54 protein-coding genes and 2 pseudogenes (2 of these 56 running past the window's edge) are annotated in these 55,527 nt (G+C 70.1%); 22 read left to right on the top strand and 34 right to left on the bottom strand.

All coding sequences use genetic code 11. The annotated features are described in order from the left end of the window. Positions 1–61 (top strand): annotated as a pseudogene (gene thrS, locus AB0M70_RS32545) (threonine--tRNA ligase) (its annotated part extends 1,172 nt beyond the left edge of the window); the annotation flags it as partial. A 12-nt stretch (positions 62–73) separates the two neighbouring features. Here thrS and AB0M70_RS32550 read toward each other — a convergent pair. Beyond that, the gene (locus tag AB0M70_RS32550) at positions 74–802 is read right to left on the bottom strand and encodes a hypothetical protein (RefSeq protein WP_365825674.1); all 729 of its coding nucleotides are present in this window, start codon (positions 800–802) and stop codon (positions 74–76) included. Positions 803–895: 93 nt separating this feature from the next. After that, on the bottom strand, positions 896–1,375 hold the full coding sequence (locus AB0M70_RS32555; RefSeq protein ID WP_365825676.1) for an ATP-binding protein: 480 nt from the start codon (positions 1,373–1,375) through the stop codon (positions 896–898). Between the two features lie 150 nt (positions 1,376–1,525). Here AB0M70_RS32555 and AB0M70_RS32560 point away from each other — a divergent pair, with 150 nt between their 5' ends. The 4 genes from AB0M70_RS32560 (at position 1,526) to AB0M70_RS32575 (ending at position 5,480) form a co-directional block, all read left to right on the top strand. Further along, on the top strand, positions 1,526–1,900 hold the full coding sequence (locus AB0M70_RS32560) for an STAS domain-containing protein (RefSeq protein ID WP_365825678.1): 375 nt from the start codon (positions 1,526–1,528) through the stop codon (positions 1,898–1,900). Positions 1,901–2,204: 304 nt separating this feature from the next. Then, positions 2,205–2,942, top strand: coding sequence for an FHA domain-containing protein (locus tag AB0M70_RS32565; RefSeq protein ID WP_365825680.1), 738 nt, complete (start codon positions 2,205–2,207; stop codon positions 2,940–2,942). Further along, entirely contained in the window at positions 2,939–4,384 is a 1,446-nt protein-coding gene (locus AB0M70_RS32570) for a protein kinase (RefSeq protein WP_365825682.1), read from the top strand. The genes AB0M70_RS32565 and AB0M70_RS32570 overlap by 4 nt, the downstream gene beginning before the upstream one ends. 130 nt (positions 4,385–4,514) lie before the next feature. Next, the gene (locus tag AB0M70_RS32575; RefSeq protein ID WP_365825684.1) at positions 4,515–5,480 is read left to right on the top strand and encodes a peptidoglycan DD-metalloendopeptidase family protein; all 966 of its coding nucleotides are present in this window, start codon (positions 4,515–4,517) and stop codon (positions 5,478–5,480) included. Between the two features lie 39 nt (positions 5,481–5,519). Here the strand turns inward: AB0M70_RS32575 and AB0M70_RS32580 are convergent, their stop codons facing one another. Then, positions 5,520–6,365: an NAD(P)H-binding protein gene (locus AB0M70_RS32580; protein WP_365825686.1), complete on the bottom strand. Its 846-nt coding sequence runs from the start codon at positions 6,363–6,365 to the stop codon at positions 5,520–5,522. Positions 6,366–6,449: 84 nt separating this feature from the next. On the opposite strand from AB0M70_RS32580, the gene AB0M70_RS32585 reads away from it, so the two are divergent. Further along, complete coding sequence (locus tag AB0M70_RS32585) at positions 6,450–7,052, top strand: TetR/AcrR family transcriptional regulator (protein ID WP_365825688.1); 603 nt, start codon at positions 6,450–6,452, stop codon at positions 7,050–7,052. 278 nt (positions 7,053–7,330) lie between these two features. Here the strand turns inward: AB0M70_RS32585 and AB0M70_RS32590 are convergent, their stop codons facing one another. Continuing rightward, positions 7,331–7,783 (bottom strand): helix-turn-helix domain-containing protein, encoded by a 453-nt coding sequence (locus tag AB0M70_RS32590; protein ID WP_365825690.1) that lies wholly within the window; start codon positions 7,781–7,783, stop codon positions 7,331–7,333. 118 nt (positions 7,784–7,901) lie between these two features. On the opposite strand from AB0M70_RS32590, the gene AB0M70_RS32595 reads away from it, so the two are divergent. Together AB0M70_RS32595 and AB0M70_RS32600 are read left to right on the top strand one after the other, a co-directional pair. After that, a complete protein-coding gene (locus AB0M70_RS32595) occupies positions 7,902–8,819 on the top strand; it encodes an NADP-dependent oxidoreductase (protein ID WP_365825692.1) in 918 nt (305 codons plus the stop codon). A gap of 263 nt (positions 8,820–9,082) precedes the next feature. Further along, complete coding sequence (locus AB0M70_RS32600) at positions 9,083–9,466, top strand: SH3 domain-containing protein (protein ID WP_365825694.1); 384 nt, start codon at positions 9,083–9,085, stop codon at positions 9,464–9,466. A 128-nt stretch (positions 9,467–9,594) separates the two neighbouring features. Here the strand turns inward: AB0M70_RS32600 and AB0M70_RS32605 are convergent. The 10 genes and pseudogenes from AB0M70_RS32605 to AB0M70_RS32650 form a co-directional block, all read right to left on the bottom strand. Continuing rightward, positions 9,595–10,033 (bottom strand): annotated as a pseudogene (locus AB0M70_RS32605) (transposase family protein); the annotation flags it as partial. Positions 10,034–10,319: 286 nt separating this feature from the next. Then, positions 10,320–11,309, bottom strand: coding sequence for a CehA/McbA family metallohydrolase (locus AB0M70_RS32610; RefSeq protein WP_365825696.1), 990 nt, complete (start codon positions 11,307–11,309; stop codon positions 10,320–10,322). 424 nt (positions 11,310–11,733) lie between these two features. Next, complete coding sequence (locus AB0M70_RS32615; RefSeq protein ID WP_365825698.1) at positions 11,734–12,195, bottom strand: GNAT family N-acetyltransferase; 462 nt, start codon at positions 12,193–12,195, stop codon at positions 11,734–11,736. A gap of 177 nt (positions 12,196–12,372) precedes the next feature. Then, a complete protein-coding gene (locus tag AB0M70_RS32620) occupies positions 12,373–12,681 on the bottom strand; it encodes a hypothetical protein (protein ID WP_365825700.1) in 309 nt (102 codons plus the stop codon). Positions 12,682–12,892: 211 nt separating this feature from the next. Further along, the gene (locus tag AB0M70_RS32625) at positions 12,893–13,663 is read right to left on the bottom strand and encodes a hypothetical protein (RefSeq protein ID WP_365825702.1); all 771 of its coding nucleotides are present in this window, start codon (positions 13,661–13,663) and stop codon (positions 12,893–12,895) included. 123 nt (positions 13,664–13,786) lie between these two features. Beyond that, positions 13,787–14,854, bottom strand: coding sequence for a class I SAM-dependent methyltransferase (locus tag AB0M70_RS32630; RefSeq protein ID WP_365825704.1), 1,068 nt, complete (start codon positions 14,852–14,854; stop codon positions 13,787–13,789). A gap of 169 nt (positions 14,855–15,023) precedes the next feature. Further along, positions 15,024–15,500 (bottom strand): (2Fe-2S)-binding protein, encoded by a 477-nt coding sequence (locus tag AB0M70_RS32635; protein ID WP_365825706.1) that lies wholly within the window; start codon positions 15,498–15,500, stop codon positions 15,024–15,026. A gap of 49 nt (positions 15,501–15,549) precedes the next feature. Further along, positions 15,550–17,874, bottom strand: a complete 2,325-nt coding sequence (locus AB0M70_RS32640) for a molybdopterin cofactor-binding domain-containing protein (RefSeq protein ID WP_365825708.1) — start codon at positions 17,872–17,874, stop codon at positions 15,550–15,552. 226 nt (positions 17,875–18,100) lie between these two features. Beyond that, entirely contained in the window at positions 18,101–19,327 is a 1,227-nt protein-coding gene (locus AB0M70_RS32645; RefSeq protein WP_365825710.1) for an oxygenase MpaB family protein, read from the bottom strand. A gap of 17 nt (positions 19,328–19,344) precedes the next feature. Next, the gene (locus tag AB0M70_RS32650; protein WP_365825712.1) at positions 19,345–20,421 is read right to left on the bottom strand and encodes an oxygenase MpaB family protein; all 1,077 of its coding nucleotides are present in this window, start codon (positions 20,419–20,421) and stop codon (positions 19,345–19,347) included. Positions 20,422–20,725: 304 nt separating this feature from the next. Here AB0M70_RS32650 and AB0M70_RS32655 point away from each other — a divergent pair, with 304 nt between their 5' ends. Further along, positions 20,726–21,421 carry a TetR/AcrR family transcriptional regulator gene (locus AB0M70_RS32655; RefSeq protein WP_365825714.1) on the top strand — a complete coding sequence of 232 codons (696 nt, stop codon included), beginning with the start codon at positions 20,726–20,728 and terminating at the stop codon, positions 21,419–21,421. 17 nt (positions 21,422–21,438) lie between these two features. Here the strand turns inward: AB0M70_RS32655 and AB0M70_RS32660 are convergent, their stop codons facing one another. Next, on the bottom strand, positions 21,439–21,609 hold the full coding sequence (locus AB0M70_RS32660; protein WP_365825716.1) for a hypothetical protein: 171 nt from the start codon (positions 21,607–21,609) through the stop codon (positions 21,439–21,441). Positions 21,610–21,832: 223 nt separating this feature from the next. Here AB0M70_RS32660 and AB0M70_RS32665 point away from each other — a divergent pair, with 223 nt between their 5' ends. The 3 genes from AB0M70_RS32665 (at position 21,833) to AB0M70_RS32675 (ending at position 23,902) form a co-directional block, all read left to right on the top strand. Beyond that, entirely contained in the window at positions 21,833–22,303 is a 471-nt protein-coding gene (locus AB0M70_RS32665; RefSeq protein ID WP_365825718.1) for an NUDIX domain-containing protein, read from the top strand. A gap of 167 nt (positions 22,304–22,470) precedes the next feature. Continuing rightward, on the top strand, positions 22,471–23,190 hold the full coding sequence (locus AB0M70_RS32670; RefSeq protein WP_365825720.1) for an alpha/beta hydrolase: 720 nt from the start codon (positions 22,471–22,473) through the stop codon (positions 23,188–23,190). A gap of 169 nt (positions 23,191–23,359) precedes the next feature. After that, positions 23,360–23,902, top strand: coding sequence for a hypothetical protein (locus AB0M70_RS32675; RefSeq protein ID WP_365825722.1), 543 nt, complete (start codon positions 23,360–23,362; stop codon positions 23,900–23,902). A gap of 27 nt (positions 23,903–23,929) precedes the next feature. Here AB0M70_RS32675 and AB0M70_RS32680 read toward each other — a convergent pair whose 3' ends face one another. Beyond that, positions 23,930–24,709: an inositol monophosphatase gene (locus AB0M70_RS32680; protein ID WP_365825724.1), complete on the bottom strand. Its 780-nt coding sequence runs from the start codon at positions 24,707–24,709 to the stop codon at positions 23,930–23,932. A gap of 53 nt (positions 24,710–24,762) precedes the next feature. On the opposite strand from AB0M70_RS32680, the gene AB0M70_RS32685 reads away from it, so the two are divergent. Next, positions 24,763–25,662 carry a LysR substrate-binding domain-containing protein gene (locus tag AB0M70_RS32685; protein WP_365825726.1) on the top strand — a complete coding sequence of 300 codons (900 nt, stop codon included), beginning with the start codon at positions 24,763–24,765 and terminating at the stop codon, positions 25,660–25,662. 22 nt (positions 25,663–25,684) lie between these two features. Here AB0M70_RS32685 and AB0M70_RS32690 read toward each other — a convergent pair whose 3' ends face one another. From AB0M70_RS32690 to AB0M70_RS32750, 13 genes are all read right to left on the bottom strand, one after another. After that, positions 25,685–26,293 (bottom strand): NAD(P)-binding oxidoreductase, encoded by a 609-nt coding sequence (locus AB0M70_RS32690; protein WP_365825728.1) that lies wholly within the window; start codon positions 26,291–26,293, stop codon positions 25,685–25,687. Between the two features lie 145 nt (positions 26,294–26,438). Next, positions 26,439–27,743, bottom strand: coding sequence for a zinc ribbon domain-containing protein (locus tag AB0M70_RS32695; protein WP_365825730.1), 1,305 nt, complete (start codon positions 27,741–27,743; stop codon positions 26,439–26,441). Further along, positions 27,740–28,321 carry a phage tail protein gene (locus tag AB0M70_RS32700; RefSeq protein WP_365825732.1) on the bottom strand — a complete coding sequence of 194 codons (582 nt, stop codon included), beginning with the start codon at positions 28,319–28,321 and terminating at the stop codon, positions 27,740–27,742. Before AB0M70_RS32700 ends, AB0M70_RS32695 begins: the two co-directional genes overlap by 4 nt. Positions 28,322–28,364: 43 nt before the next feature. Further along, positions 28,365–30,323, bottom strand: coding sequence for a putative baseplate assembly protein (locus tag AB0M70_RS32705; RefSeq protein WP_365825734.1), 1,959 nt, complete (start codon positions 30,321–30,323; stop codon positions 28,365–28,367). After that, a complete protein-coding gene (locus tag AB0M70_RS32710; protein WP_365825736.1) occupies positions 30,323–30,775 on the bottom strand; it encodes a GPW/gp25 family protein in 453 nt (150 codons plus the stop codon). Before AB0M70_RS32710 ends, AB0M70_RS32705 begins: the two co-directional genes overlap by 1 nt. Before the next feature lie 74 nt (positions 30,776–30,849). Continuing rightward, positions 30,850–32,766, bottom strand: a complete 1,917-nt coding sequence (locus tag AB0M70_RS32715; RefSeq protein ID WP_365825738.1) for a VgrG-related protein — start codon at positions 32,764–32,766, stop codon at positions 30,850–30,852. Continuing rightward, positions 32,766–33,485: a LysM peptidoglycan-binding domain-containing protein gene (locus tag AB0M70_RS32720; protein WP_365825740.1), complete on the bottom strand. Its 720-nt coding sequence runs from the start codon at positions 33,483–33,485 to the stop codon at positions 32,766–32,768. Before AB0M70_RS32720 ends, AB0M70_RS32715 begins: the two co-directional genes overlap by 1 nt. 73 nt (positions 33,486–33,558) lie before the next feature. After that, the gene (locus AB0M70_RS32725) at positions 33,559–33,981 is read right to left on the bottom strand and encodes a phage tail protein (RefSeq protein ID WP_365825742.1); all 423 of its coding nucleotides are present in this window, start codon (positions 33,979–33,981) and stop codon (positions 33,559–33,561) included. A 69-nt stretch (positions 33,982–34,050) separates the two neighbouring features. After that, positions 34,051–34,566 (bottom strand): extensin, encoded by a 516-nt coding sequence (locus AB0M70_RS32730; protein WP_365825744.1) that lies wholly within the window; start codon positions 34,564–34,566, stop codon positions 34,051–34,053. A 3,351-nt stretch (positions 34,567–37,917) separates the two neighbouring features. Next, positions 37,918–38,076, bottom strand: coding sequence for a DUF6760 family protein (locus AB0M70_RS32735; protein WP_361195977.1), 159 nt, complete (start codon positions 38,074–38,076; stop codon positions 37,918–37,920). Then, positions 38,073–38,579 carry a hypothetical protein gene (locus AB0M70_RS32740; protein WP_365825747.1) on the bottom strand — a complete coding sequence of 169 codons (507 nt, stop codon included), beginning with the start codon at positions 38,577–38,579 and terminating at the stop codon, positions 38,073–38,075. The genes AB0M70_RS32735 and AB0M70_RS32740 overlap by 4 nt, the downstream gene beginning before the upstream one ends. Beyond that, positions 38,579–39,022, bottom strand: a complete 444-nt coding sequence (locus tag AB0M70_RS32745) for a phage tail protein (protein ID WP_361195981.1) — start codon at positions 39,020–39,022, stop codon at positions 38,579–38,581. The genes AB0M70_RS32740 and AB0M70_RS32745 overlap by 1 nt, the downstream gene beginning before the upstream one ends. A gap of 92 nt (positions 39,023–39,114) precedes the next feature. After that, on the bottom strand, positions 39,115–40,704 hold the full coding sequence (locus tag AB0M70_RS32750) for a phage tail sheath subtilisin-like domain-containing protein (RefSeq protein ID WP_365825749.1): 1,590 nt from the start codon (positions 40,702–40,704) through the stop codon (positions 39,115–39,117). Between the two features lie 217 nt (positions 40,705–40,921). On the opposite strand from AB0M70_RS32750, the gene AB0M70_RS32755 reads away from it, so the two are divergent. Then, positions 40,922–41,551, top strand: coding sequence for a DUF4157 domain-containing protein (locus tag AB0M70_RS32755; protein ID WP_365825751.1), 630 nt, complete (start codon positions 40,922–40,924; stop codon positions 41,549–41,551). Between the two features lie 23 nt (positions 41,552–41,574). On the opposite strand, the gene AB0M70_RS32760 is transcribed toward AB0M70_RS32755, so the two are convergent. Next, on the bottom strand, positions 41,575–43,938 hold the full coding sequence (locus AB0M70_RS32760) for a hypothetical protein (protein ID WP_365825753.1): 2,364 nt from the start codon (positions 43,936–43,938) through the stop codon (positions 41,575–41,577). 395 nt (positions 43,939–44,333) lie between these two features. Between AB0M70_RS32760 and AB0M70_RS32765 the strand changes: the two genes are divergently transcribed. Then, a complete protein-coding gene (locus tag AB0M70_RS32765) occupies positions 44,334–45,731 on the top strand; it encodes a hydrolase (RefSeq protein WP_365825755.1) in 1,398 nt (465 codons plus the stop codon). Between the two features lie 3 nt (positions 45,732–45,734). On the opposite strand, the gene AB0M70_RS32770 is transcribed toward AB0M70_RS32765, so the two are convergent. From AB0M70_RS32770 to AB0M70_RS32785, 4 genes are all read right to left on the bottom strand, one after another. Beyond that, entirely contained in the window at positions 45,735–47,816 is a 2,082-nt protein-coding gene (locus AB0M70_RS32770; protein WP_365825757.1) for an AAA family ATPase, read from the bottom strand. After that, positions 47,813–48,490: a DUF4255 domain-containing protein gene (locus AB0M70_RS32775; RefSeq protein ID WP_365825759.1), complete on the bottom strand. Its 678-nt coding sequence runs from the start codon at positions 48,488–48,490 to the stop codon at positions 47,813–47,815. The genes AB0M70_RS32770 and AB0M70_RS32775 overlap by 4 nt, the downstream gene beginning before the upstream one ends. Positions 48,491–48,735: 245 nt before the next feature. After that, positions 48,736–49,341, bottom strand: coding sequence for a response regulator transcription factor (locus tag AB0M70_RS32780; RefSeq protein WP_365825810.1), 606 nt, complete (start codon positions 49,339–49,341; stop codon positions 48,736–48,738). Positions 49,342–49,553: 212 nt separating this feature from the next. After that, positions 49,554–50,297, bottom strand: coding sequence for a VCBS repeat-containing protein (locus AB0M70_RS32785; protein ID WP_365825761.1), 744 nt, complete (start codon positions 50,295–50,297; stop codon positions 49,554–49,556). Positions 50,298–50,808: 511 nt separating this feature from the next. On the opposite strand from AB0M70_RS32785, the gene AB0M70_RS32790 reads away from it, so the two are divergent. The 7 genes from AB0M70_RS32790 to AB0M70_RS32820 all read left to right on the top strand — a co-directional run. Further along, a complete protein-coding gene (locus AB0M70_RS32790) occupies positions 50,809–52,008 on the top strand; it encodes a hypothetical protein (protein ID WP_365825763.1) in 1,200 nt (399 codons plus the stop codon). Positions 52,009–52,016: 8 nt separating this feature from the next. Beyond that, a complete protein-coding gene (locus tag AB0M70_RS32795; RefSeq protein WP_365825765.1) occupies positions 52,017–52,640 on the top strand; it encodes a hemerythrin domain-containing protein in 624 nt (207 codons plus the stop codon). 265 nt (positions 52,641–52,905) lie between these two features. Next, positions 52,906–53,418 carry a DUF1360 domain-containing protein gene (locus AB0M70_RS32800; RefSeq protein ID WP_365825767.1) on the top strand — a complete coding sequence of 171 codons (513 nt, stop codon included), beginning with the start codon at positions 52,906–52,908 and terminating at the stop codon, positions 53,416–53,418. A gap of 83 nt (positions 53,419–53,501) precedes the next feature. After that, entirely contained in the window at positions 53,502–53,657 is a 156-nt protein-coding gene (locus AB0M70_RS32805; protein ID WP_365825769.1) for a hypothetical protein, read from the top strand. A 31-nt stretch (positions 53,658–53,688) separates the two neighbouring features. Continuing rightward, positions 53,689–54,513 (top strand): alpha/beta hydrolase, encoded by an 825-nt coding sequence (locus AB0M70_RS32810; protein WP_365825771.1) that lies wholly within the window; start codon positions 53,689–53,691, stop codon positions 54,511–54,513. Between the two features lie 23 nt (positions 54,514–54,536). Further along, positions 54,537–55,040 carry a metallophosphoesterase gene (locus AB0M70_RS32815; RefSeq protein ID WP_365825812.1) on the top strand — a complete coding sequence of 168 codons (504 nt, stop codon included), beginning with the start codon at positions 54,537–54,539 and terminating at the stop codon, positions 55,038–55,040. Positions 55,041–55,303: 263 nt separating this feature from the next. Beyond that, positions 55,304–55,527: the beginning of a DNA-directed RNA polymerase subunit alpha gene (locus AB0M70_RS32820; protein WP_365825773.1), read on the top strand. 799 nt of this gene lie beyond the right edge of the window; only the first 224 of its 1,023 coding nucleotides appear in the window; the start codon lies at positions 55,304–55,306; the stop codon falls past the right edge of the window.

Raw genomic sequence — 55,527 nt, forward strand, 5'->3', positions numbered from 1 at the left:
CCGCATCAGCGCTCTCGTCGCGGCCCACAGCACCGACCTGTGGGCCGACGCCACCTCATAGCGGGCGTCACCATCACGCCCGTATCTCCGGCGTACGCCCCGCGAGCACCGCCTCCAGCGCCATCCGCTGCACCGCGGGCAGATGTTCCCCGAGCGGCGTCCGACGCGGGCTGTGTTCGCCGTCGCAGAGCCAGCTTCGCTCATCGACGTCGTACGTCCATGTCGTGGCGCCCCACATGGGATGCCCCTCCAGCAGGCGCCGGGCCAGCGGCTCGCAGTCGGGCGGTGCGCCGTGTGCGACGAGCGCTTCGGTGACCAGGGCCAGGGCTTCGGGAGGGGCGTCCGCGTCGCCCAGCACGGGGAGAAGGAGGAGCAGCCGGGCGTGCGGGTCGTTGACCCCGTCGGCTTCGGCGGGCGGGGTGAGGAGGGCCGCCAACTCCGGCCAGCACAGACCGGGCCCGATGCGGTCCTGGTCGTCGCTGGTGAGGACGAGGGCGGCGCGGGAGGCCGGCCAGTGCGGGTGGGTGAGGAAGTAGTCCGTACACGTGTGCTCCTCACCGCTGTTGTAGTGCACGAGCATCGTGAAGCCGCCGGCCAACGGCACGGTGAACAGCGGCCAGGCCTCCCGGTCGTGCAACTGCTCCAGGGCCTCACCGGCATCCGCCGCGTCGACACCGAACGCCTCCGCCGGGATGCCCTCACTGAGGTCGGCGAGGTGGGCCGCCCAGAAGCCGGGGGCATCCAAGAGGGGCAGCCCGTCCACGACGGGGGCGGACGCGTAGCAGTGCTGTGCCATCACCATGGTGGGATTCTCCCCTGCGCTCGCTCAAGCACCCAGCCCGGCGATTTCAGGGGACCGGCCGCGGCTGGAGACCGGCGCGGCCGTCCAGCGCCCTCACGTGCCGGCACTGACGGCAGCACCGATCGGCTCGTCGGTCAGAGCGATTCGCGCGGTGATGCGTTTGCCGACCGTCTCACTGCGCACCGTGAGGTCGTGGGCAACGGCCTGCACGATCTCCAGGCCGTGTTGACCGATACGTCCGGCGTCGACGCCGCGGACCACGGGCAGGACCGGTTCGGAGTCCCACACCGTCACCGACACCGATCCTCCGGTGATGCGCAGACGCACCAGCACCGGCCCCGGGGCGTACTTGAGCGCGTTGGTGACCAGCTCGCTGACCACCAGCCGCGCGATGTCCATGCCACGCTCCGCCACCGGCACCCCGTGCTCGCGGCGCGCCGCGGTCAAGAAGTCGGCGGCGAGGTCACGGGCCTGGGCGATGCACGAGCCGTCCCCCTCCAGAGCCACCATGGTCTCCAGTGCCTGCCCGGTCGAGCGCGAACCGTCGTCATCATCTTCGGGACCTGATCCCATTACGCCGCTTCACTCCCCCATGCATAGACCTGCACCGCGCCTACCCTGCGCCATGCATCTGACACCTCGGTTCAGGAGTGGGTTTTGCCCCAGGCCAGACCTGATCGACCAGTGCTCCAGGGGCGGCGATCATGTGCCAGTATCGCCAGCATGACTGAGATCGAGACGACCGGCACGGAAGACCCCCGACCACCGGGCGGGCTGTCGGTCGTGGCGACCGCCACCGACGGCGTCCGCGTGCTGTCCCTGTCCGGGGAGATCGACCACCACAGCGGCGTCATACTGCAGCAAGCCCTCAACGAGGTCGACGCGCCCCTCCCCCGTGTCGTCCTGGACCTGCGCCGGGTCACCTTCATGGACTCCAGTGGCATCAACATTCTCCTCGGCGCGCACCACACCCTCACCGAAGCCGGGGGATGGCTGCGCCTGGCCGCACCGGGCAGCGCCGTGAAGCGCACGCTCGGCATCGTCGGCGTCGAGACCGTCATCGACTGCCACGACACCCTGCGCCAGGCGCTCGCGTAGCTTCGCCGTCGCGGCGAAGAGGATCGGCACACCGGTACGGACCGTGGCCACGGCCACGGCCTTCCGTCGGCTGGTGTAGCCGACGGCATCCGCCCCGAGATGAGCGAACGCGGCCCACCGCACGCTCCGGCCCGGCGTCCTCTGCCGGATGATCGAGAGGACAATCGCCTGGCCACCGGGCATGTGTCGACCACCGTCCCGGGCGGTGGCCGACACACCGCGCCTGCCGCGCGCAACGTCTAGGTGGGTCTCTCAACTCCCGTTATGTTGACCTGAGTTCACATTCGGGGGAGGGGACGCAGGCATGCACAGCATCATCGTCGTACCGATGAACACGACCCGCGCCGACCAGCAGATCCGTCTCGCGGGCGGCGAGTCGCTGCCGTTCGGCCGCACGCCCGTCCGCCCCGGCCCGCACCTCACCATCGCGCACGAGGGCATGTCCCGGACCGCCGGGGAGATCACGGCCGTGGACGCCCACTGGACCCTCACCAACCTGAGCCGCCGCCAGACCTACGTGGTGGAGAACCCGGAGGGTGCGGGCGAACACGTCAAGGTCGCGCCCGGGCGGCTGGGCGCCCCCATCCCCTTCGAGTTCTCCCGCGTGGTCCTGCCCTGCGGCAGCGACCTGCTCAGCTTCGACGTCTGGGCTCCGCGCCATGACTACCTCGAGAGAACAGGGGTCCAGGACGGCGCCCCCACCGCGTCCGCGTTTCCCCTCGACCGGGACAAGCGGTACTTCCAGGTCCTGGTCGCCTTGTGCGCCCCGCGGCTGCGGGGCGGTCCGCACGCACCGCTGCCCACCGCCGACGAGACGGTCGAACTGCTGCGGCCTGTCTGGCCGTCGGTCTCGCGCACCACGGTGCTGTGGAACGTCGACTACCTGTCCATCAAGCTGCGCCTGAAGCCCGGCCCGGACGCGCCGGCGGGCAGTGGTCCGCGCCTCAACGGGCGAAAGGAGCGCCTCATCTCGCTGGCCCTGCGCTTCGACCTCGTACGCGAGGACGACCTGCCGCTGCTGAAGCAAGGGGCCGCCCGATGAGCACACAGACACCGTCTCACCCCGTGCCGGTGCCCAAGGGGTACCGCGTCGGGTGCTGGGAGGTCGGAGAGCTCATCGCCTCCGGTTCCTTCGCCAGCGTGTACACCGCCCGGCGCGCCGCCTCAGCACGGCCGGCGTCAACGACACGGCAGGCCTCCTCGGCCGAAGGCGGCACACACGGTGCTCCCGCCGAAGAGTGGCCGGAGGAAGTGGCCCTGAAGTTCCTGCCCACCGGCACCAACACCCCGCGCCAGCTGCGCCATCTGCAGGAACTCGCAGAGCGCGAGACCGACTTGCTGCGCAGGCTGCGCCGCCCCCGGCTCATCCGGATGTACGAGGCCCTGACCGTGAACGATCCCTCTCAGCCTCAACTCGACGGCGCCACCGCCCTGGTGCTGGAGCGCGCCGAGGGCTCCCTGGACCAGCTCCTGAAGCGCTCACGCAGCCGGCGTCCGGGCGTCAAGGACGGGCGCGCCATCGCCGTCCCGGGCGGCCCCGCCTTGCTCTCCCAGATCAGCGAAGGGATCGCTCACCTCCATCACGCGGGCTTCGTGCACGGCGACCTCAAACCGGCCAACGTGTTGCTGATGGCCGACGGTTCGATCCGCCTTGCCGACTTCAGCCTGGCCGCAGAGCTGGAGGGCACCCACGCCTACTCCCCCGCGTTCGCCACCCTTGACTGCATGCCGCCCGAGCTCCTGTGGGCCGAGGTCGACGAGCGCGGCCACCGCACACGCCTGACCGCCGACATCTGGGCCTTCGGTGTCCTCGCCCACCTCGTCCTGACCGGCAGTCCGCCCTTCCCCGGCGCGACCGCGGCCGCGCGCCGCAACGCGATGCTGCACTACGCACGCGGGCAGGAAGAACTACGCCTCTCCCCTCAACTCCCGGACGCCTGGCGTCCGATCGTCACCGACTGCCTGGCACCAAATCACGCCGCGCGCGCCCCGCACACCGCGCAAGCCCTGCTGCGCCGCGTGGAGACCGCAGCCGGCGCCGCCCGCTCCCCGCGCCTGCCGAGGCTGAAGCCGAGGCGCGGCCCCCGTCGCGCCCTGGTCGGCGCCCTGACGCTGGCCGCCGCAGCGGGGCTTGTCACATCCGTGGCGCTGGCCCTGCGCGAGTCCGCTCCCCAGGGGTACGCGCGCTGCGACGTCGGCGACGTCTGCTTCTTCTCCCAGGCCGACGGCGAAGGCGACATGTGCGCCTACTACGACTACGACGACGACTGGTTCGGCGGGATCGTCACCTGCGACTGGGCCAAGGACACCTCTCCCCAGTCCTACTTCAACAACGGTTACGCCGGTGACCCGCTCGACGACGTCCAGCTCTACCACCAGATCGGCCGCAAGGACCGGGCCGCCTGCCTCCACGCCGGCGAGAAGGGCAGCTTCCCCCGCGACAGCCTTCCCGTCAGCTCCCACGAGTGGGTGCCCGCCTGCTGATCCGCCGTCGCCTGCCGTCATCTGCGGTCATCTGCGGCGACCCTGTCTTCCTCCAGGTACCGCCCCCGCCGCCCGGTGCGCAGACTCGATGCGGCCGTCACACCCACACAGGGCGACAGGAGCAGGACCGATGACACCGCACACGCAGCACGGTTTGCCACCCCGGGCCCGGCGCAGCAGTCGGCTCCGCCCGCACCACCTTTTACGACTGCTGGTCGGCGCCGCAGGCGCACTGACGCTGGTGCTGAGCACCGGGGCGAGCGCGCCCGCCGTCTCGCCCGCCGTCTTGCCCGGCGCGAGCGGCACGCCGGCGGCGAGCCCCTCGGATCGCGCCGCGAGACCCGACTTCCAGATGCCGCTGTCGTGCGGCACCGCCTGGCAGCTCAACACCTACGACTCGGGCCACAACCCGGCTCTGGACATCGTGGTCAAGGGCAACACCGGGTCGGACGCCAAGCCGGTGCTGGCCGGGGCAGCAGGCACCGTGGCATACACGGGCAGGGACACCGGGGCCGGCAACCTCATCCAAGTCGACCACGGCGGCGGCTGGTTCTCCGCGTACTACCACCTCAAAGACGCCGCCACCGCCTACGTACGGGTCGGCGACCGGGTCGAAGCAACCACCCAGATCGGCCGCATCGGCGCCACCGGCTCCCACAGCAACGACTGGTCCCACCTCCACTACGAACAGCGCTACCGCCCCTCGGGCGACGGCCCGACCGACGAAGGCGACCGCGTGCCGGTGGTCCTGAACGGAACCCAGTACACCGGCGTCGGCCGCACGTGGACCAGCGTGACCAGCCAGAACTGCTCCGCATGGGCCAACTGCCCCGAAACGTACGTGTGCTTCTACTCGGGCCCGAACGGCACCGGCACCGTGTGCCGGTCGACCGGGAACTCCGGCGCGACCGGATGCGGCCTGCGCAGGTCGTACTTCAACAACGGCTCCGAGGAACCCGGTTACGACCACGTGCAGGTCTCGTTCGGAGAGGGCGGTGGCATGTGTCTGCACCGCGGCCGGGAGGAGGGGCGCGGCAACTTCCCGGGCGACGGAAAGACGATCACGAAATGGCGCTGGCGCGGAGAGTGCAGCTGATGCCCCCAAGGGGCGCCCCCGTACCGGAACCGGTGGATTCTATTGAAAGGCCGCCACGTTGGCCGCGGCCCATTCCCCGAAAGGCCGCGCCGGGCGGTGCAGTACGTTCGCCACGTCGGGGCTGATCACCTGCTCGGCCGGCAGGGGAAAGCCCAGGACATCCAGGGTGCCGTCGATGACCTCCGCGGGCATGAACTGCGCCATCTGCGCGTGGGCCTGCTCGCGGGACAGCTCCACGAGGGTGATGGCCTCGCCCAGGGCCCGGGAGAGGGCCGTGGCCTGTGCGCGCGGGCTGATGACCTCAGGCCCGGTCAGTTCGTACGTGCGACCCTCGTGCCCGTCTTCGTGCAGGGCGGCTGCGGCGACCGCGGCGATGTCGGCCGGGTCGACGACGGGCAGGGCGACATCGGCGAACGGGGCGTAAACCGTGCGTTTGGTGCGGATTGATTCGGCCCAGGCGTAGGCGTTGGAGGCGAAACCGCTTGGGCGCAGGATCGTGAAGTCCGCTCCGGATGCGCGGACGGCGGCCTCGAAAGCACGTAGGCGGGCGTGCGACGGGGCCGTGGGGCGGGTGGAGTTCAGCTGGGAGGAGAGCAGGACGATGCGCTTGACGCCTGCCTCCAGGGCCACCTCGAGCAGAGCGTCCGGGTTTTCGCCGTGAGCGTTGAGCTCGCCGCCCAGCAGGATGAAGAAGGCGTCGGCGCCCTCCAGGACCGGGCGCATGCTCGCGCTGTCCCCGATGTCGGCGCTGGCGTGCCCGATCCCGGCCGGAATCGCATCGGGTCGAGGGCGTCGCGAGACGGCCACGACGTCCTTGTCCGCATCGGCCAGCAGGAGCACCAGGGTCCGTCCGATGTTGCCCGTCGCACCGGTCACCACGATCATGTCGTTCCCCCAAGAAGTTAGTTAGCCGACTTACTTAGATGGAAGCTAGCACGGCGCCACCAGGGGTTGTCTATAGTCAGTTGGGTGACCAACTCAGCGAAGCCCAGGGCGCGCGCAGCCGACAAGCGCCGACGGCTGGCCACCGAGGCGGCCCGCGTCCTACACGAGCAGGGTGTCGAGCGCACCACTCTCGCCGACATCGCGCGAGCCGCGGACGTACCCGTGGGCAACGTCTACTACTACTTCAAGACCAAGGACGAACTGGTCCTGGCCGCACTCTCCGAGCACAGCGCCCACCTGGACGAACTCACCGGCCGCCTGGACCAGTTGCCCGACCCGCACGACCGCCTCAAGGCTTTGATCGAAGCCTGGATCTCCCAGCGCGAAACGGCCGCCCGCTACGGCTGCCCCACCGGCACCCTGGCCGTCGAACTCGACAAACGCGCCGACGGAATCCTCGACACAGAGGCCGGCACGGCGATCCGGCGCCTCCTGCAGTGGGCCGAAGAGCAGTTCCGCGCCCTGGGCCTGCCCGACCCCGACGACCTCGCCCTCACTCTCGTCTCCGGCTACCAGGGCATGTCGCTGCTGACCAACGCCCTGCGCGACCCGGACATCATGACCCGCCAGGGAGCGCACCTCCTGCGCTGGCTCGACTCCCTCAAGGACACAGACCCGGCCGCCTAGAGGGCGATCGGCGGGCCACCGCCCGGCTCCCACCGCTTCGTGTCACGCGCCGAGCGACCCCCGTGCGGGGTCTTGGCACAGGGTCCGCCCGCCCGCACGGACATCGGTGCGGGGTGTCCTTGTAACCGCTGATCCCCAGGGGTAACAGCAAGATTCAGCCGCTGAGGCGCCCGGCGAGGGCCAAAACCCCCATGGGGTGCCGGAAAGACCAGTTCTCGCCGGAGCAGGCGGACGTTTGTCTGGTCGTGACACCCGCAACGCCCCGTGCTCCGCCGAGCTCAGGCTTGTTCGCCGGCAGCTCGCCGGTGTTCCTCGCGGTGGGCGAGCACCTCAGTCATGTTGGCTTCGGCCCACTCCTTGAGGCCGATCATGACGCGGTTCAGGGACAAGCCCAGGTCGGTGATCTCGTAAGTGACGGTGACGGGCACGGTCGGCGTGACGGTCCGGGTAACCATGCCGTCCACTTCCAGGGAGCGCAGGGTCTGGGTGAGCATCTTCTGGCTGGCGCCCGCGAGCCGCCGGGACAGTTCGGAATAGCGCATCGGCCGGGGTCCGTCCTCGTGCTCGACCCCGGGACGGTGCGGGCCATCGCTGCCGAGCGCAGCGAGGATCAACGCGACCCACTTGTCGGAGATCCGTTCGAGCAGCTGGCGGCTGGGACAGCCCTCCAGGAATGCGTTGTAGCTCGTCTTCTCCTCGGCCCGCCGCTGGGCCGCCGTCCGCGTCGACATCGATCGCTCCGTCCTCACCCGGGGGGTTACGCACTTTCAAGTGCCTGCTTCCGCAGTGAGGTTAACGAAACCAGCATGGAGCCCGGAAGCAATCACCCCACCGCAAAGGAACAAGGCCATGAGTGCTGCAACTTTCCGCACCGCCGTCGTCCGCGTGCCGAGCGGCCCCGACTCGATCGAAATCATCGACGTACCCGTCGTCGAGCCCGGCCCCGGCCAGATACGGGTGGCCATCGCCGCGGCAACGGTCAACCCCACCGACCTCGGCGTCGCAGCGGGCTTCTTCCACACGATCGGGCTGGTGCACCAGCCCGAACACACCGGTCTGGGCTGGGAGTTCGCCGGCGTCGTGGACGCCGCCGGGCCGGGCGTCGACCTGGTCCCCGGCACGCGGGTGGCCGGCCTGGTGGCCGGCTTCGACCGCGACTACGGCACCTATGCCGAGCAGATCGTGGTCGCGGCGGCCGACATCGCCCCGGTCCCCGACGGTCTTGACCTGCTGGCCGCGACCACGGTTCCCCTCAACGGGCTGGCCGCCGCGCAGATCGTCGACTTGCTCGGCGACGCACCCGCCGGGGCCGCGCGACTGCTGGTGACCGGCGCCGCGGGGGCGGTCGGAGCGAACGTCACCGTCCTCGCCCGGGACCGTGGCTGGCAGGTCACCGGGCTCGCACGCCCCGGCGACGAGGCGTTCGTGCGTGGCCTCGGCGCCGACTTCACCAAGAACGCCGAGCCGGAATGGGACGCGGTCGTCGACGCCGCGGAACTCAATGACCAGGCCCTCAGGTTGGTCCGTGACGGCGGCGCCTATGTCGGTCTGCGGCCCGGCCTCGGACCCGACGCCGAGCGCGGCATTTCGGTCAGCTCCCTGCTCACGACCTCCGACCACGGCCGCATCGCCGGCCTCCTCACCCGTGCCGCCGCGGGCGAACTACCAACCCGCGTGCACGCCGTCGTCCCCCTGGACCAGACCGCCGACGCCCACCGGGCAACCGCCGAGGGCGGCCTCCGCGGCCGCTACGTCATCTGCCCTTGACCAGCCCGGCCCATCGAGCGATCGAGATGCCTGACGTCGCAATTGCGTTGATTCAGCGCCTTACAAACTCCCCAACCGGAACGGGCCACGTCCCCGTTCCGGTTGGGGAGTTCTCGTGTGCCAAGCGGCTGTTCGCCCCGATGGCGCTAACGTCGTGCGCGGCTCCGGTGTCTTTGAGCGGTGACACCGCTCGGCCAGACCCGGGCCTGCTCCTACGTACGTGTTCCGCACCCAGAACCGACGACACAAGGGGAATCGATTCCATGACCGTCACAGCAGCACGCCGCACCATGTCACCGCGTCGCTCCGCCGTCCGCACGGCGGCCGTGGCAGCCCTGTCCGCCGCCGCGCTCCTCGGCGGCGGTCTCACGGCTCAGGCCGCCGCACCCGCCCGCACGACGGGCGCGGCTGTGGAGATCGCGCCGGCCGGTGTGCTCGCGACCCAGTGCTACTACAGGGTCAACGCCAGCGGCGGTCTGCTGATCCGCAGCGGTCCCGGCACCAGCTACTCGGTCGTCGGGTCCTACGCCAACGGCGCCACGATCCTCGCGTCGGCGTCCACCACCAACGGTTTCCGCAAGGTGGGCACCAACCGCTGGGTCTCCTCGGCGCACACCGTCCGCATCACCAGCTACCCCTGCGAGTAACAGGGACCCGCGCCGAGGAAACCGTTCCCCTGCCCTTCAACGGTCCCCCAGCCGCCGGAAATCCCCCTTGGCGGCCAGCGGACTGTCCGCTGCCGCCGACCGGCCTGCGAATTCATCACTGGGCTTCTTCAGCGTTGCAACTCCAGTGTGAGGACGGCCTTGGTAATTGCCGTCATGCAGTTGGGACTGCATCGGGACCTGCGGAAGATCCGCCAGGACTCCAGGCGGGCGACGCCGCGTTCGACGGGTGCCCGTGTGGCGGCCAGGGCACGGCTGCGGGTCTTCTCAGTGGGGGTCAGTTCCTGCAGGGGCCTGCGTTTGATGCCGAGGTAGCCACGGACCGGCGCCCTGGTAGGCGAGATCGGTCACGATGGGAACGCCTTGGCGCTCGCAGATGCGGAGGATCCGGTGGGTGCGGCCAGCGGTCAGGTCGTGAGTGCGGCCCGGCAGGGCGGGCGAGAGCCACAGAAGCCGGCCGCCGGGATCGGTGACGACCTGGACGTTCAGGCCATGGCGCCGGTGCTTGTGGGAGTAGTGGGCCCGGCCGTCACCGACCCGGTCGCACTCCGTCAGGCATCTCGATCAACGGCCCGGGGCCTCGCTCGTTTCGCTTCACGGACCGTCACCCGATCGGTGGCCACATCGAAGAAGCTCACTGCATCAATCGCTTGAAACAGTGGCGCGGCATCGCCACCCGCTACGAGAAGACAGCAGCCATCTACCGGGCCGGACGCAACGTTGCGAGCATCTTCCTTTGGTCAGCCAGGTGATTCCAACGAAACCTCCTAGCTGCCGCGGCCTGCGCAGGAGGGCGGGACAGGGCTGTTCCGCTCCTCACACACTGCGCGCAGGGTCAGAGGAGGACGATCGGATTGGTGAGTGCAGCGACGCTCCCGTTGGGATGGCGGACTTCGATGCGGACGAACATTGACTCCTCCGCCGTTGTGTCCCACCGCACCACGCCTCCCTCGTCGCCGGGGAGGGCCGCGCGGTGAACCTTTCCTCCATCGGTGTGGAAGCTGACGGTCCCCACCGGAACACCTCGAACCGTTGCCCGCACTTCGACCTGCCCACCGTGAGTGGTGAGCTGCTCCCCTACCCCGGCAACGTGACCACCGGCATGGGCGGTGAAACTCACGCCCACGTCCGCCGACTCGGCGATCCAACTGCGGCCGGCACGGATTCCGGCCAGGATCGCCTCGGTGTTCAGCTCCTCGGCATAGACCACTGTGTGAGGGGTACCGATCTGCCCTTCCAGATGCGTGTCGCTGTTGCCCATCGCCGGCCGCCACGATCCCATGTGCATGTCCACTGCGAGGCTCCGCCCCCATTCCGCCAAGGCGGCCTCGTTGTCGGCGTTCCATGGTCGGTCCGAAGTCCACAGTCCGTTCCAGACCTCCACCACGTCGAAGCCCCTGTAGGGGAACATGAAGTCGCCCGACGGATAAGGCGCATGCGGGTGTGCGGCGACGCACAGCCCTCCGCTTTGATGGACCTGGTCCAGGCACTGATCGATCGCCCCGTCCCGGACCTGGTGGTTCCAGTCGATGACCTCGCCGGATTTGATGCCGAGCGCGAGCCAGTGCCCGGTCTTCGTGGTCACTTCCTCACCGAGAACGATCAAGAAGTCATCGGCGGCCAAAAGCCCCCACACACCGGCTTGCGCAGCTGAGTTGTGCTCCGTCGTCGCCATGAAGTCGAGCCCGGCAGCGCGCCCTCGAACGGCCAACTCTTCAGGAGTGAGTTCCCCGTCCGAGTGCACCGAGTGGACGTGGCAGTCCCCTCGATACCAGGCCGCTCCGCGTCCGACCGCCCTCGTCGGCGGGAAGCTCAAGTTCGACAAGGTTCTCCCTCAAAAGAGTCCTGCCGAGCCAACGCGTAACCAGAGCTGCCAGTTCCGTGGCACCACCGAACGCAAGCCGTCCAGGCAAGTGCATGACGCACCACGCGGCCACGATCGATACGCTCACCGGCGTGACGATCAGCGAGGACCTCAGTGGGCTGCCGCTCTCTCCCTGCCCGATCCCGGCATCCACACCGGCTTCGCCTGGCTCCCCCTGGACGAGGTGATGATGCAGCATCCGGTGCATCAGGGCATTGAAGAGGAGTACAACCGGCCCTCCCCTTCGCCACCGACACCCCCGATTCCTCCATGTCCGGCTTCTTCGTCGATCCCCGAGACGGACAGGTAGGAGCGTGGGCCGACGAGGGTCAGGTGGCGTTCGGGTTCGGCGCCTTCCGTCGACAAGTGGCTGTGCCCCTCTGCATCACAATGATGCCGCGTAACAGTGCACCGTCACCGTCTGGTGCGGGCTCCACCGTTGTTCCATCGTGGCCAGGCGTTGCCAGCCCAGCCGCTCGTAGAGGGCTGCCGCGGCGATGTCGGAAGCCACGACGTCGAGCACCGGATGGAGTCCGCGCTCTCGCGCCTCCTCCACAGCCCGGCCGAGCAGGAGTGCGCCGATCCCGTGCCCCCGCGCCTGCGGGGCGACGAACAGTCGGCTGACCACCGCGGTCGCATCCGTCCGCGCCCCCTTTCGCTCGTTCCACAGTCCGGGGGCCAGGTCGTCTTCGCCGCTGCGGGACAAGCTGACATGGCCGACGAGACGGCCGTCGAGGTCGGCGACCCAGGCTCCCAGCAGGGATGCGCTCGACAGCCAATCGCCGGGCCGCTCGGGCCAGTTCACCGGATAGCCGTCAGCACGATGGACTTCCTTGAGGACCTCCACGCACGACTCGATGTCCGCGTCCGTCCTCCGCCGGACCCTGCGGCCTGGCCTTCCCTCAGCGCTTCCGAAGCTCTCCTTGTTCACTTCGGTAGGGAAGCACAGGCCACAGGCTCACCACCAGCAAATTCAGTACGCCTGTGTGTCGGCCGCCCAAGCGCCGCCACGGTGAAGGCCGAGTCAGAGATCGCTGTCGATGCCGGTGACGGCCGGCGGGCCGAGTGGAGCGTCCGCCGCGTTGATGCCTGCTTCCTCCAAGGCCGTCGTGACAAGCCTTGAAGCCTCAAGTTCCGCCTCGTAGCGGTCCGTGGCCTTCACTTCGAGACGGATCGAGAACCGGCCGCCGTCGTCCAACGTGAGCAGATCCAGGCCCTCCCCTTCACTGACCTCCGTGTGCCGGGAAGCCAGGCCTCGCTCCAGCGCGGAACGCGCCGCCTCATCGATGTCGGTGAGGAAGGTGCCGGGGACAGTGATCACGAAGGTGGACATGAGGGCTCCGTAAGTTGTCGGGCGGCCCGCGAGGGCCGGTTGTGGCCGATGTCCGGCCACCTGGTCCCGCGGCCCGGCTGGTTACCGTGCCACGCGACTCCAGGCGCCGCACCGGCTGCCCGCACCGGCCCCAGCACTTCAGCCGCTGCCTGCGCGGGGGTGGTGCTCGCGTGCCCCACCTTTTTCCCTTGCACTCGGGTGACTAACCCACCTAGTAGCGGTGGCCGGGCCAGTGCGGATCCGTCCAGCGGGCCTCGTCCGCGAGACCGAGCAGCCGTATTCGGTGCTGCAGTTCCTCCGATGCGCCCGACTCCCGGAGCCGCGTCGCAGCGTGGCCGAGCAGCCAGGCCACCAGGTCGGCGCGGATCGTCTCCTCGTCGTGCTCGTACCAACCGACGTACCACGGCAGGCTCTCCCCCAGGAGCTCGTACTCCCACTCCGCGGCCGCCTCGGCGAGCCGTCGGTCGCTGAGGTCTCCGGTCTGCTCTTCCCAGTCGGCAAGCCACGGTGCAACTGTTCCGGACGCCTCGACACACATCGCGAAGACCTGGTGCGCGGGGACGGCCGCGTCCGGATCGGTAAGACTGGCGACCCACCAGGCGTGCAGGAACTCGCGTACCGGACCGGCGTGATCGTCGGGCCACTGCTGCCACCGTCCGCGGGCGAAGGAGGATCCCGCTTCCTCCAAGCCGAACAGGCCTTCCACCCGACCGGCCACCAGGGCGGTGGCGAACTGCGGCAGGATGCGGCGCAGCACAGCCGCGTGATCGCTCCAGTCGGTGGCCTGCCAGGCCCGACGCAGAAGGTCCGGATCCAGTTCCACATCCGGCGTCTTCAGAAGAGCGAGTTCTTCCGGACTGCCCCAGTGGCATTCGCAGTTGTGCTCGTCCGGACGCGCGGTCATGCCGCGGAAGGAGACCGACAGGTTCTCCAGGGCTGCGTGCAGGCGGCGGGGAGCGGGGCGGTCGTCGAGATGCACCATGGACTCGGCCTTCGAGGACTCCGTACGGCTTCAGCCGACCGAAGATCGCTACGTTACCCGGTGGGGCGGGACCGTGCACCGGCGTTTTCTGATGGCCGTGCGGATCATCGCGACTGCCCCGCCTCACGAGGACGACCCCTTCGTCGCCACGTAGTAGAGGTTGACCGGGTCCCCTTCCACCGACCGCGTCTGTACGTCGGTGAAGCCGGCCTCGGCGAGCATGCGGCGGGCGGTCTGCTCGCCCCACATCGTGCCCAGGCCCGCTCCCCCGGCGCCCAGCGATGTCGTCATGCAGTAGAAGACCGAGAAGCCGAAGAGGGCAGGTGCGAAGGGGTGGTCGAGGTTCTCCTCCAGCTTGCTGGACGCGGCGATGTCGCCCATCAGGAAGGTGCCGCCCTCGCGCAGGGAAGCGGCGACGGCGTTCAGGGTCTCCTGCGGCCGGGCCAGGTCGTGGATGACGTCGAAGGCGGTCACCAGGTCGTAGCGTCCCGTGATCTGCGTCGAGTCGCCGACCGTGAAGTGGACGTTGTCCAGGGAGCGGCGCGCGCTCTCCTCGCGGGCCGCCTCGATGCCTTCCTCGGACTGGTCGAGGCCGTGCAGGAGGCTGCGCGGGAACGCCTCGGCCAGGACCAGCGGCGCGTGCCCCTGCCCGGTGCCCACATCAAGGGCGTCGATGCCGTCGCGCAGCCGCTCGGTGAGGCCGGGGACCAGCGGGATGATGCGCTCGACGAGGGCCGCGTCGTACACCCGGCCCGTCTCCAGGGCCTGCAGCGCCTGGAAGCGCGGGTATGCCGAGTACGGGACTCCGCCGCCGTGCCGGAAGGCCTCGATGACCTGCTGTTCCACCTCGCCCATGAGCGCGATGTAGGGCGTCATGCCGGCCAGGTTGTCGGGGCCCGCGGCGTCGGTAAGGGACGCGGCGTGTTCTGGCGGCAGCAGGTACAGGGCCCCCTCGGGGTCGTACTCGACGAACCCGCCGACGACCATGCCGCCCAGCCATTCGCGGACGTACCGCTCGTCCAGGTGCGCCGCCTTGGCGATGTCCTCGCTCGTTGACGGCGGCAGCGTGCTCATCGTGTCGAACAGGCCGGTCTGGTGGCCGGCGCTGACGAGGAGGGCCAGCACGCCCTTGTTGAGTACGTCGACCACGAGGCCGGCGAATTCCTCCTGCCGCGCGGGATCCAGTGTCATGGTCCCTCCTCAGAGCAACATCACACTCGCCCCCATGCACAAAGTTACGCCCCTTTCGCCTGCCGAGGCGGAACGGGACGGCAGCTGCCTGCACACGGTCATCGGGTGGCGACCACCAGCTACTTTCCCCCAGACGTGGCTGCGCGGCTGCCGGGCTGTCCGGCTGTCCTCACATCCGCGCGGCGCCCGACCTGATGGCCTCGCGGATGCGGGCATAGGTGCCGCAGCGGCAGATGTTGCGGATTCCGTCGAGGTCGGCCTCGCTGATCTCGCGGCCTTCCTCCGCGGCTCGCCGCACCAGAGCGACGGCGGCCATGATCTGGCCGGGCTGGCAGTAGCCGCACTGGGCCACGTCGTGGTCGAGCCAGGCTTCCTGCATGGGGTGCAGCTCCTTGCCCACCGTGGCCGGCAGTCCTTCGATCGTGGTGACCTCATCGGTGGGCCGCAGATTGCCCACCGGGATCGCGCACGGGTTGACCGCCTTGCCGTTGAGGTGGCTGGTGCACGCCTTGCAGACGTTGATGCCGCAGCCGTACTTGGGGCCGGTGACGCCAAGGACGTCGCGCAGCACCCACAACAGTCGCTCGTCGTCGGCGATGTCGACGGTGACCTGCTCGCCGTTGAGGCGGAAGGTGTGCTGGGGCACGAGGGCTCCTTACATCAGGGGCTATGGGGGGGGTGACGGAAGGGGACCGTCAGAAGGCGTGGTCCAGGCCGTCGGTCGGGGACGGAGGGATGGGCGGGGTTGTCGGCTTGGGTTCGAAGGAGAGGGTGGCGTGGTTGATGGGAAACGTGGTGGGCATGGCGCCGGTGGCACGGCCGTATGCACAGGCGACGGCAGCCATGGCCGCCGAGACACCCAACTCGCCTGCGCCGCCCGGCTTTTCGCTGGTGTCCGGCATGATGATGATCTTCAGTTCGGGTGGCGTGTTCCACTGCCGTGTGTAGAAGTAGTTGTCCCAGCTGGCCTCCAGGAAGTGGCCGTCCCGCAGGTGCAGGCTGGAGGTCAGGGCCAGGGCGATGCCGTCCATGGCGCAGCCCATCATCTGCGCCTCCAGGCCGCGGGGGTTGACCGTGAGCCCGGCGTCCACGGCGAGTACGACCTTGGTGACGCGTGGTCCGGTGACACCGTCGCGGATGGGGCGGTTGACGGTCTCGGGCCGGCAGTCGATCTCCACCAGGACGGCGCTGGTGGCGTGGTACTCGGAGTGGAACGCGATGCCCTGCGCCCTGCCGTCCGGCATCGGCCGGCCCCACTGCCCGGCTTCGGCGACCTTCTCCAGTACGGCCTTGGCTCGCTTGTCCTTGAGGAAGTCGCGCCGGAAGCGGTAGGGGTCCTTGTCCATCTTCGCGGCCAGTTCGTCGACGAGGAGTTCGCGGGCGCAGGTGGCGTCGGGCGAGTAGACGTTGCGCATGCTGCCCGTGTTGAAGCTCTTGTCGGTCTCGTTCAGGAGGCGGCTGTGGACCCCGAAGTTGTAGGGCATGGACTGGGAGAGCTGGAAGAAGGTCTCGGAGAATCCGAGGTCGGCCACGGGCAGTTTCGCCGCCATGGCGGTGAGGAGTTCCCCGAAGCCGTGGCTGAGGTCGGTGGCCACGCTGGTGTGGCGTTGCCGGTAGCTGAGGACGGTGTCGCCGAGGTAGGCGATGCGTACGCGGGAAGTGGCCATGGGGTGGGTGCGGCCCTGCCGGGAGTCGTCGGCGCGGTGCCACATGAGCTTGACCGGCTTGCCGATCTTCCGGGAGATCTCGACCGCTTCCAGGGCGGCGTCGAAGAAGAGTTTGCGCCCGAACGAGCCACCGCCTTCCGTGACGTGCACCGTGACGGCATGCAGCGGTAGCCCGAGTTTGGCGGCGATCGTCTCCTTGGCCACGATCGGTGATTTCAGGCTCGACCAGATCTCGGCGCGGTCGGAACGCACGTCGGCGACGGCGCAGTTGGTCTCCAGCGCGCTGTTGCTGCGGAAGTGGAAGGTGAAGCTGCCCTCCACGTACGGAGTCAACGGCGGGAGCCCGAGCGGCACTTCGGCGGCCTTGAGCCTTTTGAGGACGGAGGCGTCGGACTTTCCCTCCGCTGTTCCCGCCTTCCACGTCACCTTCAGCGCGCGTACGGCATCGATGCACTGCCCGAAGGTCCGGGCGCGCACCGCCACCCCGGTCGAGATCACCGCGACGTCGGTGACGCCCGGCATGGCGCGGACCTCGCCGGCGTTGGCCACTGACCCGACCTTGCCGTTGATGGTCGGGGGGCGGCACACCATGGTCGGGGCGGCGTCCGGGACGCTCAGGTCCATCGCGAACTTCTTGCGTCCGGTGACCGCGTCCAGGGCGTCGATACGGCGTTGGGGTGTGCCGATGACGGTGAACTGCTCGGTGGGCTTGAGTTCGGCGGTGACCTGCTGGGTCCGTACGCCCGCGGCCTTTTCGGCGAGTGCGCCGATGTCGATGTGCTGGCCCTTGGGTCCGGTGACGACGCCCGCTGCGAGGCTGAGGTCGCCTACAGGAGCGCCGAGTTCGACCGCCGCGGACTGCAGCAGCCGTCCGCGCGCGATGGCGGCGGCCACCCGGACCGGCGTGTAGGTCGAGATGGTGGTGTTGGACGCGCCGGTGAGCTGGTTGAAGACGAGCTCCGGGCGCGCGTCGGCCAGGGTGACCCGCACCTGTGCAAGGGGGACGCCCATTTCCTCGGCGATCAGCATGGCCGTCGAGGTGGTGATGCCTTGGCCCACCTCGGCCCGGGGCAGGGCGAAGGACACCGTGCCGTCGGTGTTGACCCGGACCGTGATCAGACCGGAGGTCGGCAGGGCCGCCGCCGTCATCACGTCGTTGAGCTCCACCAGTTCGGTGACCTCGGGCGAGGGGATGCCGTCTGCGGAGATCTGCGCCCTGGCTCGGTCGGCCGGTATGAGTTCGGCGGCGGTCACCAGGGTCGGCGCCGCAAGGACGAACCCCAGGAAACGGCGTCTGCCCAGGCCACAGTCGTGCGCGGTCGGATGTCCGGGCCCGCGATCGGCACCGTTCATCGCCGGCCGCCCCCGTCCGGCGTGGTGCCTTTGGCAGTTCGCCGGCGGGGGCGGGTGGGGGCCCCGCTGCTGAGCGATCTCGTCGTGGTGTCCATGGGTGCGGCTCGGCTCCGGTGGTCGTGGGCGGGATCTGCCCGGGGCGGTGGCAGGGAGGCCACCGCCCCGGGGCGGCCGGCAGCCGGGTGTGGCGGCGCCGGCGGGCGTAGGCCTTTGGGGCGGTAGGCCTTCAGGACAGGCGGTTCATGTCCGGGATGTCAATGGAGATGGGCAGGCGTGCTTCGGCGAGGAACAGCAGGACGAACTTGCGGATGGCCTCCTCCAGGGTCCACATGATCCCGGGGATGCCGGGAAGAGGGATCAGCTTTTCGCGGAAGGCCACAAGGAGCGGCCAGGCACCGGCGACCAGGGGCGTCAGGACGGGTTCCTTGGACAGGCCGATCATGTCGCCGACCCGGTCGCCGAGTGTGTAGCGGGAGAACGCGCTGATCAGCGGACGCGTCAGGCCGGCGTCGAGTTCGGCCACGATGTCGAGCAGGACCTTGGTCAGCGCCTTCCCTTCCGTCGTGGCGGCCAGGATCGGGTCGAGGACTTGCTTGGACTGGGCGTCGGCCGCCTGCCAGGTGGCCGGGATGTACTCCTCTCGCACGCCGAGCATGTTCGCGGTCACCTGCCATACGTGCAGATAGGCGTCGGCGTCACCGTCGGAGACCCGGACACGCCATTCTTTCAGCTTGCGCATGACAAGCGTGGCCAGACTGTGCCAGGTGACCAGAATGTCCGCCTGGCTGATGGGAATCTTCTGACCGCCGCTGTTCCGCACCCAGGCCGGGGACTGCGGCAGCAGGTGCCGCACCGCCGCGTGCACCATCCGCGTCTTCACCGCGGTCACGATCATCGAGCCCTGCGGCTGGTAGGCGTCCAGGTCCCCGATGTCGTACCCGAGCCGCGCCGTCTTGGCGATGCGGTCCTTCATGTCCGCACCGCCCTTGGAGTAGTAGACGGCCCGCGCCTCCCGGGGAATGGCGGTGCTCATCAGCCCGCTGCCGAGGCCATACAGCGCCCCCACGTAAATTCCCTTGGTCTTGCTGAACTGGGCGCCGCGGTCGAGTTCGGCCCGGTCGGCCCACGACGGCAGCAGGCTGGCGTGCTCCATGAACTCCCGCAGGTCACGCGGCAGTCCGTCCGGGAGCGGCTGATCGTTGCGGGTCCACTGCCGTAACACCTCGTTGACCTTGGCCACGTCACCGCGGTCGAGTACGGCGGCCAGGACCGGGTCCGCCTCCTCGTCCCACAGCCACTGCGGGTCGACCCCCGCGCCCTTGCCCGCGATCGACGACGCGGGAGACCACGACCACAGGGAGCGCGCCCCGGCCGGCGAGGCCATGCTCAGCGCCCCGACGGCGCCCAGGGTTCCGCCCGTCATCAACACCTTGCGTCTGCTGAGTTCATCCATCGCTGCACACTCCTCCTTCAGCTGGTGCCCGGCCGGTTGGTGTCGGGGATCTCGATGTGGGTGCCCTTGCCCTTGGTGAGGTAGAAGAGGATGTACTGGCGGGCCGCTTCGTCGAGCGTCCAGGCGAGCGGCGGCACCAGCGGCAAGGGGATGAGTTTTTCGCGGAAGGCCACCAGCTTCGGCCAGATGCTCTCCAGGACGCCGTCCCAGAACGGCTCCTTGGGGATGCCGTCCATGTCGGCGACCCGGTCACCGACCAGATACCGGCCGAGCGCGTTGCACAGGGGCCGGTCGATGCCGCCGGGGCTGGTCTGCTCGGCGAGCTGGCCCAGCAGGATGTCGGTCAGTTCGACGCCTTCCCTGGTGGAGGTCAAGATCGGGTCGAGGACCTGTTTGGACTGCGCGTTGGCCGCCTCCCAGCTGGCCGGGATGTACTCGTCACGGACCCCGAGCATGTGCACGGTCACCTGCCACACATGCAGGTAGGCACCGGCGTCGGCGGAGCTGACCGGGACCTTCCACTCGAGAAGCTTCTGCATGGCGTAGGTGGCCAGGCTGTGCCAGGTGACCAGGATGTCGGCCTGGCTGATGGGAATCTTCTGGCTGCCGCTGTTGCGCTCCCAGGCCGGGGACTGCGGCAGCAGATGGCGCACGGCCGCGTGCACCATGCGGGTCTTGACCGCGTGCACGATGACATCACCGTCGGGCCGGTAGGCGTTCAGGTCCCCGATGGCGAAGCCGAGCAGGCTCGTCTTGGCGACGCGGTCCTCCATGTCGGCGCCGCCCTTGGAGTAGTAGACCGAGCGCGCCTCCCTGGGGATGGCGGTGCTCAGCATGCCGCCGCCCACGCCGTTGAGCAGATTGAGGTAGAAGCCGCGGGACTTGTTGAACGCGGCAGCCCGCTCCAGCTTGTCCCGGTCCGCCCACGAGGGCAGTTGGCGCGCCCTGCCCATGAACTCCCGTACATCCCGCGGGAGTCCGGCCGGGGTCGGCTGGTCGTTGCGGGTCCAGGTGCGCAGCAGTTCATTGACCTTGGGCACATCGCCGCGGTCGATCACGGAGGCGAGCAGCTGGTCGGCCTCTTCGTCCCACACCCACTCTGGGTCAACTCCCGCGCCCGCGCCCGCTATCGAATTGCTCGGGGCCCATGTCCACAGCGACCTCGCACTGGCCGGTGAAGCCGCTCCCAGCGCCCCGACGGCCCCCAGGGCACCACCCGCCGTCAACATCTTGCGTCTACTGAGTCCATCCATCGCTCTGAACTCCTCCGTGAGTCCGGCAGCTCCGTGGTTCCGCAGTTCGCTTGGTACGATGAAACGCATTCAGCATCTCTGTATCAACAGGGGAGCACAGACGGGACTTGAACGCCAGAGGCTTCACGCAATCAGGGAGGCAGTAGTGGAACCTGTCCTGCCGGACCTCACCGGGCCCGCTCTCGGCTCCCCGTCGGTCCTTGAACTCGCGTTCAGCGGCGCCACCGACGGGGCCGACGGGTTTGACCCGGACAACGACGTGTCCAAGCGGCTGCTCGACGCCGCGTACGAGCAGTTCTGCCGCATGGGAATCAAGCGCTCCACCATGGCGGACGTGGCACGCCTGGCGGGGGTCTCCCGCATCACCGTCTATCGCCGATTCGCCACCAAGGAAACGCTGGTCGAGCATGTCGTACGCCGTGAATTCCGGCGCTACTTCGACCAGTTCACCCGCGAGATCCAGCACGCCGAGACCGTCTCCGACCGAGTCGTCCTGGGCTTCGTGAGTTCCCTGCGCGCCCTCCGCCACAACCGTCTCATCGGCGGACTCATGGCCGTCGAGCCCGACGCCGTCACGCTGTCGACGGCCGGCGACGGCGGCCGCACCCTTTCCGTGGTGCAGCAGTTCGTCGCCGACCGGCTCCGCCAGGAGCAGCGGGCCGGTCAGATCTCGGGCGGGGTCGACGTCGATGTGGTGGCCGAGATGATGGTCCGCGTCTCGGCGTCCTTCCTCGTCATCCCCAGCCAGGTCATCGACGTCGACGACGACGAGCGGATGCGGGCGGTGGCCCGGCAGTTCCTCGTCCCCATGCTCCAACCACCGCAGTCTGCTGACTCATAGGGTTCGCCTACGAAGCCCTACGGGATTTCTCGCCGGACCCCCGCCACCAGCGCGACGATCACCGTCGCTGCCCACAGCGTCGGCACCACGGTCCGCCGCAACCGACTGAGCCACACCCAGACGCCGCCCATCGTCCTTCCCGCGCCCTGGGGCCGGCGTCGCTCGGCGTCCCAGGCGATGTTCCTCATCTCCACACACCACACGCACGCAGCAGTACCGCGCGGCGGAGAATCGTGCCCGTAGGCTCCCGCCACCTTCGCCCTCGCTTCGTGCGACGAGTCGTTTTTGTTCATGATCAGCTCAACGACGCACGGCGCACCGTGAGATGGCCCCGTCAGTAGGCGAATCAACGCACACGCCTTCGTGTCCCGACACTCCGCTTGCGTTGACGCGCCGCGTAGCGTCAGGGTGGTGGAGACAACGCAACGGCCCGCCGCCCGGGTCATCTGCCTGGACGCCGCCCATCGCCTGCTGCTGATGCGCTGGCGAGATCCGTTCGACGGAACCTGGCTCTGGGAGCCGCCCGGTGGCGGCGTCGAGCCTGGCGAGACAGCGCTGGATGCGGCACGGCGCGAACTTGCCGAGGAGACCGGCCTTGCCCCGGCGGCCGTGCTGGACCAGTCCGTGCCCGTGGACCGCGATGTGCGGTGGAACGGCAAGCGGTACACCGGCACGGAACTCTTCTTCGTCGCTCAGTTCGCCGATGACCAGCCCTCGCTGGTGCGCACCGGCCTGCTCCCGGACGAGCAGGCCAGCCTGGACACTCACATCTGGATCGCATGGTCGGATCTCGGCTCACTGCCGGACCCCGTCGAACCGCCGCAGCTGCTGACCGTGCTCAGGGCCTTGGCGCCGAATGGCCCGTGGTGCGAGCGTCAATAATGCGTTGGCGGACCACGGCCACCCCTGCTAGTTTTCCAGCGGCCGTGCGAGAGACGAGGAGGTGGTACCCGTGAACGCAGAATCGACATGGGTGCTCCCCTCCGGGGTCACGGTCGGGCGATAGGTCGTCCGGGAGCGCCATTCGCGAGCTCCCGAAAGGCACGACCATGCACGTCACTTCCGAACAGCGCCTCGACGACGGCGTACTCGAACGCGAATTCACCCTCGGCGAGATCCCCGGCACCCTGTGGACTCCCGCTTCCGCTCCCGCCCCGCTGGTCCTGATGGCCCACAACAACGGCCTGCCCAAGCGGGACGCCCGGCTCGCGGCCCGGGCCCGGCACACCGCGGCGCACGGCTACGCGGTGGCCACCATCGACGCCGCCGGGTGCGGCGACCGGCCCCGTTCCGCCGCCGACGAGCAGATCCGCACCGACCTTCGCCGGGCGATGCAGGCCGGCGAGCCGGTCGACGGGATCTTCGAGTCCCTCATCGGCCCGCTGGTCGAGAAGGCGGCCCCGGAATGGCAGACCACGTTGGATGCCCTCCTTTCGCTGCCCGAGATCGACGGCCCCGTCGGATACTCGGGCTGGACCGCCCTGGGCATCCGGCTCGCGGCGATCGAGCCACGTATCGCAGCCGCCGGCTTCTTCGCCGGGGGTTACGTGCCCCACGCCCAGCGCGAGGAGGCCCGGCAGGTCACCATCCCGCTGCTGCTCCTGCTGCAGTGGGACGACGAAGGCAACCCACGGCAACGGGCCCTGGACCTGTTCGACGCCTTCGGCACCAAGGAGAAGACACTGCACGCCAACCTGGGCGGGCACACCGGGACCCCGTGGTTCGAGGTGGAGGACGGGGGCCGCTTCTTCGACCGGCACCTGAAGTAGGGCGGGCCACCAGGCCGGCGGCGGACGATGGACGCCGTCGGCCATGGTGGGCGAGCGACTTCGGATCACGGCGAATCAGTGCCGATGGCCGACCTACCGGCAAAGCCCCTCGACATATACTCCGCACGATGTGGCGCACGCCATGGCGAACCGAGGGGGACGTAACGCCGTGCCTGACTTCGACGACCCGGCGTGGGGCCCGTTGCCTGTTCGTCCGGCTCCCGTGCGTTGGCTGTTGCTGCTGCCCCTCACTCTCCTGCTGCTGCCGCTGTGGTGGGTGATGTGGCTTCTCCTGGCGGCTCTCTGCTACTTTGCGGCCTCCGTGGCGCAGCTGTTCGTCTACATCGTGCCGCGCGCCGAGAACGGTGCCGTTCGCGTGCTGGATGCCACCATGGGTCAGGTTCCGTTCATCCCGTTGTGGTGCGTGACCCCGGCGTCGCTGGTCCGCGAGGGCAACATGGCGTACTACCGCGCCCGCGTGGACCGGCGCATCGAGAAGCAGACCCGTCGCGTCGAGAACGCCACCGTCCTTGCCGGGTACGACCGCGACCTCGACCTCGGGGCCCACTACTTCCGCGGTGCGGGAGCCAGTTATGTCGTGGGCGTGGCCTCGGAACAGAACTGGAGCCTGCACCCTCTGCTGCGCTCCCACCCCCGACGCCGGATCCGCCTGCGCCACAACGGCCGCTCACGCGCCGGCGTCGGGACCTGACCTGCCCGCCGGGGTCCCCGACTCCCCTCAGGCAGTGAGGACTTCGAGCGCGGCCGCGTGCACGCCCGGCGCGGCGGCGAGGTAGCTCTCGGCGGCCAGGTCCCACGCCTTGCCCTCGAGGTCGGTCACGACGCCTCCGGCCTCTTGGACCAGCAGCACACCCGCCGCGTGGGACCGGACCTGGTCGAACTGCCAGTGCACGTCCATCCGCCCCGCCGCGACCTGGGCGAGCTGGCCGGTGACCGGTACGGAGACCTGTACGTACAGGGCGGAGTTCATCATCGCCGCGTAGGTGTCGCCCATGCGGCGGGCGAGCTCGGGGTGGTGTCCCGGCTGGGCCTGGCCGGTACCCGCCAGGGCGGCGTCCAGCGACGCCTTGACCGAGACCCGCAGCCGCACACCGTTGAGGAACGCCCCGCCGCCTTCCGTCGCCGTGAACATCTCGTCGAGGACCGGGAAGTAGAGCACCGACAGGACCGGGCGGCCGTCACGGACCAGGCTCACGCCGATGTTCCAGTCGGGCATGCCATGCACGGCGTTGACGTTGCCGCCGACCGGGTCGATGAGCCACCACTCGCCCGCGGCCATCGGCCCCGATCCATGTTCGTCGTTGAGCCAGCCAGCGCGCGGCCGAGCCTGGCCCAGCGCCGTGCGCAAGGTGTCGACCACGGCCGCGTCATTGGCCTGGAGGTTCGCGAGCAGTTCGGGGAGCCCCGGCTGACGGGACTCGGTGGAGTAGCGCGTCATCATCCTGGCGCCGGCCTGGCGGACGGCGGCGACGGTGGCGGCAAGCAGTTCCTGACTCATGGGATGCTCCGGGTTGATCGAAGTGGATGTGCTGCTGGTTAGGATTTACTTCCATGCACTTGGACTTGAATCTGCTGACCGTGCTGGACGCCCTGCTCGAAGAGGGCAGCGTGATGGGCGCGGCCGAGCGGCTGCATCTGTCCTCGCCCGCGGTCAGCCGCACCCTCGGCCGGCTTCGCGCCGTCACCGGGGACGACATCTTGGTGCGCACCGGCCACTCGATGACGCCCACCCCGTACGCGGTGTCGGTGCGCGAGGAGGTTCACCGACTGGTGCAGCAGGCGCACCAAGTACTCTCACCAGTACGCGAGTTGGACCTGGCCGAACTGAAGCGCACCTTCACGATCCAGTGCCACGACGCGGTGGCCGCCTCGCTGGTACCGGTCCTGGTCGCAAGGATTCAGCAGCGGGCTTCCGGAGTGCAGCTGCGGGTGTTGGCCGAGAACGCCCTCGACACCGATGACCTGCGCCATGGCCGCGTCGATCTGGAACTCGGTGGTGACAGGCCCAGCCTGCCGGAGTTCCGGTCCGAGCCTCTCGGTGAGGATCGTCTCGTCGTGGCGATGCGTGCGGACCATCCTTGTGCCGCCGGATTCGATCTGGCCGCCTACGCGTCGCAGCCGCATGTGGTGGTCTCCCGGCGTGGCCGTCTGACCGCGCCGATCGATGATGTGCTGGCCGCCGAAGGCCTTGAACGCCGCGTGGTCGCGGCGGTGGCGACGGTGGCCACGGCCCTGCAGATCGCCGCCCACGGTGACGCGCTGGTCACCTGCACGGCGGTACTCGGCCGTCCTCTCATCGAGGCGTTCGGTCTGCTCGCCCGGCCGCTGCCGGTCGCGTCGCCGGCGGCCACGATCCACTGCAACTGGCACCAGCGCTTCGATTCCGACCCTGCTCACGCGTGGCTCCGCGAGCAGGTCCGCGCGTCACTGGAGGAGATCACCACCGGCTGACCCCCTCCGCCCTGCAGGTCGCCTACTCCGTCAAGGGCAGGGCCACGGCACCGGCGAAGCCAGGGACTTCGGCTTCGTCGAGCATCGCTGCGGCGACGGTTTCGCGGCTGACCTTCGCGCCGAGGTCAAAGGGAGGCCCGGCTTCCAGGCCGACCGTGCGCCGACGGGGGCTTTCCGGCCCGTCGGCGAGCATCCCGGCGTGGAAGACGGTGCCTCCTGCCGCAAGTACGGCGTTGTCGGCTGCGACCTTGTCCGCGAGGCGATCGCCCAGCACCTTGGCGAGGACGTGTGCGCCCTCGCCCGCCGCTTCGACGGACTTACCCGTGCCGTAGGCGCCGAGCCAGATGATGCGCTGAGGGCCGGCGGCGATGACGGCCCGTGCGCCGGTCAGAAGGATCCCGGCCGTGTCCGTACCGAGAGCGGAGAGGACCATGGAATCCCCGTCCACGACGGCGGCGATGCTCGCCGCGTCGTTCACGTCACCCGCCACCTTGCGCAGGTTCGGGGTGTCGGGCAGGGCAATCCGCTCGGGGTCGCGGGCGATGGCGGCCACGGTGTGACCACGACGCAATGCCTGTCGGGTGAGGGCCATTCCGGTCCGGCCTGAGGCCGCGAGGACGGTGAGGTTCATGCCGAGAACGTTAGGGAGGCCGCTACTTAACATCAAGTGCAAGTATCTGACGTGGCAAGTAACTCAGACGCAATCCGCTGCGGGGGCCGAGCTAGCCGCCCGCACATCGAACGATGCAGACGGCTTCCGAGGCGCTCTCGCTCGCTCAGGTGCGGCTGCCGTTGGATCGGCCGAAGAGTTCGACCTCGGCGATGGCCACCTGCTTCTCCGCCGACGCGGCGTGGGCCGACTCGACGGTGAAGCGGACCCGGGTGACCTCGCCGACGCGGAAGGAGCGGCGCTGGCCGCCCGGGCCCGGGTCCAGGGTGATGTCGCGGGTCGCGGTGGAGCCGTCCTTCTTGGTGACGGTGGCCTTGACGCGGTGCGGCAGGGCGGACTTGCCGAGTTCGTCGGCGCGGGTGGAGACGCCCGGCGTGATGATGACGTCCAGCAGGCGGGTCGGCTGAGTGAAACGCACCTCGAGCCACTCCCCCTGACCCGACTCCGCGACTCCCGGGCCCCACCAGGTGTTGTTGAGCTTGTCGAAGGCCAGCTTCGCGCCATGGCCGGCGTACGCGTTCGAGGCGCGGATCTCGTCCGGTTCGACGGGGGCGCGCTTGGCGAAGTGGTCGCGCGTGGCCTGGATGCCGTCGGAGAGGTTCACCGCGGCGAAGATGAGCAGCGTCAGGACGATGGCCCAGGTGATCCAGGTGCCGATGTGGTCGAACACGCGGCGCAGCCGGGGGCGTTCGCCCGCCCACGGCGTCTGGTTGCGGCCGGGCCCCATGAGGCGGCGCCACCAGGGCAGAGGCGCGGACGGCTGGTCCGGTGTCTCGGCGAGCGGCATCGCGCAGCGGGCGCAGAAGTGCCGGTCGGGGCGGTTCGGGGTGGCGCACCACGGGCACGGCGGGCCGTTGCCGGCCTGCGGTTGCTGTCCGGGCACGCGTACGTGCGGGCGCTCGGCGTCGGGCCGTCCGGGCAGGACCGGGCTCACGGCCGGGGGTGGCGGGTCCTGCGCCTCCGGGTCCGAGACGGGCACGAGGAGGGAGCGGACCGTGTCAGGGCCGGGGGTGTTCGCGGGCGCCACCGGGTCATTGGGTGTCGTGTCCGTCAAGTCCGGGTTGGACGCGGCGGGTTGGGGCGTGGCCGCAGGCTCTGCGGGCGCGGCCCGACGGGGCAGGCCGGAGTCGGCGGCGCGCAGATCGGCGGCCGGGTTCCGCACCGGGCCGCCGGCGGCCGGGGCCGGTCCCGCGGCGGGGGGCCCGGTGTGGCCCGGGCGCGCGAAGGCGTCCCGGCCGGGGCCCTCGTCGGCGCCCGGTCGGGCCCCGGAGCCCGCGCGGGAGTCCGCGGCCGGTGCCGCCCCCGAGCGCGCCCCGGCCGTGTCCCAGCTCAGGACGGCGCCGCAGGCGTCGCAGAACGACTGACCGGGTTCCACGCGGGCGTCGCACTCGGTGCAGTTCTGCCTGGTCATGACTCCAGGGTCCTTTCGGTGGCAGTGGTGGTGACGTTGGGGGTGGCGGTGACGGTGACGGAGTAGGGCATGTGGGCGGGGCGGGCGGCGGCGACGAGCGCGTCCAGGCGGTGGGTGTCCGCCGCTGTGGGGGCGGGCAGCCGCAGCGCCACGTGCAGGTGAGGGCGGGGGCTGCCCGGGATGGGGCCGCGCGGGCGCGCGCTCCATGCCGCGCCGCCGCTCTCGGTGATCTCCGGTGTGGTGCCGAAGGCCAGGCGTACCGCCTCCGACAGCCCCTGGCGCGTGCCGCGTACCCGGTGCAGCGCGGCAGCGGCGGCCACGGCGGCGCGCAGCCGTGGCTCGGAATCGATGCCGTCCGTCTCGGCGCCCACCCAGATGCCGAGCCACTGGGCGAAGTCGATCGGGGTGAGCGCGGGATCGAAGTAGGTGTCCAGGCAGTCGAGGACGTTCAGGATCGGCGCCAGGACCTCGTCGAGGCCCGCGACGAAATGCTGGGCCAGGTCGTCGTCGGCGAAGACGGCCGGGAGCATCATCCCGAGGGGCGCGGAGGAGCCCAGGCCGTCGATGGAGCCTCTCATCGGCGGCCGCCCCACTGTCGCTCCGGAGGGCGCAAGGTGGTCCTCACGAGGCATCCCCGATCACCCGTACGCGGTGGTCGAAGGAGAACACCAGGGCGGAGGGCTCCAGGTCGATGCGGTCGGTGCGGTCGCCGCGCTTGCCGGTCAGGGGGTCGGCCGGGTGCAGGACGACCTCGTCGACCAGCTCCACGCCGGGAACTCTTTGCAGGACCGCGAAGATCTCGCCCGCCTGCACGGGGCGGCCGAAGGGCCAGCCTCGGCCGTCCGCGCCGCCGGTCAGCGGGTCGAGGTGGCGGTAGATGGCGTCGTGGGCCGCACGCCGTACGCGGTCGGTCTCCACCCCGCGGAACGCGTGCACCGTGGCCACCACGGTGACGCCCTGGTAGAACGGCGGGCCGACGGCGAGCCGGGTGCCGATCAGGCGACGCTCGTCCAGGTGGCGGGTGATGCGCTCCAACAGGGCGTCACCGGGGACGAGTTGCTCGAAGCGCAGCCGCCCGCCGGGGTCGGCCACAGCCTGCGGGACGACCAGGACGCGCACCGCGTGCGCCCCGTGCTCGTCGGGTTTGCCCTCCAGGCAGGTGATGCGGGCCGTCTCCGGGGCGGCCCGGCGGGCGAGCTCCTCGTAGTCGCGCAACGTCACGGCACGCTCCTGGGCGCGCAGCGTGATGGGCGCGCGGACCTTGGCCTCCTCGACCGTCTCCCCGTCGACACCGCCCCGGGCGGCCTCCCGGTTGATGACCTCGGTGACGTACGGGATGGAGGTGCGCAGCACCCGTATCGCGCCGCGGGCCACGTTGCCGGAGCGGCCGCCGCCGATGCGGTAGCGGCGGGCGCGGATGACCGCGCCCTTGGGGGCGCTCGCGCCGTACTGGCGCAGGGAGCCGTCGGCCTCGCGTACGGCGGGGCCGAAGGCGATGGCGCCGGTGGTCGCGTCCAGGGTGATGTGCCGGTCGTCCGGGCGGGATTCGGCGAAGTGTGTGACCACCTGCCAGTCCTCCCAGCCGTTGTGCTCGGCCGTCTGAAGCAGCACCGGCGGTTCGTCGCCGACGACGGGCGCGTGGGCGAGCCGCAGCCGCTGGCCGGGCAGCCCGGTGGCCTCGCCGAGCGCCTCGTCGTACACCGTGTCCGCGTGTACGACCGGGGTGGTGCCGCCGATCGTGCAGGCGTCGCTGGAACGCACCGTCGGCGAGGTGGTGTAGAAGGGCTGGTCCGCCAGCGGTTCGGTGACGCGGCAGCGCAGCCAGCCCGCCTCGTGGCCGCCGTTGCGGGACAGGACGTGACCGCCGGGCACGTGCAGGACCACGTCGCCGGGCCGGTTGAGGCCGCCGGTGCCGTCGCTGTGCACCTCGCACGGCTGCCAGCCGTCCGCCGTCCAGGCCTCCCAGACCAGCGGCGGCTGGCGGGGGTCGACGCCCACGCCGTCGACGCGGCTGTCGAGTTCGAGGGCGACCGCGCAGTGCGGGACGGCGGCGGTCAGACCGAACAGCAGGCAGTCGCCGGGGCTCGGGGCCTCGCTGAAGCACAGTACGTCGCTGCCCTCGGCGAGGTCGGCGGTGCGGTCGGTGACGGGCTCACCGCGGCGCTGCACCATCAGGTGCCGCAGCATGCACGGGACGATGCGCAGGTCGTGCTCGGTGGCGAAGACGACGGCATCCTCGGTCTCGGTGCGCAGCGTGGTCACCTCGGTGCCGACCGGCACGGCCACCGGTTCGTCGCGGGGCGCGGACAGCCAGAAGGTGACGTCGGTGCGGGCCGCGGACGGCGGGAACAGCGTGATGCCGACCAGGTCGAGGAAGGCCAGGTGGTTCTTCTCCGGGACGCGGTTGAGGCGGTAGACGATCTGGTCCGCCATGTGTGCGACCGTCTCGACGAGGGTGACGCCGGGGTCGGAGACGTTGTGGTCGGTCCACTCCGGGGCGCGCTGCTGTATGTAGCGCTTGGCGTCGTCGACGAACTGCTGGAAGCGGCGGTCGTCGAGGTTGGGGCTCTGCAGGGACATCAGCGGTCGCTTTCGGGGAAGGCGCCGGGGCCGTCGGACGTCTCCGCGGCCCCCGGCTCCTCGTGGGAGGGGATGACGTAGAAGGGGAAGACGAGGCTGCGCGGGTTGTTCGTGCCGCGGATCGCATAGCGCACGTCGATGAACAGCACGCTCTGGTCCTCGCCCGCGGTGACCTCGACCTCGTGCACCTCGATGCGCGGCTCCCAGCGGTCCAGGCTCAGGTACACCTCGTGCTGGATACGGCCCGCGGTCTGTTCGTTGACCGGCGCGAACACCATGTCGTGGATGGCGCAGCCGAACTCAGGGCGCATCGGCCGCTCTCCGGGAGCCGTCGCGAGGACAAGGCGGATGGCCTCCTCGACCTCGCGCTCTCCGCTGACCAGGGCGATGCCTCCGGTGGGGCCGATGCGCAGCGGGAACGCCCAGCCGGAGCCGACGAACTGTTCGGCCATCTGAGAACCACCGGTCCTTGCTTGGTGTGAGCGGGTGAGCGGGTGAGCGTGCGGCTCAGTGGGCGGGTGAGTCATCAGAAGGGCAGGGGTTTGCGGTTGACCAGGACCACACCGTTCAGCCCGATGTTGGTCGAGTTCAGGGCCATCGTGGCGCCGGAGGTGAGCGCCATCGCGCCGACCGTGTTCACCGTGACTCCGCCCGTCGCGATGAGGGAGGCCATGCCGGCCGCCCGCACATTGAAGAAGGAGGTGTTGACGCTGAATCCGCCGCCGCCCGCGTTCACGTTGACGGCGCTGCCGGCCCGGAGGCTGAGCATCCCGCCGCTCTGGATGGACACATTGCGTTTGGCGCTCAGCGTGAGGTCCGTCCCCGCCCGGACGGTCACCGAGCGACCCCCCTTGATGGTGACCGACCCCTTGCTGTCCACGGTGATCTCGGTCTTGGCGCGGTCCAGATTGACGGTCAGCTTGTCGTCGCCCGTGGAGACCCGCACACCCCGATGGGCGCCCACCCGCTGACTGAGCAGGTCGACGCGGTTGCCGGTGCGGTCGGAGAGGGTGTGCCGGCTGGCCTGGTTGCGCGCCCCGGAGTACAGCGGCGCCTTGTTCCGGGTCGGCTTGTCCTTGCCGTTGTAGAGCCCGCCGATCACGAAGGGATGGTCGAGCGCGCCCCGGTCGAAGCCGACGAGGACCTCGTCGCCCACGTCCAGGGGGAAGATGCCGCCGCCGCGCTTCCCGCCGAGCTGCACCACGCGCGTCCAGTCGCTGACGTACGTGTCGTCCAGCCACGGGAACTTGAGCTTCACGCGCGCCTGTTCGTCCTTGGTGTCGACATCCGTGACGACGGCGTTGGCCACACCGGGCAGCCGCGGCTCGCTCTCTGTGCCGCCCGAGGTGAGCCCGTACAGGGAACGCCACTGCCGGCCGCTGACGGTCACCCAGGACTCGTAGCGCTGGCCGTTGCCGAACACGTGCCGCACGGAGGTCGTCGTGTACTTGCCCTGGAAGGGCCAGCCGACGTCGGCGAGCGCCACGGGCACGCCGGGACGCAGCTTGGGGTTGCCGTGGACGATCACCTCCAGTTCGGAGAACGAGGAGGACACGTCGTCGAAGAGGGCGTCGGCGGCGTGCTTGACCTCGGGCCGCTTGTCGTAGGGCATCGAGGTCTGCACGAGCTTGGTCTTCTTGAAGGCGGCCGCGGCCTTCTTCGGCGACGAACCGATGGAGTAGACCGGGTTGTTGGCGCGGCGCGACGTCTCCACGATCTCCCGCGCGTTGGCCACGTCGTAACCGCGCACCTCCACCTCGGCCACCTGGTCGGCGGCGGTCACGGAGGTGCGCAGGCGCAGGATGTCGGTCCCGGACTTCAGGACCAGGGGGTTCTTCTCGCTGCGCGCGCTGGTCGGCGAGGGCGCGCCCGAGGAGGGCTTGGGCGAGACGAAGTTGAACTTGCCCCGGGCGTCCAGGGACATCACCATCTTGTTCTCGTCCGCGAGGCGGGCGATGAAGTCCCAGTCGGTGACGTTGGCCTGGCTGATGAACTCGTAGTTCCCCTTGGAGGATTCGATCTTTCCGATGGGTACGCCCGCCAGCCCGGCCAGCTTCTTGACGATCGAGGACGCGGTCTCGTTCGCGTACGCGACCACGCGGCGCCGGCGCAGGAACCGGTGCCCGAGGTCGTAGCCGCGGATGACGGTGAAGGACCCGGTGCCGTCGTAGTCGGCCTCCAGGGCGGTGACCTCGCCGGTCAGAAGCGGCTCGCCGGAGCCCTGCCCGTCGGCCACCGGCGTCAGCACCACCTCGGTGCCGAACTGCACGTTGAGATCCTTCAGGAGCAGGCGGTGCGGGTCGCGGAAGGTGAGCCGGAACGCGGCGGGCACCCCGGCGCCCTGGTCGACCCAGCCGTCGACGAACATCCGGGCGTACTCGTCGGGGAGTTTGGACCCGCCGAGCTTGACCTTCATGACGCTGGAGAAGGCGACGCCGGCCATCAGCGACCCACCTCCTGTGCCGCGGGCAGCACCAATTCCGTGCCGGACGCGAGGGTGGAGGGATCATCGATCCCGTTGGCCTCGGCGATGGCCCGCCACACCGTGGCGTCCCCGTACTCACGCCAGGCCAGCGACTGCAACGAGTCACCCGCCACGACCCGGTGCACGCTCTGCGCGGTGAGCGCACCGGAGGTCGGGTTCTGCCCCAGCGCATCGCTCGGAATCTCGTGCAGCTGCAACTGGCAGGTGGCCCGGATGGGCACGCCAGAGGTGCCGAAGAGGGTGTACGAGGCGTCGACGGAGGCCACGTAGGCGGTGAACCGGGCCGTCTTGAACGAACCCCACTGGAAGATCACCCACGGCGGCGACGGCTGGTCGGCCTTCTTGCTCTTGGGCGTCACCCCACAGCAGTCGAGGAGCGTCTGCACCTTCTTCAGGACCTGGTTGCTCGTCGGCTTGCCGGAGGAGTCGAGGAAGATCTCCACGCTCATCTGGCGCTGCTCGGAACCCATGAACTCCGGCATCGCGCCGTCCCGGTTGTCGGCCGTCGGCGTCACCGTCCAGTTGGCGCGGCGCCCGATGGTCAGCTGCGCCGGGTTGAAGTCGAAGTCGAACGTCCTGATGAGCCCGCCCGGCGTGGTGCTGGTGCCGACGGGGGGCTCGTGAATGGCGAGGCTGGCGCGCACGAGGCTCTTGCCGGCGCCTTTGCTCTTGGGCATGTGGGTGTCTCCCGCTCCTCTCTCCGGACTCCCGGGTCACGTGGACCCCGGGCCCCTTGCTCTGTGCGGACCCTCAGTCCGTGAACCCGTGGTGGGCGATCTCCAGGACCTCCGTGGCGACGGCCGGGCTGCTGGGATCGAGCCGGGGCCCCTGCCAGCTGACGGGAAGCACATCGATCAGCCCCCACCGCGCGACCTCCGACCCGTCCGCGCGCAGCGCCGCGATCTCGGCGGTGGGCCGTTTGATGCCCGTCTGCACGGAAGAGATCCACTTGGCGACTTTGGTGGTGTCCGGGGTGAGGGGGCGGGTGAGCCGGATGGTGGAGAAGGTGACACGGGAGGGCAGTTGCCAGACGAACCCGTTGTTCCCGCCCTCCTGGCGGTGCTCGATCTCCACCTGGGACGAAAGCCCCTCGCACCCGTTGAAGTAACCGAGGCTCTGGCCGTCGATGGAGAGGCTGAACCAGATCGTGGAACCCGGGTCCTGGCGGGGCATCGCGGGTGGGCCTTTCTGTCGTTGCTGCTGCGGCGCGCTGATCGCGCCAGGACGGTGAACGGGGACGGGTCAGCGGCGGTCGTCGCGGAGCCTGCCGATGCGTTCGCGGTCCATGCGGAGTTCGGTGCGGACCAGACGCGTGATGCGGCCGATCATGAGGTGCACGAGTTCGTCGAGCTGGAAGTCCGTGAGGTCCTTCGGGTCGAACGTCCCCTTGGGCACACGGGTGTAGGCGGGCGGCGCGGAGGCGGTAGCGGCGGAGGTGGCCGCCGCGGTGTTCCTGTCGGGCGGGAAGGGCAACGGGTCGTCCTCGACCGTTTCCGGCTCCTGCCTGCTCGACCGAAGCCTCCCCAGCGTGTTCGCGACGGTGGCCGCGGCGGAGGCGGCGAGCGTCTCGGTGGCCGAACGGGTCGCCGAGCGGAACCCTCGCTGTACGACGTGGCCTGCGCCCGCGGGGGTGGCCGTGCGGGCAATGGGCAGGGGCTGGGCCGAAGCCGTCGGGGACGGCGCCGAGGGCGTGGTGAGTCGAGCTACGGGGAGGGGTGGCCGGGGGGTGCCGGCGGCGCGTTGAACCGGCTGGAGCATAGTGGCGTTGAGGTGGGACGAGTGGCGAGGCAGCTTCGGGGCCGCCTCGCCAGGCGTCACAGCGGTCCGCGCCGAAGCGGGTGCGGGCGGCGACTTGGGGGTGGCGGTAGCGCGCTGAACAAGCAGCTCCGCAGGAGCCTGCGGGGAAAGACCGACAGGCAAGTTGGGCGCATCGCGTCGCACGATGGGCGTCGGTCTCGTGCTGATAGGCAGTGAGGTTTCCGGGCTCGACATGGCGGTGCTAGCGAGCGGGGTGGGCGCCCCGGGCCCCTGTGAAGGGGCAGGCAGAGGTGCAAAGTTGGGGTTGAAGGCTCGCTGGACTGCGGGCATCGCCGGGCCCGAGGGCCCCGGCAGGTTGAGGGGTCGGGTCGTATCGCCGGTGGACGGTGCGGACACAGCGGGCGGGTCGAACGGACCGGATGCGGGGGACCCTTGCGCCGACGTAGGTACGTGCGTGCGTGACACGTCGGTCGACGTATAGGGCGAGCGGGAGGAGACGGCCCGCTGAACCGGCGGCGGAGCCGTGCGGTCACCGCCGGGCGATGCGCTGGGGCCCTGCCGCACGGCGTTCGTGAGCGGGACGGCTCCCGGAGGCGGAGCGGACATCGGTGCGCCGAGCGGAGTACGCCCTCGCGGGGCGGGCTTGGTGGCGGGAGCCGTGGAGCGCTGGACCGGGCGCTCGGGCTGCGTGGAGGCCGGACTCGCTGACCGTTCGGCAGGGGTGACGGATGCCTCAGGGGTGGCCCCCGTCGGGCTCGGGTGGGTCGCGGACTGCGGGGGCGACGAAGGCAGGGCGGGCCGTGTCTTCTTGGGCACAGCGTCGGACGTCACCGGGGCGCCGAGGCCCACACGGGGGGCTTTGCGGTGGGCGCTGCGCTGGACTGCCGGGGGCTGGGGGGTGGCGGGCGCTGGGGAGGCGGCTGCAGTCGACGGCTGTGAGCCTGGGGTAGCCGCCTCTCCACGAGATGTCGAGGATGACGCAGGCGAGTTGCTGAGGCTCGCGCGCGACGTACCGCTCCGCGTAAGTGAGTTGCCCGCCGAAGTGCGCGCGTCGGGCGCCGCTACGGATGGGGCGGACGGAGAGGGACGTACCGCGGGGGACGCAGGGCTGTGCGCGTGGGAGATCGCCCGCTGCACCGCCGACCCCGGGTTGGACGGCGCCGACCCCGAATTGGACGCTCGGTTCGGACCTATCGGCTTCGTGGCAGCCGATGCGGAGGTACTCGACGCAGCGGCGGGCGAGGAGGTATCCGGCTGAGGCACGGACGAAGCCGTCGACTCAAGGGCGGGCGCGCTCGACTCACGTCCGGCCCGAGCATGGGGCAGGGGCGCCACCGACGCACGCTGCACGGACGCAGGCAACGGACTCAGCCCGCCCGACACACCCGGCGCGGGTGCAGGCGACGGCACGTCGGGCGGGGAGGTGTCCGGCCGAGGCACGGACGAAGCCGCCGGCTCACGGGCGGGCGCGCTCGACTCGCGTACGGCCCGAGCATGGGGCGGGCGCGCCACCGACGCACGCTGCACGGACGCAGGCGACGGCGCGGCGGCCGGGGAGGCATCCGGCCGAGACGCGGACGGAGCAGCCGGCTTAGGGGCGGTCAGCTCGCTCGTCTCGCGTACGACCCGAGCATGAGGCGCAGACGCCACCGACGCACGCTGCACGGACGCAAGAGACGGACTCGGCGCGCCCGACACACCCGGCGCGGGTGCGGGCGACGGCGCGGCGGCCGAGGAGGTGTCCGGCTGAGGCACGGACGAAGCCGTCGACTCAAGGGCGGGCGCGCTCGACTCGCGTACGGCCCGAGCATGGGGCGGGCGCGCCACCGACGCACGCTGCACGGGCGCAGGCGACGGCGCGACGGCCGGGGAGGCATCCGGCCGAGACGCGGACGAAGCATCTGGCTTAGGGGCAGTCAGCTCGCTCGTCTCGCGTACGACCCGAGCATGAGGCGCAGACGCGACCGACGCACGCTGCACGGACGCAAGAGACGGACTCGGCGCGCCCGACGCACCCAGCGCGGGCGCAGGCGCAGGTGACGGAGTCGCTGCAGGCGCAGACGAAGCACTCGACGCAGGCGACGGACTCGGCGGCGCAGCCGGCGCGGGGGACGCACCAGGCTCACGCACGGCCGAAGCGCCCGGCACCGGATCGGACCCTGCCGGACCCGGCAGACGCGCCAGCGACACAGTCGACCCACCCGCGGGCGAACTCGACGCCGGCCCTGCCGAACCCGGCCCGGACACGGCGACCGAAGTGCTCGGCACACGCTCCACCGAAGAACCTGTCAACGGCCGCGCACCACCACCTTCGCCCGACGAGGGAGCCTCCCACTGCCCGCCACTCGCGTCACCCCGCGTTGGCGCAGGCTCCCGGCGGGACACGGGCAGGGCCCGGCGCTGTACGGCCGCTGGAAAGACCGGTGCTTTGGTGAGCGCGTGCGGCCGAGGCGCCGCCACGGGTGATGCGACCGAGCTCGGCGTCACGCGTACCGCGTGGGAAGCGGCGGGCGACGGCGTGACTGCCGACGCCCCGCTCCCCTCCTGGACGGCACGCGAGCGCTGCACGGTCTGAGGCACAGGACCCTGTCGGTCGGAACCCCGCACCTCAGGGCTCTGCAGCCGCTGTGCTCCCGTGCTCCGGACCCCAGGCACCGCAGCACGCTGCACGGGTACGGGCGCCGCCACCGGCACCGCCCCAGGCCTCCGCGCCGACGCCTGCCCGGCCCCGGTCCCGCGCCGTCCAGCGGCGCCCCCGACAGAGCCCTGCCCCTCGCTACCCGCCGGTCGACGCGACGCGGCACGCCGCCCAGAGCCGCCGGACGCGTCCGCGGATACTCCGGGAGCGTCCGGCGGTGACACCTCCGCCCGCTGCACCTGCCGCAGTGGCGCCACCGGCAGAGGGCGGGCCGACGGGGGCGGTGACGCGGGCGTCCAGGGCGCCGGGTTCGCGGCCCTTTCGAGCCCCGTGACCGGCCGCGCGGTGTCGCTCAGCGTCGCGGACGGCGAGGGGTGCGCCAGGGAGGGAAGGTTGCTCGACAACGTCTCGTTCAGGACGCCGGTGCGGGAGTTCGTCGCCGTGAACGAGGGGTTCTGCCACGTGCCCAGCCGCATGCCGAACGCGGAGTCCGCGACGCCGGTCCCCCCGTCGCGCACGGCCCGCTGGATCGGAGCCAGCCCGGCCCACGCCCCCGCAACCGCTCCGACGCCGCCGGACGGCGAAGCGGAGGTCGACGCAGCCGCGACAGCATCCCCGTCGCCCTCGCCACTCCCGCCGCTGACATCACTCACGGCACCGGCAGCGGCAGCGCCCGCTTCCCGCCCGCGCAGCCGGTCGAAGATTCCCACCGCTCAGCCCTCCGCACCGGCGAGCGTCACGAAGGACGCGATCTGGTCCGCGTACCGGCGGCGGTCGTGGTGTTCCAGGTCCAGGATCGTCTCCAGATTCCAGTGGAAGTGGTAGGCGACGTACGCGATCTCCTCGTGCAGTCGGTCGGTCGCGTACGTCACGATTCCCCCAGGCGGCTCCCGCCGAGTTCCACCTCGAACGGCTCGGAGCAGTGCGGGCACTGCACCGCGGCGCGGGTGTGCCCCTCGGCGTTGATCTGTCGGTAGAAGTCCTGGAGGAACGCGAGGTCGGAGGCGAACAGGTTCTCCACCGTCCCGTCGTGCACCGAAGGCAGCGTGCCCAGGCGCGTGATGACCCGGCCCAGGAGCACCACCGACAGGTACGCGGGGTTCTCCTGGACGCGGACATCACGCAGCGGGATGAGTTCGTCCCGTGCCGTGGACAGGCGCATCACGCCGTCGCGGTGCACGGTGCCCGCCTCGTCCACGTACCCGCGGGGCAGTTGGAAGGGGAACTCCGTGCGCAGGGCCCGCGGCGGGATGTCGTCCTGAGCGGCGGCGGGAGGCGAAGCGGGGGTCTCCGCTCCCGCCGCCGCGGTCCGGGTGGCCGGGGGCGCCGCGACGGCCGTGCCCCCGTCCGGCGTACCGGCAGCCTTGCGGCGCATTACTCGATGACCAGTTCTTCGAAGACGATGGTCACGGTCTCGGTGAGCACGGCGGCCTCGCCGGCCTTCAGGCTGCTGGCGTCGATCTTGCTGCACCAGGCGTTGCGCAGGTTGTAGCGCTTCACCGGGTTGTCCTCGTAGTCCATCATGATGATCGAGGCGTTCTTGCGGGCCGTGCTCATGCGGCCGGTGATCGAGTCGTTGATCCACTGGGTGAACGCGGACGACTGGGTCATGCCGCGCACCACGGTGCACTGGCCGTTCTTCTGCACGCCCGGCAGGATCGCGGTCTCGATCTTGCCCTGCGCGGTGTTCTGCTGGCTGACGATGATGTCCTGCTCGAGGGTCAGGCCGCTTACCTCCTGGAGGTACTCGACCATCACGCCGTCGATCTGCAGACCGAAGTTGTGTGAGGTGAGGGAGTCACCCTGCATGAGACTCATGGGATCGCTGTCCTTCTAGGGCTTCGTGGTCGTGGCGATACGCCGACGAACGGCAGACGAGGGCGGGGGTGAGGACGAGGGGGGACGGCGCCCTACTCGTCCAACTCCCCGTTGCCGCTGGTGAACTGGGAGAGCCGGAAGATCACGAACTCGGCGGGCTTGACCGGGGCGACGCCGATCTCGCACACGACCCGCCCCAGGTCGACCGACTCCGGCGGGTTGGTCTCCTCGTCGCACTTGACGTAGTACGCCTCTTCGGGCCGCTGGCCGAAGAGCGCGCCGTTGCGCCACTCGGTGACCAGGAACGCCGAGATGTTGCGCCGGATCCGGGCCCACAGCGCGTGGTCGTTCGGCTCGAACACCACCCACTGGGTGCCGATCAGGATCGACTCCTCCAGGTAGTTGAAGTACCGGCGGATGTTCAGGTAGCGCCACTCGGGGTCCGAGGCCAGGGTGCGTGCGCCCCAGACGCGGATGCCGCGGCCGGGGAAGGCACGGATGCAGTTGACGCCGATGGGGTTGAGCAGGTCCTGCTCGCCCCGGGTGATCTGCAGCTCCAGGTCGACGGCGCCGCGTACGACCTCGTTGGCGGGGGCCTTGTGCACGCCGCGCTCGGAGTCGTTGCGGGCCCAGATGCCGGCGATGTGGCCGCTGGGCGGCATCATGCGGGCCTTGCCCGACGACGGGTCGAACGTCTTGAGCCAGGGGTAGTACAGGGCCGCGTACTTGGAGTCGTAGCCGGCCGTCTCCCGGCGCCACACCCGGATCTGACGAGCGTTCAGGCTCGGCGGGGGGTCGATGACCGCGACGCGGTCGCCCATCAGCTCGCAGTGGGCGATGAGCCCGAGCTGCACCGCCTTGACGGACTCCAGGTCGATCGAGCCCTGCTGGTAGGCGGCCATGAGGTCGGGGACGGCCACCATGGAGATCTCGTCGATGGCCTCCAGACCGCCGAAGCCGGTGCGGTCGGCGGAGTCGCCGAGGTACTGGGCCGGGCCGGGGTGTGCGGGCCTGGACTGTTCCACGGGCGCGGGGGCCGGGGCGGGAGGCGCGGGCAGGGTGACGGTCTGGTTCTCCGGGCGGGTGAGCTGCGCCCCCGAGGCGTTCTCCGTCACGGTGATGAGCTTGGAGCGCTCCTTGACCTGGGTGACGACGTAGGTCCGGTTGCCCTTCTTGGCGCTCACGTCGAAGGTCTCGACCGGCTTGTCGCCGCTCTTGACGATGAGCTTGAAGCGCTCCGCGGGGCCTTCGCCCTCGGGATCGGCGACCTCGACGCTCAGCGGGCCGTTCGGGCTCTGGGCCGTGGCCGCCACGGAGAAGGCGCCGAGCTGCTGCGGCTCGGCGGCGGGCAAGGCGGCGACAGGTGCCACACCGGTCACCGCGGCCGGAGCGTTGCCGTCCGCGGTCGAGCCCTCGGCGCTGCCGCCCACCCGGACCACGTACGCGGCGGATCCGCCGTTGTTGAAGAAGCCGTAGACGGAGTGCGCCAGGTAGTAGTCGCCGGTGAAGTCGCCGAAGGAGGCGACGTATTGAGTCCAGTTGGTGACCAGCGTGGGCTCGTTCAGCGGTCCGGACGGCGCGAGTCCGACGAAGGCCGCCACGGAGGTGCCCACCCCCTCGATCGGGCGCGAACCACCGGCCACCTCCTCGACGTAGACGCCGGGCGACAAGTAGGACGGCATGCTCTGCTCTCCTCGGGGTACGAGACGGGACGCCTTCAGCCTGGTCGGTGCGAGGCGCCGCCGGAACGTCCTCGGGTGCCGGTTGCCGGGCAACGTCATTGCCCCGAAGGGCAGTTCACGGAACGTGCCCGCGAGGCTGCCCGTACGGCCCTTCCCGGATGGGCGCGGGCCGGGCAAGGCTGGCGGGTCAGCTCTGCCTCGTGCCGAAGGGAACGTCGTGCACGCACACGGAAAACAGCCCCAACAGGCCGCCGATCAGCGCGCGTCCGACCAGGTCAACAAGCCGAGAACGCCGGCCGAGCGGATGCTGCGGCTGCAGGGCCTTGCCGGGAACCTGGCGGTCTCGCGCGCCTTGGCGGAGGAGGAGCACGCCCACGGCCCCGGCTGCGGCCACGCCGAAACACCGGCCACGGACGCGGCCGTGCAGCGGCAGGCGACCCTGGCGGACGCCCTCGCCGAGCCGAGCCGCCCGCTGGAGTCGCGCATCCGGGACAAGGCCGAACGCGTGTACCCGATGAAGTTCGGCCACGTGCAGTGGCACGACGGGCCGGTGGCCCAGCGCGCGGCACGGGAGTTCGGCGCCCACGCGCTCACCGTAGGACCGCACATCCTGGCCGCGGAGCCGAACCTGAGCGACGAGATCAAGCTCCACGAGGTCGACCACACCTACCAGAACGCGATGGGCGATGTGGCCGGGACCGCCGACCGTGCGGGCACGAAGGTCTCGAGCCCCGGCGACCCGTATGAGCTCAAAGCCGCATCGAACGGCAAGAAGGTCGCCCAGGGCGGGACACCCGACCTGTCGTTGCCGGGACGGCCGGCTCCGGTGGAGCAGGACGAGGCCTGAGCGGACGGCGCCTGCCCGATCGGTCAGTACGATCCGCCGGCGCCGCTCATCTGGACGTCGTCATCGCCGCTCATCTGCATCCGGACCATGCGGCCTCCGGCGAAGATGTAGTGATGGCCCGTCTCGTCCTCGATGTAGTACGGCTGTGAGTACGCATCGACGTAGGTCGTGAAGCCCGGGATGTCCTGCGCCGTCACCGGCATCTCCGTGGCGGCGGAACTGCTCTCGCCCCCGTAGTGGGCTGCAGCGCCCCCCGAATAGTCCGCCACGGCAGGTGCGGCATGGGGTGTGGTCGCCCACGTCATGGTCGAGGACTCGGCAGCCGCAGGATAGGCCGGAGCCTCGTCCATCTCGACGTCCTGGGGCGGCTCGGACTTGGCGGGCGCCTCCGGCTGCTTCCCCTGCTTCTTGATGTTGTTGTTGATGATCTTCCGGAGTTTGTCGCCGTTGGCTCCGGTGTGCAGGTACTGGGACATCTCCGGCACGCTGTAGTTCTTGTCCACGCGGAGCTTCATGAGCGTCTTCAGGAGAGCACTGGGCAGCCCCTTGGTGGGCATCTCGCCGGAATCTCTGCCGTCGTGGATCCTCTCCCACTTCTTGGCCCAGTCCCGGTCCTTGCCTCCAAGGCCGCGGACGGTCGCTTTGATGGCGTCCTTGCCGGCCCTGTCGAGCGGGGCTCCCTTGGTGAACTGCTTGTCGGGCGCGGTCTTCTTCGTTCGTCCCTGCCCTTCGTGCTTGTTGGACCTCCCCGGAGTGTGCGTCCAGTGGCCCTCCTTCTCATATTGGGTGAGGTAACTGCCGAACCTGCCCTCAGACATGTCGACGGCACCTGCGATGACCTTGAGGGTCATCGTTCCGCGCCGGTAATGGCCGTAGGCGATCTCAATCGCCTGCTGTCGGCTCTCATTGGTGGCGGGCGCACCCCCCACGCCGTTCCAGAGGTCGTGGAGCTCCTGCGCCTGCTCCTCGGTGAGCACCTCGTTCTTACGGCGCGGAGCCGTGTGCTTCTCCTTGCCCTTCCCGAGGCCCACGTGCGCGGATTCCGCCTGCCACGTCGCCTCCAGGGGGCGTGCGACGCGCGTGTAGGTGCCCTCGTCGTCCATCTCGGCGTCACTGGCGACCGGCGTCACGTCGGCCTGGCGCGACGCGTACTTGCCGGGAACCTTGAGGGCGCGGCCACGGCGGCGGTCCACGGCCCCCTCCGGGGCGGCCTCGTGGATCAGGGCCGGAGTGCTCGTGACATCGTCCTGGACCATCTGCCTGATGTTCTCCAGGTAATGCTCGTCCATGATGTGCCGCTGGTGGTCGACGAGGGAATCCACGGAGCCCTGGAAGTAATGCCCGTAGTTCTCGTCGAAACTCAGGTTCTGGAAACCCATCCGCTCCCGGTAGTACTTCAGCGCCGCGGCGCAGCCCATGCAGGGGCGGTACTTGCCCATGATGGCGAGAGGTTTGTTCTCGACATGGCGGGGTTTGACACGCGCGTGGCTCAGCGCAAGGAGCAGCTTCTGTTCCGCGTGAACGGACCCCTCTTTCTTCATCTCCCCCTTGTGCTTGCCGCTCTTCTTGGCCCTGGGGTCCAGTTCCGCGAAGCGGACCAGGAACACCCGGCCCTCGTACTTGCTGCTGGTGAGCATGGCGTGCAGGCCGGGGTCCTCGATGTTCACGACGATGACCGGCGCGTTGACCTTCGCCTGGAGCGCCAGAGCGGTGGCGTCCGGCCCCCGCCCCTGCTCCCCCGCGCCGCGCTGCCCGCTGAAGACCGCGTCGTTCTTGCGGTGGAAACTCGCCAGCTTCTCCTGGAGGTTCTCCGCCTCATAACCGTGCAGTCCCCGCTTGCGCCCTTCGTCGCTCTGCCGGTACGTCAGCAGTTGCTGCAGCGTGGGGTCCTGTTTGAAGTCCCGCTTCCCCCGGCGTACGAGCGTGTCGATCGACGAGTTGAAGTTCGAGGCGAACACCAGCCGGTCGTTGATCAGCATGCCTTGGACCTCACGGTTGTTGGCATCCTCCGCGGCGGCTTCCGGCTCCTCCGCCTTCGACAGCTCCTGGGCGCCCTTCATGCTGTCGAAGAGCAGGGCGCTGGTCTCCGAGAGGGTTTCCTCGGCTTCCTCGCCCGGCTTGAAGCGGGGAAAGCGCATCCAGAACTCGTCGTGCGCGCGGCCCTGGCGCCGGGCGCCGTAGTTCACCATCGGCGGCGCGTCCACCAGCTCCGCGATGCCGTCCTTGGTCTGCTGGGGAGTCAGGGCCGGGAGCGCACCCGCGCCGTCATGGCCGCCTGCCTCCATGCGCTGCACGGAGTACGCGGCGGACGTGGGGTTCCCGCCGAGCGCCTGGCTGACGGCTGCGTTGCCCACCGAGTCCTGCATGGACTGCACGGTGGCCGGCATGGCCTGCAGCGAGGCGGGAGTGAATGCCCCGGCCGCAGACGGCACAGGGGACGGGGACCGGCCCGGCCGATGCTGTCGCTCCCCGTGGGCCGCCCCTGAATCGTTTCCGTCGTGCCCGCGTGAGCCGACCTGCCGCTGCCGCATGAACGCCTCCTACGTCGGCCGGAGTCGCCGCCATGATCCCCTGGCCGCCGCGCACGGCGCAGGGCCGGAGGGGCGGCTTCGCGGGCAGACCCACGTGCCCCAAAGGACAGGCCCGTTCGGCGCGGCGAGGGATGGGGGGAGCCGGACGGCCGGTCGGTGTCACGGCGACGGCCTTGAGGCTGCCCTTCCAGGCAACCAGGTCTGCCCGGCGGCCTCCTGACGTTGTGCGCGCGCTCTCCTAGCGTCGTGGCGTGAGCCTATGGACTTCCCTGGAACCCGCCTCCGCGACCGTCGATCCCGGCAGCAGCACCACTGTGCGCCTGAAGGTGCGCAACACCGGTGACATCGTCGACGAGTACCGCTTCGAACCCGTCGGCGCCCTCGCGCCCTGGACCACGGTGGAGCCGCCGTCGCTGCGCCTCTATCCGGGCACGACCGGCACGGTGGAGCTGACGTTCGCGCCGCCGCGCACCCCGGACGCGACCGCAGGACCCAATCCGTACGCGGTGCGGATCACACCGACCGAACACCCGGACGCCGTCACCGTCCCCGAGGGCAACCTCACCATCACGCCCTTCACCGAGGTGCGCGCCGAGCTGGTGCCGCCGACGGTCAAGGGACGGTTCAGGGGACGGCCGCGCCTGGCGGTGGACAACCTCGGCAACACCAAGGTCACCGCCTCGCTCAGCGGCAATGACACCGGCGACCGGCTCTCCTACGACCTGCAGCCCAGCAACATCCAGATCGAGCCGGGCCGGGCCGCGTTCGTGAAGACGACGCTGCGGCCCCGGCAGATCACCTGGTTCGGGTCCAAACAGGAGCAGCCCTACACACTGGCCGTACGCCGCTCCGGGACCGAGCCGATGGACGTGGACGGCACCTTCGTGCAGCGCGGGATCCTGCCGGGCTGGCTCGCCACCACCTTCGGGCTGCTCCTCGCGGTGGCGATCGCCTTCGTGGTGATCTGGCTGACGTACAACCCGCAGGTGAAGAGCGTCGCGCGGGAGAAGCCGGTGGAGGCCGGCAAGATCGCGCCGTCCAGTCCGCCCCCTCCCATCAGCAGTGCGCCGCCCGAGCCCGAGGACAAGCCGAAGGAACCGGAGGAGAAGCCCGGCGGCGGTGGCTCGGACGGCGGCGGAGGGGGCGGCGGAGGCGGGGAACAGAAGCCCCCGAAGCCCAAGAAGGAGACCGCCGCCGACGCGGTGCGCAAGCTCGCCGAGCGCAGCGAGGGCCGCCACATCTGCTACCGCGCCTTCGTCGCGGGCGAGGGCTGGCAGGACCCCGTGTGCGACGGGGCCGAGGCCGGCACGGTCGGCAAGAACACGCCCATCAAGGCCCTGAACATCGCGGTGGTCAACACCAACGGCGTCCGCGGCACCGGCGCCTGGGTGGGCGAAGGATGGCGCAAGGAGATCCCGTGGTCGGAGGAGCAGGACGGGAAGAACCTGTACTTCGGCAGTTCGAAGAGCGCCGACCCCGCACTTGAGGGCTACACCTTCATGGTGGTCGACGGCTCTGTGTGCAGCGACGCCCGCGTAAAGGACGAGCAGTGGATGGGCGAGGTGTGCACCGACCCCGGCGGCTGGAAGTACCACGGGAGCCCGATCGAGCAGTACAAGCAGCTCGAGGCGGTCCGCTTCACCGTGTGACGGTCACCAGTTCGCTTCGCCCGGGACGAGCCGGCCCGCCTTGCGGTACTCGCGGCGGGCGCCCTCCAGGAGGTCGCCCGCACCGACCGGTTCGTCCCGGCCGGCCGCGAGGTAGGCGGCGGTGACCACCGCACTGCGGATGGAACCGCCGGCCAGCTCGAAGTCCCGTGCCAGTGTGTCGAGTTCAATGCCCTCGGCGTGGGGGACGTGCTTCAGGCCGTGCCGCCACAGCGCCAGACGCTGCCCCGCGTCCGGAAAGGGAAAATCGACCACCAGGTCCAGGCGGCGGGTGAACGCGTCGTCGATGTTGGCGCGCAGGTTGGTGGTAAGCAGCGCGATGCCGTCGAACGACTCCAGGCGCTGCAGCAGGTAGGCGCTCTCCATGTTGGCGTACCGGTCGTGGGAGTCCTTGACCTCGGAGCGCTTGCCGAAGACGGCGTCGGCCTCGTCGAAGAGGAGCACGGCGTCCGTGCGGTCGGCCTCCGTGAAGATCCGCTCGAGGTTCTTCTCGGTCTCACCGACGTACTTGTCGACGATCGAGGAGAGCTGAACCACGTAGAGGTCCACCCCCAGATCGGCGGCGACCACTTCGGCGGACAGTGTCTTGCCGGTGCCCGACTCCCCCGCGAACAGTCCGAGGACCCCTCGCCCTCGGCCGCCGCCCGCACTGAGCCGCCAGTCGCCCAGCACACGATCGCGGTGGCGGGCACGCAGGGCGAGTTCCTGGAGCTGGGTGAGGGGCGCGCGGGGCAGGACCAGGTCCTGCCACGTCACGTCGGGCCGGATCCGGCGCGCGTGCTGTTCGAGGCCGGAGGCCGTCTGCTGCCGCGCGGCGAGCCGGACATGGGCGGCGGTGAGCGGCGTCCCGTCGAAGTCGGCGAGCGCGGCGGCGGCCAGCGCGGCGCGCCCGATGCGCTCACCACCGAGGCGGTACGGGGCCACGGTGGCGGCCAGGTCGAAGGTGTCGGCGGCCGGACCCAGAGCGGTCCGCCATGCCGCCGCGCCCCCTGCCGGCGGCCGGGGTGCGTGGAGCACCAGCGGATCGTGCGCGGACCACTGCGGGTCGTACGGCCGCGGGTCGGCGAGGAGCACGGTCACGTCCGTGGCGGAGGCCAACGCGGCCACCATCGAGCCCGGTTGCTCGGGCAGGCCGGACACGACGACGGCGCGACCGCTGAGGCGTGCCTCGCGCAGCAGCTCGGGAAGGTGGTCCGCGGGACCGCAGAAGCGCAGTGCGTCGAGGCCTGCCGTGTGCAGGGCCGAGGCGAGGGCGGGCAGGGCGTCACCCTCGCGGCGTTCCTGCAGATAGGCGGTGCAGGGCCCCGCTTCGAGCCGGGCGGCGAGCTGCCGTACGAAGTCCTCGTCATGCGTGATGCCGGGCTGTGGGGCAGGCATCGGCCGCAGCTGGCTCGCCAGCGCGGCATCGGGGGTGGTGTCCCCCAGCAGGTGGGCGGTGAGCCGGTCGGGTACGCGCAAGGAGCGGGTGAGCAGCGGCCGTTCGGCGTCCTCGACCGTCAGCAGGCCGAGGGCGCGCAGCGGTGCCGAGAGGTGGAAGCGGGAGCGGGCGTCCGGCCGGTGTGCGGGGGTCCCGCAGAGCTCCAGGGCGAGTCCCACGGTGGCGCGGCGGCGGCTCACGTCGTCGTTCAGGTAGCCGTATAGCGGCTCGAAGGTACGGTCGAGGTCGGGGGCCAGGGCGATCAGCAGGACCGCCGCGTCCAGTTCCGTCAGGCCAAGCCGTCCGGCGATCTGGGCCAGCCGGTCGTCGGGGTCGCCGAGCCGGCCGGGGTCGTCGGCTCCTCGCGGCCAGGGGACGGGCGCCCCAGGCGCCCGGAGGTCCGTCTCCGGCGCCACCGCGCGTGGCCAGTCGTGCAGCAGATGACGCACGGCTCCCTCGGGCAAGTACAGGCCGCGCAGCGGGTCGTTGGCGGTGGGGTCGCCGGCGGAGCGGTCCTCGACGAGGGCGCTCACCAACTGCCGCAGCCCAGCCAGCCGTTCGAGCAAAAAGGAGGCAGGACCCGTGGGGCCGGCTTCCGGGATACCGGCGGCAGCGGGGAAGCGCTCTTCTTCCAGGGACGAGGTGCTCATGGTCGCTCCGTGCGGTGGGCGGCCGCCTCCTCGTGGGTGGCACGGGCGGCCGCCACCTGGCGGGGCCGGTGCGAGCGATCCGCTGACCGGGGCGGGCCGCCGTCGGCGGCGCGCAGCCGGACCGTCGCGCCCTCGGTGACGGGCGGTCCCGCGTCGTAGTCGGGGTAGGCGGGGAACGGCACGGTCACCGTGAGATCCAGCGAGGGCTTGAGTTCGCCGCCCAGGGCGGACCAGATGTCGGCGAGGGACCTGGCCTCGGACTGACTGCCGGAGACCGTCACCGGAATTGACAGACCAAGACGCCCGAGCGCCTCCGGCAGCGCCTCGGCGGCCAGCAGCTCATGCGGCAGCAGCGTCGCCAACACGGCCGACAGAAGCCGGTGTTCGTCCTGCGGCGTCTTCGTCCAGGCCGTCACCAGATAGGAGAGCCGGAACCAGCGCGGCGGACGGCGGCGCCGGACGACGATGTCACGGTCGTCGCGCAGTCCGGTGTGGCCACGCTGGCGCAGGGACACGTCCTCGCGGATATCGTACAGGTAGGCGTTGACCACCGGGGCGTTGCGCCGGGCCGCCCAGTCGCGCGTGGGCACCTCGAAGGACACGTCGATGTCGGACCCGGACAGTGCCCCTCCGCCGATGAGGCCCTTGAGCACCTCGTCCACCTCATGGATCACCCTTGCGCTCCCACCTGCCGATCGCTCCCCCACCGGCCGTTCACTTCCTCGCCGGCCGCTGACAGCCCTGCCACCGATCGTGCTCCCCGGGCCTGACCTGGCGGCAGGTACGTCAGGGATGACGGCGGGGCAGGGCTTGCTGCCTCAAAGGGCCGCGTGGAAGGCCCGTACGGCCGGACGAGCCGGACGAGTCGGATGAGTCGGACGGCCTAGAGGGCGCAGATGGCTCAGACGCGTCCTGTGGATCAGATGTAGCCCTCGCGCAGGGCGTAGGCCACCACGTGTGCCCGGTTGCGCAGGTTCAGGCGTGTGGTCAGGCCGTGCATGACGTTCTTCACGGTCCGTTCGGAGTACGACAGCTTCATGGCGATCTCCGAGGTGTCGAACCCCTCCGCCACCAGCGCCACCACGTCCACCTCGCGCTTGGTGAAACTCAGGAAGGACCCCGGCAGATCGGTCCCGCCGCGGCGCAGGCGCCCGACCCGGCCCATGAGTTGGCCCAACAGGTCCGCCGGCAGGTCGCCGCCGCCCCTGGCGGTGGTCAGCACGGCCTGGACCAGGCGTTCGGCGGTTGCTTCGTGGCGCCAGACGATGGCGCCCACACCGCATTCGATGACTTCAAGGAGCTCCTGCTCCCGGACCGTGCCCGCGACGAGCACGGCACGTGCCCCCTCGGCGCGCACGGCCCGCCTCAGCCGGGTCAACGCGGCCTCGTCGAGGGTGTCTTCGATGAGCAAGGCCACTGCGGCGGAGCCGGAGTCGGCTTCCAGTTCGACCTCCGGGTGACGGCGCAACTGGCTGAGAACCCCCTCTCGGCTGATGGGGTCGGGGGTGCTGACGGCGACCCGCACGCGGTTGTGCGTCGGTAAGGCGGAGGGCGAGGGAGAGGCCGGGGAGGCCGGGGACGAGCTGGACACGCGGACTTCCTTAACTATGGGACTACGGCGACGAAAGCATCCGAAACCGGCTGGTCAGCGAGACAGCGGGACGGATCTCTCGGACAAGTCCGAACGGCCGGGCGCCGCCGGTACGCGAAGGGCGGGCCGGCGGCGCCCGGTTGAGGTCAGGAGCAGGACTTGTAGAAGTGCTTCCAGCCGTCGGTGGGCATGGCCGGGGGCTCGGCCGGCGTCCCGGTCTCGCCGTACTGCTGCTGCAGTTCGTAGTCGTAGGCACCGGGGCCGCCGCCCGGCTTCGTCAGGCGGATGGAGCGCTCCCACACGCCGTCGCCCGCGTTGTTGAGGACCGCGAGGTCCGGATACGCGTCGCCGCCGTAGTCGGCGATGCGGAGCTGCTTGACCTCGCCCTGCGTGCCGATGTCGGAGCGCTTGGGGGCCGCGGAGCCCAGGTTCGCCCGCTTGAGGGGGCCGGGGCGGAACTCGGCGACGCGTGCCGTGTTGGGGTCGTCGCCACCGGAGGGCGTGACGAGGTTGACGACCATGTCCAGGGTGCCGTCGTTCTGGAAGTCGGCGACCGCGGCGGTGGCGACCTCGCCGGTCTTCGCGCCAAGGAGCTTGCTGACGTTCTGCTTGCTGCCGAAGGTGCCGTCCGCGGCGCCCCACTGGACCGTCATCTTGGTGCCGGTGTGCCCGGGATTGATGATCTTGTCGGGGCGGCCGTCGCCGTCGAGGTCGCCGAGCAGCGTCGTGGCGCCGGCCAGGCAGGGGGAGGCCTGGGCGGCCTGCCCGGGCCGTGCCGCGCCGCCCTCTTCCGGCGACCCGGCCGCGTTCGCCTGATAGCCGGCAGCGGTCAGGGACAGGGCCACCGCGGCGGCCGGAACGGCGATCAGCTGTAAGCGCTTGCGAAGCATCTGGGTAACTCCTCATGTGGTTGCTGTTGGCCGTGCTGGTTGCTGTTGGACGTGCTCGAGGACCGAGCTCGGCGCCCGCACCTCATGCGGTTGATCGCGAGGAGATCGCGATGTGGGGCGCCTGGAGATCTCCCGGATGAGCGCGCCTCGAGCCTGCTGGATGATCGATCCGGACCGCCACACAATCCGGGCAGTTAGGGACGCTGGAACGAGGAATGGCCCTCTGACCAGCCAGAACGCATGCTACCTGGAACGCCGGGGTGGAACGCGGCCGGCTCATCGACGCTGCGGCCGTGGTGTCGGAGCGCATGGCGGTCCCCCCAACAGGTGGTGGATGTTGATCTCTTCTAGGAACAACACCCACTCTGGTCGGGCCCGCTAACGCAGGGCTCCCATCCCACTAACTTCCGCCTAACGCAGGGCGATTGGGCGGCGCCCAGGGCACCGCGATGGGGTGAACCGAGCGCGGAGGGGTACCCCGCCACTCCTCTCTCATCAAGGAGTCAGCGTCATGACGTTCAATCCGTTGGAGCAGCGAGGCATTCCACTGGACCGGCAACTGCGCAGCTGGCGCGAGCTGAACGTGGACCCCATCGATCCGGACCACTGTGACCCGTACACCCGCTGCCGCATCATCACCATGAACGGCATCGAGGTCGAAGCGATCATGTTCAGCCACCAGTTGGCCCGCAACACGGTCGACCCTGAGGTGAAACAGCAGCTGGCGCGCACCCGTTACATCGAGGCCCAGCAGCAGAAAGTGGTCAACTGGCTGCTGCCAGGGGTGTCGTCGGTCCTGGAGACGACGATCGCCTACGAGCAGGTCGCCGTCGACCTGACGGCGTCGGTGGCGCGCATGGAGCCGGACCCGTATCTGCAGCAGGCGTACCAGTTCGGGGTCCTGGAGGACTTCGATCACCTGTACCGCTACGCGAACCTGTACGAGATGATCGAGCACCGCAAGGCGGAGTCGATCGTCGACGGCCTGACCGAGGTCATGCCCGGCCGGCCCACCCGGCTGCACCACCGCAACCCCGTGGACAACGTCCGCGACCCGTACGCCAAGGACGAGACGAACCCGCTGTCCAAGCTGCACGCCCTCACGATCATGTCGGCCGAGCAGCAGACGATGAACTTCTACATGAACACCGGCCCCACCTACATGGAACCGATCGCCCGTCAGCTCTACCAGGAGATCGGCCTGATCGAAGAGGAGCACGTCACCCACTACGAGTCGCTCGTCGACCCGGGAGAGACGTGGTGGGAGCAGCTCGTCAACCACGAGTACAACGAGTGCTACCTCTACCACTCCTTCTTGGAGCAGGAGAGCGACCCCAAGGTCAAGGCGATCTGGGAACTGCACCTCAACATGGAGCTCGAGCACCTGCACATCGCCTGCGATCTCATGCGCAAGCACGACGGCCGGGATCCCGCCTCGGTCCTCGCCCCCGAGCTGCCCGACGTCCTCACCTTCGAGCCGAACAAGGGCTACCTGCGCGGACTCCTGGACACGCAGATGGACCTGACCACGCTGGGGGCGGGGTATGTGCGCGAGGCGCACGAGCGGTTCGAGCAGATGCAGGAGCAGATCCACGGCGGCGAGGCGCCGCCCAGCGACCGGGTCATGACGCAGCACAACGAGATGTTCGGCCGCGAGTACCGGGTGCAGAGCGAGGGCGAGCACCCCGACCCGACCCAGCGCGAGAAGTGAGGGGCGCCATGTCCGAGCTGCACACCCCGCACGCCGGGGACGACCATGCCAAGGACGATGACGTCGTCTCCCTGCTGATGCGTCAGCACGGCGACATCCGCAACCTCTTTGACGAGGTCGAGGCCACCAAGGGCGATGATCGCCGCGACGCCTTCCACCGCCTGGTGCGCCTGCTGGCCGTGCACGAGACCGCGGAGGAAGAGATCGTGCACCCCTTCGCCCGGCGCGCGCAGTCGGGCGGCGAGCAGGTCGTGAAGGAGCGGCTCGCCGAGGAGAAGGCGGCCAAGGAGACCTTGACCGCACTGGACGACCTCGACACCGACGACCCCACGTTCATGCCGCAGCTCCTGAAGCTGCGCAAGGACGTCCAGGCGCACGCACGGGCCGAGGAACGGTACGAGTTCCCGCACATCCGCCGCAGCACGGACAGCGCGAACCTGGCCACGATGGCCAAGGCCGTCAAAGCCGCTGAGGAAATGGCCCCGACCAGGCCGCACCCCGGGGTGGAATCCGGTGCGGCGAACGCGGTGCTCGGTCCTCTCGCCGCGCTGATGGACCGCACCAAGGACGCGGTCCGCAAGGCCATGGACAAGAACGAGGGCAAGGACACGGGCAAGGGCAAGGACAGCTGAGGTTCTGGGCCCCTGCCCACTCGGCCATATGACACGCACCGCCCGAGGGATATCTCGGCTTGCCGGGAGACGGCTGCACATGGCCTGCTCCCGGCAGGGCAGACGGTTTCTCGCCCGTGTGCACGGTGTGGCGGCGTTTCTTGCGGGAGCGTGGCCGCGCGACGTCCCGACGAGACGTGGCACCTTCGTGCATGAGGGAGCAGACCATCAGGAGCATCCGGCGGAGGTTTTTGTGAACCACGGTCTACCCAAGAACGAGAGCCCCATGGACCGGGTCAAAGGGGCCGTCCGGCGGGTCGGCGAAGCCTATGGCCCGCCGGAGGAGCACCGGCTCGGGGGGCATTTCGCGGCCGTCGCGGCTTTCGGCGCGTACGCGGCCGCCTGGGGCGCGGTGGCCGCCCGGCGCAAGACGAAGGCTCCGGACGGCCGTGAGCCCTGGGATGTCCTGCTGACGGCAACGGCTGTGTTCCGGCTGAGCCGGCTGCTCAGCAAGGGGACCGTCACTAGTCCGCTGCGGGCGCCCTTCACCCGTTTCGAGTCTGCGACGGGCCCCGCCGAAGTCAGTGACAGCCCTCGCGGAGGGGCCGTCAAGTCGACCGTGGGTGAGCTGATCAGTTGTCCGTTCTGCCTGAGCGTCTGGCTGACCGCCACCTTCACCGGGGCCCGCTCGGTGTGGCCGCAGGCCACGCGGACCGTGACGTGCGGGCTGACGTCCCTGGCGATCGCCGACTGCATGCAGGTGGCATACGACGGCTGGCTGCAGAAGAACGACGATTGAGCCGCGCAACGCCCGCGCATCGCTCCACCCGGCCGCGCACGGGCGCGGCAACAACCACCCGACCACGAGAAAGGGAGCCCACCATGGGTGAGGAAGATCAGACCAAGGACGAGACCGAAGGCGACACCTCGAACAAAGAGGCGCAAGAGAACGCCGGGCAGTCCGGAGAGGAGGCCAAGGACGAGGACCAGGGTGTGCAGGACCAGATCGAGGGCGGCCACCCCGAATCCGGGCAGTAGTACGAGAACACCGCAGAAAGGGGAGCCGAGCGTGAACTGGACACTTGGCGAGGAGTTCGAGACACCCGAGGGTGTGGTGCGCTGGAGTGCCTTCGGCAGCGGAGACCCGCTCGTGCTGGTGCACGGCACCCCCTACTCCTCCTTCCTCTGGCGGGACATCGCACCGGCGCTCGCCGCCACCCGCACGGTCTTCGTCTTCGACCACCTCGGCTTCGGGCAGTCGGACCAGCGCGAGGGCCAAGACCTCAGCCTCGCGGCGCACGCGAGGACCTTCGCCCGGCTCCTCGACCACTGGGAGCTGTCCTGCCCCAGCGTCGTCGCCCACGACATCGGCGGGGCCGTGGCCTTGCGGACGCTGCTGCTGGAGGAGAGAAGCTACCGGGATCTGACACTCTTCGACGCGGTGAGCGGCGGAGAGTGGGAGCGGGGGCTCTTCCGGCTCATCCTGGAGCACGCGGACGTCCTCGGGCAGCTTCCGGACTACGCCCACGAAGCACTGGTCGCCAGCCACATGCGGCACGCGACGCACCTCGGCCTGCGGCCAGAAGTCCTCGACGCGTTTCTCGCGCCATGGCGAGGGCCCGAAGGACAGGCCGCGTTCTACCGGCAGTACCGCCAGATCAGGCAGGCCGACACCGCCGCGTACGAGAAGCTGCTGGGCGCAATGTCGCTGCCGGTACGCCTCATCTGGGGTCGTGAGGACCGCATCCTCCCGCCGGAATACGCCACCTGGCTGCACGAGCGCATCCCGCACGCCGAGCTGCATTGGATCGACGGGGCGGGCCACCTGCTCCAGGAAGATGCCCCGGGTCAGCTGGCGGCCCACCTCACCACCGACTTCACCTCGAACAGGTGAGCGGAGAAGGGGCAGGTCACCGCGTGCGGCTGCTGCTGACCTCTGACACGCATGTGCCGAAACGGGCGAAAATCCTGCCTGACGCTCTCCTGGCGGCCATCGACGAGGCAGACGTGGTGATCCACGCCGGGGACTGGATCAACGAGGCCACGCTCGATCTGTTCGAATCCAGGTCGCGTCGGCTGATCGGCGTGTTCGGCAACAACGACGGTCCCCCGCTGCGTCGACGCATCCCCGAGGTGGCCCGCGCGGAGCTGGGCGGCGTGCGGTTCGGTGTCGTGCACGAGACCGGGGCGGCCACCGGCCGTGAGCGCCGGTGCGCCGAACGCTTCCCGGACTTGGACGTACTCGTCTTCGGCCACAGCCACATCCCCTGGGACTCCACGGCCCCCGGCGGCCTGCGCCTGCTCAACCCCGGCTCACCCACTGACCGCAGACGCCAACCGCACTGCACGTTCCTCACCCTGACCGCCTCCGACGGCACGCTGCACGACGTGACGCTGCATCGGCTGCCGCCCAGGCGGTGAGCTGAACGTACGCCGTGGGCGGTGTTCGCCAGCAGCTCGTGCGTCAACGCCGGCCTCAGAGAGATTCAGGGCGGGCCCGGGCGTCGCTCTCCAGCCCCTCTGACGGGGCTCTCCGGCCCTCGTGGCAGGCTTCACTCACAAATTCCTTACACCCGCCCGGCGACTCCTGGACCCAGGCCACCAGGTGAGGGTGTGCGACCCATTACCCTTTGCAGTGCCCTCGGCGTCAAATAGCGGGCGCCGCACTCTGGAGGAAACACTTCATGCTCATCGCACAACGTCCCTCGTTGACCGAAGAGGTCGTCGACGAATTCCGCTCCCGGTTCGTGATCGAGCCGCTGGAGCCGGGCTTCGGTTACACCCTCGGCAACTCGCTGCGTCGGACCCTTCTCTCCTCGATCCCGGGTGCGGCCGTCACGTCCATCCGCATCGACGGAGTCCTGCACGAGTTCACCACCGTGCCGGGCGTCAAGGAAGACGTCACCGA

This window comes from Streptomyces sp. NPDC051214 (assembly GCF_040682375.1).
Lineage (GTDB): Bacteria > Actinomycetota > Actinomycetes > Streptomycetales > Streptomycetaceae > Streptomyces.

Excerpts from the sequence above, each read along its gene's own strand:
- AB0M70_RS32550 (WP_365825674.1), bottom strand. The coding sequence starts at position 802 with ATGGTGATGGCACAGCACTGCTACGCGTCCGCCCCCGTCGTGGACGGG.
- AB0M70_RS32555 (WP_365825676.1), bottom strand. The coding sequence starts at position 1,375 with ATGGGATCAGGTCCCGAAGATGATGACGACGGTTCGCGCTCGACCGGG.
- AB0M70_RS32560 (WP_365825678.1), top strand. The coding sequence starts at position 1,526 with ATGACTGAGATCGAGACGACCGGCACGGAAGACCCCCGACCACCGGGC.
- AB0M70_RS32565 (WP_365825680.1), top strand. The coding sequence starts at position 2,205 with ATGCACAGCATCATCGTCGTACCGATGAACACGACCCGCGCCGACCAG.
- AB0M70_RS32570 (WP_365825682.1), top strand. The coding sequence starts at position 2,939 with ATGAGCACACAGACACCGTCTCACCCCGTGCCGGTGCCCAAGGGGTAC.
- AB0M70_RS32575 (WP_365825684.1), top strand. The coding sequence starts at position 4,515 with ATGACACCGCACACGCAGCACGGTTTGCCACCCCGGGCCCGGCGCAGC.
- AB0M70_RS32580 (WP_365825686.1), bottom strand. The coding sequence starts at position 6,365 with ATGATCGTGGTGACCGGTGCGACGGGCAACATCGGACGGACCCTGGTG.
- AB0M70_RS32590 (WP_365825690.1), bottom strand. The coding sequence starts at position 7,783 with ATGTCGACGCGGACGGCGGCCCAGCGGCGGGCCGAGGAGAAGACGAGC.
- AB0M70_RS32595 (WP_365825692.1), top strand. The coding sequence starts at position 7,902 with ATGAGTGCTGCAACTTTCCGCACCGCCGTCGTCCGCGTGCCGAGCGGC.
- AB0M70_RS32600 (WP_365825694.1), top strand. The coding sequence starts at position 9,083 with ATGACCGTCACAGCAGCACGCCGCACCATGTCACCGCGTCGCTCCGCC.
- AB0M70_RS32620 (WP_365825700.1), bottom strand. The coding sequence starts at position 12,681 with ATGTCCACCTTCGTGATCACTGTCCCCGGCACCTTCCTCACCGACATC.
- AB0M70_RS32625 (WP_365825702.1), bottom strand. The coding sequence starts at position 13,663 with ATGGTGCATCTCGACGACCGCCCCGCTCCCCGCCGCCTGCACGCAGCC.
- AB0M70_RS32630 (WP_365825704.1), bottom strand. The coding sequence starts at position 14,854 with ATGACACTGGATCCCGCGCGGCAGGAGGAATTCGCCGGCCTCGTGGTC.
- AB0M70_RS32640 (WP_365825708.1), bottom strand. The coding sequence starts at position 17,874 with ATGAACGGTGCCGATCGCGGGCCCGGACATCCGACCGCGCACGACTGT.
- AB0M70_RS32645 (WP_365825710.1), bottom strand. The coding sequence starts at position 19,327 with ATGGATGAACTCAGCAGACGCAAGGTGTTGATGACGGGCGGAACCCTG.
- AB0M70_RS32660 (WP_365825716.1), bottom strand. The coding sequence starts at position 21,609 with ATGAGGAACATCGCCTGGGACGCCGAGCGACGCCGGCCCCAGGGCGCG.
- AB0M70_RS32670 (WP_365825720.1), top strand. The coding sequence starts at position 22,471 with ATGCACGTCACTTCCGAACAGCGCCTCGACGACGGCGTACTCGAACGC.
- AB0M70_RS32680 (WP_365825724.1), bottom strand. The coding sequence starts at position 24,709 with ATGAGTCAGGAACTGCTTGCCGCCACCGTCGCCGCCGTCCGCCAGGCC.
- AB0M70_RS32685 (WP_365825726.1), top strand. The coding sequence starts at position 24,763 with ATGCACTTGGACTTGAATCTGCTGACCGTGCTGGACGCCCTGCTCGAA.
- AB0M70_RS32690 (WP_365825728.1), bottom strand. The coding sequence starts at position 26,293 with ATGAACCTCACCGTCCTCGCGGCCTCAGGCCGGACCGGAATGGCCCTC.
- AB0M70_RS32695 (WP_365825730.1), bottom strand. The coding sequence starts at position 27,743 with ATGACCAGGCAGAACTGCACCGAGTGCGACGCCCGCGTGGAACCCGGT.
- AB0M70_RS32700 (WP_365825732.1), bottom strand. The coding sequence starts at position 28,321 with ATGAGAGGCTCCATCGACGGCCTGGGCTCCTCCGCGCCCCTCGGGATG.
- AB0M70_RS32705 (WP_365825734.1), bottom strand. The coding sequence starts at position 30,323 with ATGTCCCTGCAGAGCCCCAACCTCGACGACCGCCGCTTCCAGCAGTTC.
- AB0M70_RS32710 (WP_365825736.1), bottom strand. The coding sequence starts at position 30,775 with ATGGCCGAACAGTTCGTCGGCTCCGGCTGGGCGTTCCCGCTGCGCATC.
- AB0M70_RS32715 (WP_365825738.1), bottom strand. The coding sequence starts at position 32,766 with ATGGCCGGCGTCGCCTTCTCCAGCGTCATGAAGGTCAAGCTCGGCGGG.
- AB0M70_RS32720 (WP_365825740.1), bottom strand. The coding sequence starts at position 33,485 with ATGCCCAAGAGCAAAGGCGCCGGCAAGAGCCTCGTGCGCGCCAGCCTC.
- AB0M70_RS32725 (WP_365825742.1), bottom strand. The coding sequence starts at position 33,981 with ATGCCCCGCCAGGACCCGGGTTCCACGATCTGGTTCAGCCTCTCCATC.
- AB0M70_RS32730 (WP_365825744.1), bottom strand. The coding sequence starts at position 34,566 with ATGCTCCAGCCGGTTCAACGCGCCGCCGGCACCCCCCGGCCACCCCTC.
- AB0M70_RS32740 (WP_365825747.1), bottom strand. The coding sequence starts at position 38,579 with ATGCGCCGCAAGGCTGCCGGTACGCCGGACGGGGGCACGGCCGTCGCG.
- AB0M70_RS32745 (WP_361195981.1), bottom strand. The coding sequence starts at position 39,022 with ATGAGTCTCATGCAGGGTGACTCCCTCACCTCACACAACTTCGGTCTG.
- AB0M70_RS32750 (WP_365825749.1), bottom strand. The coding sequence starts at position 40,704 with ATGCCGTCCTACTTGTCGCCCGGCGTCTACGTCGAGGAGGTGGCCGGT.
- AB0M70_RS32760 (WP_365825753.1), bottom strand. The coding sequence starts at position 43,938 with ATGCCGGCCACCGTGCAGTCCATGCAGGACTCGGTGGGCAACGCAGCC.
- AB0M70_RS32770 (WP_365825757.1), bottom strand. The coding sequence starts at position 47,816 with ATGAGCACCTCGTCCCTGGAAGAAGAGCGCTTCCCCGCTGCCGCCGGT.
- AB0M70_RS32785 (WP_365825761.1), bottom strand. The coding sequence starts at position 50,297 with ATGCTTCGCAAGCGCTTACAGCTGATCGCCGTTCCGGCCGCCGCGGTG.
- AB0M70_RS32790 (WP_365825763.1), top strand. The coding sequence starts at position 50,809 with ATGACGTTCAATCCGTTGGAGCAGCGAGGCATTCCACTGGACCGGCAA.
- AB0M70_RS32795 (WP_365825765.1), top strand. The coding sequence starts at position 52,017 with ATGTCCGAGCTGCACACCCCGCACGCCGGGGACGACCATGCCAAGGAC.
- AB0M70_RS32800 (WP_365825767.1), top strand. The coding sequence starts at position 52,906 with ATGGACCGGGTCAAAGGGGCCGTCCGGCGGGTCGGCGAAGCCTATGGC.
- AB0M70_RS32805 (WP_365825769.1), top strand. The coding sequence starts at position 53,502 with ATGGGTGAGGAAGATCAGACCAAGGACGAGACCGAAGGCGACACCTCG.